Raw genomic sequence first — 56,354 nt, forward strand, 5'->3', positions numbered from 1 at the left:
GGTACTGCAGGGGGGACCCTGTGGGAGAGTAGGACGCCGCCGAACAATTTTTGGGAAAACCCCCGCATCTTCGGATGCGGGGGTTTTCTGCGTTTAGGCTCAAAGCCATGCGCTATGACCTCGTGATCTTCGACAACGACGGTGTGCTCGTCGACAGTGAGCCCATCTCCAACCGGTTGCTCGCGGCATACCTCACCGAACTGGGGCACCCCACCTCGTACGAGGAGTCCATCCGGGACTACATGGGATCGGCGATGCACCGGATCCACGAGCTCGTCCTCCAGCGGACGGGGCAGCGGTTGCCGGAGAGCTTCGACGACGTCTTCCACGCGCGGGTGTTCGCGGCGTTCGAGCAGGAACTGGTGGCCGTGGCCGGGGCATCCGGAGTGCTGGAGAAGCTGGCCGCGGACGGGGTGCCGTACTGCGTGGCGTCCTCCGGGAGCCATGAGCGGATTCGGGTGGGGCATCGGACGACGGGGCTCGACCAGTGGTTCGACGAGGAGCGCATCTTCAGTTCGCAGGACGTCGGGCGCGGGAAGCCGGCCCCCGACCTCTTCCTGTACGCGGCCGAGCGGATGGGGGTCTCGCCGGAGCGGTGCGTCGTCGTCGAGGACAGTCCGCTGGGGGTGCAGGCGGCCGTCGCGGCCGGGATGGACGTCTACGGATTCACCGCCATGACGCCGGCGGAGAAGCTCGCCGGGGCCACCGGGCTCTTCTCCGACATGGGGGAGCTGGCCGACCTGCTGGTGTGAGCCGTTTCCGCAGGCCGACCGAAGCTGAATCAAATTCATCTTTGGCTGGATCTACCCACGAGTAAGCCGGGGCCCTACGCTCGCCGCCATGACTCATGTGCTGCGGCGCGGCAGGGGCTCGTTGGCGTTCAGCTTCCTGGTGCAGGGTGTCGCCTTCGCTCTGCTCGTGACGAGGATCCCGGCCATACAGGACCGGTACGGGGTCTCCGACGCGCTGCTGCCGGCGTTCCTGGCCGCCGTTCCGATCCTCGCCGGGGTCGGAAGCGTGACCACCGAGCGGCTGGTAAAGCGGGTGCGGCCGAGCCGGCTGCTGCGGTGGTCCCAGCCCGTGGTGCTGCTGTCGCTGCTCGGGGTGGGGGCCGGGGAGCGGATGGTGGAGCTCGGGGTCGCGCTGGCGGCGTTCGGGCTCGCCGTCGGGGTGCTGGACGCGTCGATGAACATGCTCGGGGTGAGTCTGCAGCGGTCGTACGGGCGCAGCATCATGCTCAGTTTCCACGCGGCCTACAGCCTGGGCGGGATCGTCGGGGCCTCGTTGGCGTGGGTGGGTGCGCACTGGCATCTGGCGTTGTGGGTGTCGTATCTCCCGGTCGTGCTGGTGCTGTTGCCGGCTGTGCTGGTGGGGAGCCGGTGGTACGTCGACGACCGGGATGCCGGACCCGTGGCGGAGGAGAAGGACGTGGAGGGCCAGGCGGTCGTCTTCAAGTGGCTGTTGCCGCTCTGCCTGGTGATGACGGTCGCGTACATCGGGGACTCGACCGTCTCCAACTGGAGTGCCAAGTACTTGCAGGACGTGCTCGGGAGCTCGGAGCAGATGGCGACGGTGCCGTACAACGTGTACATGGTCACCACGTTGCTGGGGCGGGCAATAGGGGACCTCGGGGTGCGGCGGTTCGGGGCGGTCGCGGTGGTGCGGGGCGGGGCGCTGGTGGCGGCGGGTGGGTTCGCCGTGGTGGCGGCCGCTCCGGGGGCGTGGGTCGGGATGCTGGGGTTCACGCTGCTGGGGCTGGGACTGTGCGTGCTGGTGCCGCAGACGTTCGCGGCGGCCGGGCGGCTGTTCCCGGGGGCCTCGGACGCGGCCGTCGCGCGGCTGAATGTCTTCAACTATGTGGGCTTTTTGATCGGTTCGCCGTTGGTCGGGGCGCTCGGGGATCTGTGGAGTTATCGCGGGGCCATGCTGGTGCCGATGGTGTTGGTGCTGGTGACGCTGGTGTACGCCCGGTCGTTCGCGCCTCAACCGGACCGATACGGTGGCGGGCATGAGCGGCCGCGCACAGCTGATGTGGGACGAGGCAGTAACGGGCTATGACTTCGGTCCGGGGCATCCGATGGACCCCGTCCGGCTCGCCCTGACCCGGAAACTGGTCGACGCCTTCGGGCTGGACCGTGAGGTGGACGTCGTCGCCGCGAAGGCGGCCGGGGAGTCGACGCTGCGGCTCGTCCACCGGCAGGACTACATCGGGGCGGTGAAGGCCGCGTCGGCGGATCCGGCGGCGGCGGACCAGTCGTACGGGCTGGGGACGGTGGACGATCCGGCGTTCGCCGGGATGCACGAGGTGTCGTCGCTGATCGCCGGGCAGTCGGTCGGGGCGGCGGAGGCGGTGTGGCGCGGTGAGGCGCTGCACGCGGTGAACTTCGCGGGCGGGCTGCACCACGCGATGCCGGGCGGTGCGTCCGGGTTCTGCATCTACAACGACGCGTCGCTGGCGATCGCGCGGCTGCTGGAGCTCGGGGCGGAGCGGGTCGCGTACGTCGACGTCGACGTGCATCACGGGGACGGGGTGCAGGCGGCGTTCTGGGAGGACCCGCGGGTGCTGACGATCTCGCTGCACGAGCATCCCCGGACGCTGTTCCCGCAGACCGGGTGGCCGGAGGAGACCGGGGCGGACTCCGCGCAGGGCTCGGCGGTGAACGTGGCGCTGCCGGCGGGGACGGGGGACGCCGGGTGGCTGCGGGCGTTCCACGCGGTCGTGCCGGAGCTGATCGCGGACTTCCGGCCGCAGGTGCTGGTGACGCAGCACGGGGCCGACACGCACTTCGAGGATCCGCTGGCGCACCTGGCGGTGTCGCTGGACGCGCAGCGGGCGGTGCAGGTGGCCTGTCACGACCTGGCGCACGAGTACGCCGACGGGCGGTGGGTGGCCCTGGGCGGGGGCGGTTACGCGGTGGTGGACGTGGTGCCGCGCTCGTGGACGCATCTGGTCGCGATCGCGGCCGGGCGGGCCGTGGAGCCCGAGGCGATGATCCCCGAGGGCTGGCGGCAGGAAGTGTTCGCGCGGACACGGCAGTTGGCCCCGGCGCGGATGACGGACGGACGCTGGCCGGTGGACTGGTCCGGCTGGGAGGCGGGGTACGACCCGGCGGACCGGCTCGACCAGGCGGTGCTGGCGGCCCGGCGGGCGGTGTTCCCGCTGCGGGGGCTGCTGGCGTGAGGGGGTGACGCCGGGCGTAGGCCGAGCGTGCGGTGTTCGCGGGTTTTCCGGACAGGTGGGGTTCCGGTCACGCACGATCTCCGTGTGCTGACCACCGAAGCCCTGCGTGCGCACCTGGTGGGCGCGCGGCTCGCCGGGACCGTGGCGACCTCGCGTGAGGACAGCCTGCGCCGTTACCGGCTCTTCGCCGCCCGGGACCCCCGGGTGCTGCTCGGTATCGACCCCGAAGGTGACTGGGGGCAGCGGGAGTTGATCGAGCTGATGGCGGACCGGTGTGGTGTTTCGGCCGATACCCGGCAGGTTTCCGGCCAGGACGTGATCGATCCGGAGCGGACCCTGGCCGCTCTGGACGCCTTCGCGGAACGCCTCGCCGAGGCCGCCCGGCGGAAGGCTCCCGTGCTCCTCGGCACCGGGCACCCGCACCGGCTGCTCGGTTTCTACGGCGCTCTGGCAGACGCGCTGTCGGCGGCGGGATGTGCCGTTCTCACCCCGGCGCAGGGTCGCCGTGTCGACATAACGACCCGGTTCGGCCTACGTACGTACAACCTCGACTACGTACGAGGAGTCGCGCTGGTGCGGACCCCCGGCACGGAACGCCCCGGTTGTGAGCCCGGCGCACATACGCACTCACCTCTCCCGGTTCGTACCGTACTGGCCGCTTGCGCGGAGGCCGGCGGGCCCCTTCCCGAGCTGGTGATCGGAGACCACGGGTGGGTCTGCGGGGCAGGTCAGCTGGGGTTCGAGGCCATCGGGCCGGCCGATACGGACGACCCGGCGCTGTTCGTGGGGGAGGCCGAGGGGTCCGTGTCCGTCGTCGTTCCACTTGATGACGGCGTGCGGTCCGATTACTACCTGCCGCTTACCCGCTACGTACTCAATCGGGCGTGTCTGTCACAGTAGGCCGCCGATGGGTGCACCTCTTCCCCACTCGCATCACTGGCCCCTACATTGGGGAGTGAGCACGCAGCGACGAAGAGTCACCGGAAGGGGAAGCCGGTGGCCGTCGAGTGCGGAAGGTTCAGGTGTGTCATGGCTGCAGCTGGCGAGAGGCCTCTGAACGAGGTTCAGTTCCTTACCGTGGCGGAAGTCGCCTCGGTGATGCGAGTGTCGAAGATGACCGTGTACCGGCTGGTGCACAGCGGTCATCTGCCCGCGATCCGTGTGGGGCGGTCCTTCCGCGTCCCGGAGCAAGCGGTTCACGAGTACCTCCGCGAGAGTTATGTGGGGGTGGAAACCGCCTGACGGCTGGGTCGGGGCGATCCCCACAGGGCACTTCGGATCTCCCCGGCCTCCTCGATTACGACCTCAGCGCTCGGACGGGTAGGCTGGCCCCTCGTAGGTCGTATGGGCCCATGGCGCCCAAACACCGAGTGATGAGAAGTGAGCGAGGGTAGTCGTGGGCTCTGTTATCAAGAAGCGGCGCAAGCGGATGGCGAAGAAGAAGCACCGCAAGCTGCTCAAGCGCACGCGCGTTCAGCGTCGCAACAAGAAGTAAGTTCGCGACGCGGACGCCGCGAGGGCGTTGCTGTGGCCCCCCACCACCGGTGGGGGGCCACACGCATATCCGTTCCGGCGTCCGGCGGTTCCGGTCACTTCGCGCATCGGGCGGTCATCACAGCGCGACAACAACCCGCTAAGTTGGCCCCACGGGGGAACGCGGCGGGGGCGAGAGGTTCTGGAAGGAAGGCGCTGATCTTGGGCAAGGTCGTGCTCGTGACCGGAGTGGCCCGCCAGCTGGGGGGCCGGTTCGTCAGGCGGATCCAGCGGGACCCCGAGGTGGAACGGGTCGTCGCCGTGGACGCGGTGCCCCCCGAGCACCATCTGGGCGGTGCCGACTTCATCCAGGCCGACATCCGGCAGCCCGGGATCGCGCGGGTGCTCGCCGAGACGGGCGCCGACACGATCGTCCACCTGGACGTGACGGGCACGCCGCTGGGCAGCGGCAACCGGGCCTCCCTGAAGGAGACCAACGTCATCGGCACCATGCAGCTGCTCGGTGCCTGCCAGAAGTCCCCGGCCGTGCAGCGGCTGGTGGTGAAGTCCAGTACGAACGTCTACGGCTCCGCGCCCCGCGATCCGGCCGTGTTCACCGAGACGACCCCGCCCAAGTCCCTGCCCAGCGGCGGCTTCGCCAAGGACACCGTCGAGGTCGAGGGCTACGTCCGCGGCTTCGCGCGCCGGCGGCCCGACGTGGCCGTGTGCGTGCTGCGGTTCGCCAACATCCTGGGCCCGACCGCGGACACCCCGCTCGCCTCGTACTTCGCGCTGCCGGTCCTGCCGACCGTGTTCGGCTACGACCCGCGGCTGCAGTTCGTGCACGAGGACGACGTGATCGAGGTGCTGCGGATCGGCTCGCACGAGCCCCGGCGCGGCACGCTCAACAGCGGCACCTTCAACATCGCCGGCGACGGTGTGCTGCTGCTCTCCCAGTGCTCCCGGCGCCTCGGGCGCCCCACCGTGCCCCTGCTGCTCCCGGCGGTCACCTGGGCGGGCTCGCTGGTGCGTACGCTGGGGATGACGGACTTCTCGCCCGAGCAGATCCGGCTGCTCACGCACGGCCGGGTGGTGGCCACGGGCCAGATGCGCGAGACGCTGGGATTCCAGCCCAAGTACACGACCGCGGAGACGTTCGCGGACTTCGCCCGCAGCCAGGGTCCCGGACTCCTTCCGCCACAGGCCCTTGCGGGGGCCGTCGACCGGATCGCCGACCTGCCCCTCGCGGGCGGCGGACACCTCCCGACGCAGAGCGCCAACTGAGGAGCGCATCAACGATGGCGGACGCCAAGGTCATTCCGTTCGACGACGACCGGTCCCGGGGGAGCGCCGCGCAGCGTCCCCAGCGGCGCCGGAGCGCCGGGAACCGCCGCCCGGACGCGGAGTCCGTGCCGGTACGTGAGGTGCAGCCCCTGCCCACCAGGGCTGTTCCGCAGGATGATGTTCCTGTGACTTCTGAGGAACAGCCGCCGGAGCCTTCCGGGGACGGCGGGAGCGGTCTTGAACGGCGGATCGCGGGCGGCCTGGCCTTCCTGCGCCGCCGCCTCACCGGGGACTACGAGGTCGACGACTTCGGCTACGACGAGGAACTCACCGACCAGGTCCTGATGTCCCTGCTGCGTCCGCTGTACGAGACGTACTTCCGGGTCGAGGTGAAGGGCGTCGAGAACATCCCGTCCGAGGGCGGGGCCTTGATCGTCGCCAACCATTCCGGCACGCTGCCGATGGACGGCTTGATGATGCAGGTCGCCGTGCACGACAATCATCCGGCCGGCCGGCATCTGCGCCTGCTCGCCGCCGACCTGGTGTTCATGTTGCCGGTGGTCAACGAGCTGGCCCGCAAGCTCGGTCACACCCTGGCGTGTGCGGAGGACGCGTCCCGGCTGCTGGAGCAGGGCGAACTGGTCGGGGTGATGCCGGAGGGCTTCAAGGGCCTCGGCAAGCCCTTCGCGGACCGCTACAAGCTGCAGCGCTTCGGCCGCGGCGGTTTCGTCTCGACGGCTCTGCGCGCGGGGACGCCGATCATCCCCTGCTCGATCGTCGGGGCCGAGGAGATCTACCCGATGATCGGCAACGCCAAGACGATCGCCCGGCTGCTCGGTTTCCCGTACTTCCCGATCACGCCGACGTTCCCGTGGCTCGGGCCGCTCGGGGCGATTCCGCTGCCGACCAAGTGGACGATCCAGTTCGGCGAGCCGATCCCCACGGACGGCTATCCGCCGGAGGCGGCCGAGGACCCGATGTTGATGTTCAACCTGACCGACCAGGTCAGGGAGCAGATCCAGCACACGCTCTACAAGTTGCTGGTGCAGCGGCGGTCGGTGTTCTTCTGACCTGCGCGATACGACGGTGGGGCGCCCCTTCATCTGAGGGGCGCCCCACCGTCGCCGTCTAGTCCGCGTCCTCGCTGTCGATGCCCAGGCCGGGCAGGAGTCCGGGCAGGAGCGGCGGGAGTGTCACGTCCGGCTCGGGGACGGGTGTGTTCTTGTCCGCCGACGGGGAGGTGCTCGCCTCGCTGTCCTTGGGCGGGTCGAGCAGGCCGCCCGTGTTACCGCCGAGCAGGCCGTCGCTGTCGCTGCCGGATCCGGCCGAGCGGCTGGGGCTGCCGCCGTTGCCGGTGCTGCCCTCGTCGCTGTGCCGGCTGCCGCTGCCGCTGTCGCTGGGCCGGGCCGAGCGGTCGGTGCCGGAGGAGCTGCTGGGGGCCGACTCGGTGGCGCCCTGCCGCTTGCCGTCGCCGCCGCCGGTGGACGGAGGCTCGGGCAGCAGGGACCGCAGCGGGGCGACGTCCTCGTCTATGGCGTCGAACACGGACGACACCTGCTCGCTGACGTCCCCGAGCTGGACGGGCAGTCGCTCGCGCAGTTCGCCCCAGGCCACGCGGTGGGAGCGGGAGAACGCGGACAGGGCCTGCATGGGGCCCAGGGAGTCCGGGTCGCGCTCGTACGCCTCGCTCAGCAGCCGGTGGCCCTCCGACGCGTCGTGCCGCATGCCGGACAGGGCGCGGCGGATCTCGCCGAGGGACTCGTGGTCCAACGGGCCGCTGCGGCCCCGCTCCATCAGGCGGCGGGCTTCGCTGAGCCGGGTCGAGGCGTGGTCGAGATAGACCCGGCCGCGTTCGTCCGCCCCGTCGGCGAGGCCGAGCTTGACGTCCTCGATGCCGCGCTTGAGGCCGTAGAGCGAGTCGCCGGGCAGGGCGTCCGAGCTGGCGGCGGAGACTCCGCCGAAGGCGCTCGCGGCCACCCCGACACTGAGTCCGCCCGCGGTGAGGCCCTTGGCGAGCCGGGAACGCGGGCGGAACTTCTTCAGCGAACCCGCGCGGTGCGCGCCGCGGGCCCGGGATCGCTGTTCGGGGACCGCGCTGTCCGTCGCCCCGCCGCCCGCGGTGCCCTCCTGGAGCATGGCCTCGAAGGCGGCCACCAGCTGGGCCCGCTGAACGACCTTGACCTCCGGGTCGAGCTCCGGCTTGGGCAACGCGCCGAGACCCGAGGCGAGCGCCAGATGGCGGGCCTGCTCACTCGGTTCCGCGACTGCCGGGGCCGGTGCCGATCCTTCGGGCTGCTCGGCCGCCGTGCCCTGCTCGGACTGCTCCTCCAGGGCCTGGGCGAAGGCGTTCGCCCGCCGGTGCGCCGATACGTTCGCGATCACTGGCGGCACCTCCTCTCGTCATGACGGTCGACTCCCCAGGGGGTCCTGAGGGTTGCACACCCCGACCACGACCACACGATCGAGTGATCGGAGTCGGCCAGGGGGTGACCACAGGGAGCCTGCATCCCGCACAACGAGCGGCGCGGCACTTGGGTTACGGACGCCGGATGATCGGATCCGGAAGTCAACGGACTTTCACGGACCGTAAGTTGGCTGTCGCTGTGTGTGCGGGGCGGTCAGCGGGCGTCTTCCGGGAGAAGCCGGGCGAGGGTGCGGACGGCCCGGTACTGGAGGGTCTTGATGGCGCCCTCGTTCTTGCCCATGACACGGGCGGTCTCGGCGACGGAGAGGCCCTGGAGGAAGCGGAGCGTCACGCACTCCTGCTGCTGGGGGTTGAGCCGCCGCACGGCGTCGAGCAGGGCGGCGTTGGAGAGGGACTCCAGGACGGAGTCCTCGGGGGAGCGCTCGACCTCGTTGGCGTCGAGCATCTCGCCGGTGGTGACCTCCAGCCGGAAGCGGCTGGACTTGAAGTGGTCCGCGACGAGGTTGCGGGCGATGGTCACGAGCCAGGCGCCGAAGTCGCGGCCCTGCCAGGTGAAGGTGCCGATGCGGCGCAGGGCACGCAGAAAGGTCTCGCTGGTGAGGTCCTCGGCGGTCGCCTTTCCTCCGACCCGGTAGTAGATGTACCGGTAGACGGTGTCGCTGTACTGGTCGTAGAGGCGGCCGAAGGCGTCGGACTCGCCGGCCTGGGCGCGCTCCACGAGGTCCATCATCCGGGCGCTGTCGCTGTCCGCCGCCGGGCGGCGGGCGGTGGCCGCCCCGGACGGGCGGCCTCGTCTGCCGACCGCGGCGCTGCCGTCGGCCAGTGCGTAGCACGGGCCGACGGGCGCGGCGGTGGCGAATGCGGGGACGGCGTACGCGGTGGGGACGAAGCCGCGCAACAGGTCTTGGACCGTTGCGCGCAGCGTAGCCAGGCCCGAGGCGTCAACCCCGACGTGTGGGTACACGGGACTCCCAGAGGCAGAGCTTCCATCACGTGCAGTGCGGGACCTTTCACCCGTCGTAGCGACGGAGGGGTACCGGTTTGCGTCTGAGGAGAATAACGCTTCGTGCAGGCACTGCTACACCGAGTTGCTCAAATCATCGGTTACGTCGCTTCCGTAACCCATTGACGCCGGATCAAGTGCCGAATCATGAACGGTTGTTGATCGGAAACGCTCGTATTGCAGCTGAGTCCAGGGTGTGTTGTGGCCGTGTGCAGCCAAGAGGACTGGACATGAGGTTGTGGGGGTACGCCAGTTGGATTTACGGCGATTGTCAGGCCGTAAACATCCGTGTCCCGGTTTGATCAGACGGTCAGCGGCGGCGGCGGTGCAGGGCGATGGCGGCCGCCGTGCCGCCGGCGACCGCGCCGACGCCCGCCGCGGCGGGGATGCCGACCTTGGCCGCCTTGCGGCCGGTGCGGTAGTCGCGCAGGCGCCAGTCCAGCTCGCGGGCGTGCTTGCGCAGCTTGCTGTCCGGGTTGATGGCGTAGGGGTGGCCGACCAGCGAGAGCATCGGGATGTCGTTGTGCGAGTCGCTGTAGGCGGCGCAGCGGCCGAGGTCCAGGCCCTCGGCGGCGGCCAGGGCACGGACCGCCTCGGCCTTCGCCGGGCCGTGCAGCGGTTCGCCGACGAGTTTGCCGGTGTAGACGCCGTCGACGGACTCGGCGACCGTGCCGAGGGCGCCGGTCAGGCCGAGGCGGCGGGCGATGACCGTGGCGATCTCGACGGGGGCGGCCGTCACCAGCCAGACCTTCTGGCCCGCGTCCAGATGGGCCTGGGCGAGGGCGCGCGTACCGGGCCAGATGCGCTCGGCCATGTACTCGTCGTAGATCTCCTCGCCGATCGACTGCAGTTCGGCGACGCGGTGGCCCTGGACGATCGACAGGGCCGACTCGCGGGCCTCCTGCATGTGCTCGGGGTCCTCGACGCCGGCGAGGCGGAACCACGCCTGCTGCCAGGCGAACTTGGCGAGGTCGCGCGTCTCGAAGAACTTCCGCTTGTACAGGCCCCGCCCGAAGTGGAAGATCGCCGCGCCCTGCATGACGGTGTTGTCCAGGTCGAAGAAGGCGGCGGCCTGGTCGTCGCCGTGCACCGGGAACTGCGGTTCCTCGGTCGTGCCGGCGGCTTCCTGCGTGGACTTGCGGGCTGCCTCCGCCGAGGCCTCGCCTGCCAAAACGCTCCGCGCCGTGGCGGAGCGCCTACGGGGAGTGAGCCATCCGAGAGCGGCCATGGCGTGAGCATAGCCAGTTTGTTCGGGGGTTCCGGAGTCAGAAGGTTGGAAGCCTGTGAACTCTCGGCAAGCGTGTCGTTAAAGACGCCGCACGGGGCGGACACGGCCGGGCGTGTCCCTGGCGCTTTCGTGAGGGTTCCGCTTGCCCCCGGGCGCGCGACAATGGCCGGCATGAGTCCCCTTTTCCGTCGCACGCCCCCTCGGGACCGGCTCGTCACCCTGATCCGCAAGCCCGGCTGTCATCTGTGTGATGACGCACAGGTCGTTGTGGAGAAGGTGTGCGGTGATCTCGGAGTCCCCTGGGAGCAGAAGGACATCACCGAGGATCGGGAACTGCACGACCAGTACTGGGAGCAGATCCCCGTCGTGCTGGTGGACGGCAGGCAGCACACGTTCTGGCGCGTGAACGAGGGTCGCCTGCGCAAGGCGCTGACCGAATGATCCCGCCCGGTGAGCGACTGACCGACCAGTCCAAAGAGGCCGCCGGGTCGCTTAGGATCGATGGTGACTTGGTCTCGGGGGCGGGATTCGCTGAGGAGAGTGTGCGGTTTTGCCCCCAGAAGACAAGGAGCGGTGGTGCATATGCGCCGGTTCCCCGGGCGTGCGCCGGGGGCGCGTGACCCCGGTCACGTTGGCCGGGCAAATCGGACACCATCTTTGTGCACGCGTTCACAAAGACATAGCCTGCATTCGACGGGGCGGTCATGTAGGGACGTATGACCGCCTACAGCCCCGCTCTACCCGCAGGAGCACCGTGGCAACTGGCCGAACTCACCGACCGGCGACCCGCAGCCGAGGGATTCCCGAGGCCACCGTCGCCCGGCTTCCGCTGTACCTCCGCGCTCTGACCGCGTTGTCGGAGCGCTCGGTTCCCACGGTCTCCTCCGAGGAGCTCGCGGCCGCGGCGGGGGTCAACTCCGCGAAGCTGCGCAAGGACTTCTCCTACCTCGGCTCCTACGGGACCAGGGGTGTCGGCTACGACGTCGAGTATCTCGTCTACCAGATCTCCCGCGAACTGGGGCTCACCCAGGACTGGCCGGTCGTGATCGTCGGTATCGGTAACCTCGGTGCCGCCCTCGCCAACTACGGCGGTTTCGCCTCCCGCGGGTTCCGCGTCGCCGCGCTGATCGACGCCGACCCGGCCATGGCCGGCAAGCCCGTCGCCGGCATCCCCGTGCAGCACTCCGACGACCTGGAGAAGATCATCCAGGACAACGGCGTGTCGATCGGTGTCATCGCCACCCCCGCCGGTGCCGCCCAGGCGGTCTGCGACCGGCTCGTGGCCGCCGGTGTCACCTCCATCCTGAACTTCGCGCCGACCGTGCTGTCCGTCCCGGACGGCGTCGACGTGCGCAAGGTCGACCTCTCCATCGAGCTGCAGATCCTCGCCTTCCACGAGCAGCGCAAGGCCGGCGAGGAGGCCGCCGCCTCCGACGGGGGCGTCCCGGCCGCCGCCGCCCGCAGCGACTCCGCCGACCAGGGACCCGACGGGGACATGCCCGCCGTGATGCCGGCATGAGCCTCCTCGTCGTCGGACTCAGCCACCGCAGCGCCCCGGTCAGCGTCCTGGAACGGGCCGCGCTGAACGCGGACGAGCAGGTCAAGCTGCTCCAGGACACGGTCGCCGCCGAACCGGCCACCGAGGCCGCGGTGCTCGCCACCTGCAACCGCATCGAGCTCTACGCCGACGTGGACAAGTTCCACGCCGGTGTCGCCGAGCTGTCCACGCTGCTCGCCCAGCACAGCGGCGTCGGCCTGGAGGAGCTCACTCCCTATCTCTACGTGCACTACGAGGACCGGGCCGTCCACCACCTCTTCTCGGTGGCCTGCGGACTGGACTCCATGGTCGTCGGCGAGGGGCAGATCCTCGGCCAGATCAAGGACTCCCTGGCCCGGGCGCAGGAGCTGCACTCCGCCGGCCGCCTCCTGAACGACCTGTTCCAGCAGGCCCTCAGGGTCGGCAAGCGCGCCCACTCCGAGACCGGCATCGACCGCGCCGGCCAGTCGCTGGTCACCTTCGGCCTGGAGCAGCTGTCCCGGGGCGGCGACGTCCAGCAGTGGGCCCGGGGCAAGAAGGCCCTGGTCATCGGGGCCGGTTCGATGTCCTCCCTGGCCGCGGCCACGCTCGCGCGGGCCGGGGTCGCCGAGATCGTCGTCGCCAACCGCACCTTCGACCGCGCCGAGCGGCTCGCGCAGATCCTCATGGACGGCGACGACACGGACGTGCTGGCCCGCGCGGTACCGATGGAGTCGGTGCCGGCCGAGCTGACACGTGCCGACGTCACCGTCTCCTGCACCGGCGCGACGGGCCTGGTCCTGACGGCCGAGTCGGTCGCCGGGGCCATAGAGGGCCGTACGCCCGTGCCGGCCGCCGGGTCCGGCGAGGACGGACCGGGGGCGCCGGGCGGTGAGTCCGGCCCAGCCGCAGGGACTGAGCGCGGCGGCGCGTCGGGCGCCGGCCTCGGCAGCGAGGACGGCTGCCCGCTCGAACTCTCGGCGGTGCAGGGCACCGCCGGATTCTCCGTGCTGGGCGAGGCGGCCGTGGCCGGGATGGCCGCCGCCGACCTCGAACAGCACGCGGCATGGGTGGACAACGGCACGGCGGGCGGCGACCGGCGTACGGCGGGCGGTACGACCCGGCCGGCACAGACAGGCACCCTCGACCCGGCCGCGGACACCGACGCCATCGCCGCGCTCGCCGCGACCGCCGCCACCGTCGGGCGGATCCCCGAGCGCCGCAAACCCGAGCCGGTCGAGGAGCCGCAGCGGCCCGAGCCCGTGCTCTTCCTGCTGGACCTGGCGATGCCGCGCGACATCGACGCGGCCGTGCACCGGCTGGCCGGGGTGCGGCTGGTGGACATCGAGTCGCTGGCGGAGGCCTCCGCGGGCGCTCCGATGGCTGCCGATGTGGACCAGGTACGGCGTATCGTCTCCGACGAGGTCGCGGCCTTCGGGGCAGCACTGCGGGCCGCGCACATCACACCGACCGTGGTCGCCCTGCGCACCATGGCCGCCGATGTCGTGGCCGGCGAGATCGCCCGGCTGGACGGACGGCTGCCCGGTCTCGACGACAAACACCGAGCGGAGATCACCCAGACCGTGCGGCGCGTGGTCGACAAACTGCTCCACGCGCCGACCGTGCGGGTCAAGCAACTCGCGGCCGAACCCGGCGGCGCCGGGTACGCGGACGCGCTGCGGACCCTGTTCGACCTCGACCCCGAGACGGTGGCCGCCGTCTCCCGGGCCGAGGACAGCACCACCGAGAAAGACCGAGGGCCGGCATGACTGATACGCGTGAGCCGCTGAGGCTCGGTACCAGGCGCAGCAGGCTCGCCATGGCCCAGTCCGGGCAGGTGGCGGAAGCCGTGAGCCGGGTGACCGGGCGGCCCGTCGAGCTCGTCGAGATCACCACGTACGGTGACGTCTCGCGCGAGGCGCTGGCCCAGATCGGCGGCACCGGCGTGTTCGTGACCGCCCTGCGCGACGCGCTCCTCAAGGGCGAGGTCGACTTCGCGGTGCACTCGCTGAAGGACCTGCCGACCACGCAGCCCGACGAGCTGGTCGTGGCCGCCGTGCCGGTGCGCGAGGACCCGCGGGACGTGATCGTCGCCCGGGACGCGCTGAAGTTCACCGACCTGCCCCCCGGTGCCCGCATCGGTACGGGTTCGCCGCGCCGCATGGCGCAGCTCAACGCGTACGCCCGCAGCCACGGCCTGGACATAACGACGGTCCCGATCCGCGGCAACGTCGACACCCGCATCGGGTTCGTGCGCAGCGGGGAGCTCGACGCCGTCGTGCTGGCCGCCGCCGGACTCAACCGGATCGGCCGCGGTGGCGAAGTGACCGACTTCCTGTCGGTCGACACGGTTTTGCCCGCCCCCGGCCAGGGGGCCCTGGCGATCGAGTGCACCGCGGGCAACGCGGACCTCATCGCCGCGCTCGCCGAACTCGACGACCCGTTCACGCGGATCGCCGTGACGGCCGAGCGATCACTGCTCGCCGCCCTGGAAGCCGGTTGCAGTGCCCCTGTGGGCGCGCTGGCCGACCTCGTGGCCGACGGGCAGATTGTCAAGGAAATGCGCCTGCGCGGCGTCGTCGGGACCACCGACGGCACGCGCATGGTGCAGCTGTCCACCACCGGTCCCGTGCCCGAGACGCACGACGGGGCAATGGCGCTCGGTCGCGAACTCGCGGCCGAGATGCTCGCCCAGGGCGCGGCCGGTCTGATGGGGGAGCGAGCACAGTGAGCCCCACCGCCCTTTCCGCCGGTCCTGAACACGGGCACGTCACCTTCCTGGGTGCCGGACCCGGAGATCCGGGACTACTGACTCTGCGCGCCGTGGAGGCGCTGGCGCACGCGGACGTCCTCGTCGCCGAGCACGAGGTGCTCGACGTCGTACGTCAGCACGCCAGGCAGGGCGTGTCCGAAGTGCACACGGATCCGGATCCTTCCCAGGATCCTGCTCCGGGCACAGGAGCGCCCCAGCTGACGGTAGTTGACGGCACGTCAACCACCGCGGCCGTCCCCGTGGTGCGGGATGCCGCACATCTTGTCATGGAGGCCGCGCGGGGCGGCAGGCGGGTCGTGCGTGCGGTGTCCGGGGACCCGGGCCTCGACACGTACGCCGCCGAGGAGATGCTGGCGTGCGCCGCCGCCGGGGTGCCCTTCGAGGTCGTCCCCGGCATCGCGAGCGCCGTCGGAGTGCCCGCGTATGCCGGTGTGCCGCTGCGGGACGCGCAGGGCGCGGACGTGCGGTTCGTGGACGCGCGGACGGCGTCGGACCGGTGCTGGACGGAGGTCGGGGCGTCGGACGGCACGGTCGTCGTGTCCACGACGCTGGACTCCGTCGCCGCGGCGGCCGGCGAGCTCGTCTCCGCCGGACGCAAGCCGGACACCCCGCTGACGGTCACCGTCGCCGGTACGACCACCCGGCAGCGCACCTGGTCCGCCACGCTCGGCACGATCGCGCAGACGCTGAAGCAGGCCAAGGTGCTGCCCTCGCCCGACGGCGGCCGGCCGGTGATAGCCGTGGTCGGTGAGCGTTCCGCCGCCGCCCAGCGCGACCAGCTCGCGTGGTTCGAGTCCAAGCCGCTGTTCGGCTGGAAGGTGCTCGTGCCGCGGACGAAGGAGCAGGCGGCGTCGCTCTCCGACCAGCTGCGGTCGTACGGGGCCGTGCCGCACGAGGTGCCGACGATCGCCGTCGAGCCGCCGCGCACGCCCCAGCAGATGGAGCGCGCGGTCAAGGGGCTCGTCACGGGCCGCTACGAGTGGATCGCCTTCACCTCGGTGAACGCGGTCAAGGCCGTGCGGGAGAAGTTCGAGGAGTACGGACTCGACGCGCGTGCCTTCGCGGGCATCAAGGTCGCGGCCGTCGGAGAGCAGACGGCGAAGGCGCTGATCGCGTTCGGCGTGAAGCCGGACCTGGTGCCGAGCGGTGAGCAGTCGGCCGCCGGTCTGCTGGAGGACTGGCCGCCCTACGACCCGGTCTTCGACCCGATCGACAGAGTGTTCCTGCCGCGCGCCGACATCGCCACGGAGACGCTGGTGGCCGGGCTGATCGAGCTCGGCTGGGAGGTCGACGACGTCACGGCCTACCGGACCGTGCGGGCCTCGCCGCCGCCGGCGGAGACCCGTGAGGCGATCAAGGGCGGTGGGTTCGACGCCGTTCTCTTCACCTCGTCCTCGACCGTGCGGAACCTGGTCGGCATCGCCGGCAAGCCGCACAACGTCACGGTGATCGCCTGTATCGGCCCGGCCACGGCGAAGACCGCCGAGGAGCACGGGCTCCGGGTGGACGTCATGGCTCCGGAGCCGTCCGTCCACAAGCTGGCGGAAGCCCTGGCCGACTTCGGCGCGAAGCGCCGGGTGGCGGCGGTGGAGGCCGGCGACCCGGTGACCCGGCCGAGCGAGCGGCGGCCGGGGGCGCGGCGGAGGCGTTCGACGACGTGACCGACCCTGACCGGCTGCGGCTACGCGGGTGTCACCGCGTGGCCGTAGCGCAGGAGGTTGTCCGGGTCGTACGTGGCCTTGTCGTGGCGTAGGCGGGCGTAGACCTCCGGGGTCCAGGCGCGGGCGCGGTCCTGTTCGTCGCCCGGCGTGCCGTGGATGTTGACCATGGTGCGGCCCGTCCCGTACGGGGCCATGGCCGTGTAGAGGCGGCGTGTCGCCTGTTCGACGGCCTCGGCCACGGGTGGGGCGGGCATGATCCCGACCGACTCCATGAAGTAGCGGGCGTCGCGGGCGCACACGGCGTCCTCGACGGCGGACGGGCGGGACAGCGCGCCGCCCATGTGCCGCAGCGAGGCTACGAGCAGGGGGTACTCGGCGCCGGCTCCGGGGCCGACCTGCTCCAGGAACGTGGTGACCGCGTCGGAGGGCAGGTCGCGCAGGAGCATGCAGCACTCCCGTGCCGGGAGCGGGTCCTGGGGTTCCATGTGGATGCGGTCCAGGGCCGTGTAGTCCATCTCCTCGACCAGGTCGACGGCCACGGGGGCGGCTGCCCTCAGCGGTGCGATCAGGGCCTCGCCCTCGGCCGGGTCGCCGGGCCAGGCGATCGCGACCCGGGCCCAGAAGCCGCCGCGCAGGGGCTCCGGGATCTGGGGGATGGGCGGCAGGCGCAGGACCGAGAACATGCTGCACATCTCGTCCGGGACGGTGTGTGTCCACTCCGTCCAGGTGCGCAGCAGGGTCTCCGTGTGTTCGGCGTGGCAGTGGATGCCGCCGCCGTAGACCCGGGACAGGGGCAGCAGTTCGGTGACGAGCGAGGTGACGACGCCTACGTTGCCCTTGCCGCCGCGCAGCGCCCAGAACAGTTCCGGTTCGTGCCGGGGGTCCGACTCGCGCAGGTGCCCGTCCGGGGTGACGACCTGGAAGGAGCGGACCAGGTCGGCGGCGTAGCCGTAGGCCCGGCCGAGGACCGGGAGTCCGCCGCCGAGGGTGTAGCCGATGACGCCCGCGTCGGTGGAGGTGCCGCAGAGTCCCGCCAGGCCGTAGGGGGCGGCCGCGGCCATGACGTGGCTCCACTTCGCGCCGGCGGCGATGGTGGCCGTGCGGGTGGCGGGGTCGACGTGGACGTCCGTCATGCGGGACGTGTTGATCAGCAGGCCGTGTTCGATCGGGAAGTTGGCGCCGTGGCCGGTGGCCTGGACGGCTACGGGGGTGCGGGTGGCGTGCGCCCAGCGCATCGCGGTGACGATGTCGTCGGGGCCGTTGGCGCCTATGGCCACGTCGGGGGTGTGCAGGGAGGCCAGGTTGAAGCCGGTGACTTCGTCGGCGTAGGCGCGTTCGCCGGGGCGGACGACCGGGCCGTTGATCTCCGAGAGGGCGAAGAGGTCGGGCATGTGGTGGGGGGCGGTCATGGCGTCCTCCGCGGGGGCGGGTACGGAGGGACGGCGGCGGTGGGTGTGGCCGGCCGTCGGGGTTCTTGTCCTGCTGTTTCAGGATGGACCTGGGGGGTGTCGGGCGCATCGCGGGGCTGTGGGCTATCAGGTGCTCGGGGTGGGGGCTGGGGGCGGGGGGTTTCGCAGCCCGGCGGTGCGGGGTGCCGCTGCGCCCGCCCTTCCCCAAGCTCTCGGCTTCGCTCGAGCAGGGGGACCCCCATCGCCCTTGGCGGCACGCATGCCCGCAGCGGGGGTGCGGGGCCGACAAGGCGTCGGTATCGGGGGGTTTGGGGCGGGCGTAGCGTAGGGGCATGACGACGTACGGATCTTTTCCCGGTACTCGGCCGCGGCGGCTGCGGAGCAACCCCGTGATGCGTCGGATGGTCGCCGAGACCCGGCTGCACCCTGCCGATCTCATTCTTCCGGCCTTCGTGCGGGAGGGCATCGGCGAGCCCGTGCCGATCGCCGCCATGCCGGGGGTCGTGCAGCACACCCGGGACAGTCTGAAGAAGGCCGCCGCGGAGGCGGTCGCCGCGGGGATCTCCGGGATCATGCTGTTCGGCGTGCCGGAGGAGTCGAAGAAGGACGCGCTCGGGACGCCGGGGACCGACCCGGACGGCATCCTCCAGGTCGCCCTGCGGGACGTGCGCGCCGAGGTCGGCGACGACCTGCTCGTCATGTCCGACCTGTGCCTCGACGAGACCACCGATCACGGGCACTGCGGCGTCCTCGACGAGCAGGGCCGGGTCGACAACGACGCGACTCTGGAGCGGTACGCCGAGATGGCCCAGGTGCAGGCCGACGCCGGAGCCCATGTCGTCGGGCCCAGCGGGATGATGGACGGGCAGATCGGGGTCGTCCGCGACGCGCTCGACCAGATCGGGCGGGAGGACGTCGCCATCCTCGCCTACACGGCGAAGTACGCCTCGGCCTTCTACGGGCCCTTCCGGGAGGCCGTCGGCTCGTCCCTGCGAGGGGACCGGAAGACGTACCAGCAGGATCCCGCGAACGTGCGCGAGTCGCTGCGGGAGCTCGCCCTCGACCTGGAGGAGGGCGCCGACATGGTGATGGTCAAGCCGGCCGGGCCCTACCTGGACATCCTCGCCCGGGTCGCGGACGCCGTGGACGTGCCCGTCGCCGCCTACCAGATCTCCGGCGAGTACTCGATGATCGAGGCCGCCGCCGAGAAGGGCTGGATCGACCGGGACCGGGCGATCATGGAGGCCCTGACCGGCATTCGCCGGGCGGGCGCGCGCAACATCCTCACCTACTGGGCCACCGAAGTGGCCCAGAAGCTCAAGGACCAGTAGGTCCGGGCTGCGGGGGAACGGGACACGGGGGCATGGAGGAACGGTGTCGGAAGGCACGACCGCGGCTGATTTCGCCGCGTTACTGGGGGAGTTGAAGGGGCGCTCGGGGCTGAGCTACGGCGTGCTCGCCAAGAGGCTGCACATGAGTACGTCCACGCTGCACCGGTACTGCAACGGGGGTGCCGTGCCGACCGCTTACGCGCCGGTGGAGCGGTTCGCCCGGCTCTGCAAGGCGTCAACGGAGGAGCTCGTCGAACTGCACCGGCGGTGGGTGCTGGCGGATGCCGGGCGGGTGCGGAAGGGGAGCGGCCCCTCGGAGGCGACTTCTCCGGAAGTGAATCCAGAAGTGGCTTCTCCAGCAGTGGCCACTCCAGCAGTGGCCACTCCAGAAGTGGCCTCCCCAAAGGGGCCCGCGCGGCGGCGTCCCCGCCGTGCCCTGCTCGCCGGTCTCGCCGCGGCCGTGGCCCTCGGCGGGGTCGGTCTCGCCGTGGCCGTTCCCTCCGGCTGGACGGGCGACGAGGGGCGGCGCGGCACAGCGGTCTCCGGCGGTGGTGGCGGGCCGGAAAGGGAGGGCCCGGCGGCTTCCGTCGGGTCCTCGGCCGGTTCGTCCTCCGCGGGCGCTGAAGACAAGGGCAAGGGGAAGGACCAGGAGAAGAAGGGGAAGGGGGAGCGGACCGCCTCCGGGGCCCCCACCTCGGCCTCCCCCGGCGGCCGCAGCGGCAGCGGCAGCGCCGGCGGTGACCGGCCCCCGCGTGACACCGCCCCTGCCTCCCCTCCCCTCACCGTGGACACGGAACCGCACGCCTGGGAGGACCCGTGTTCCCAGCGCTATCTGATCGATCTGCCGCCGGGGCGGGTCGGACCTCCGCCGCCCGAGCAGGACGCGCCCGGCTGGGTGGCCGCGACGGGGGCCGTGCCGTCGGGGGAGCAGTTCCTGAAGCTGACCGTGCAGGGGAAGGGTGAAGAGACCGTGGTCCTCAAGGGGCTGACGGTCCGTATGGCCGGGAAGAGGGCGCCGCTCGCCTGGAACGACTACGCCATGGGGTATCCGGGTGTCGGCTGCGGCGGTGGTGTGCCGACCCGGTTCTTCACGGTCGCCCTCGACGCCGCGCGCCCCGGTGTCGTACCCGAGGCGGGGCACGCGAACTTCCCGTTCAAGGTGAGTGAGTCCGACCCGGAGGCGTTCTACATCCGGGCCGACGCCTCCGCGTACGACGTCAGGTGGTACCTGGAGCTGCGCTGGTCCAGCGGCGACCGGTCCGGCACGCTGACCGTGGACGACCGCGGCCGGCCCTTCCGCACGAGCGGCAACAACGGGCGCCCGGCGTACGAGTTTCCGCTGGGCGGCGAGAAGTGGGTCGAGGAGGGGACGACGGAGTAGTCCCGGGCACCATCAAATCCGTTGAACCGTTAGGTTGTTGACCGTCGTAGTGGTTGTCGATTGAACCACCTACTTTCAGGGAGACGTCGATGTCCGGTGCCCTCAGCCAGGATCCCGCCGAGCTGCAGAGGAGGATCGACAGCAGCAAGGCGCACCCGGCCCGGGTCTACGACGTCTTCCTCGGCGGCAAGGACCACTACCCCGCCGACCGGAACGCGGCCGCCGCCGCGCTGGCCGCCAACCCGCGCGGGTACCTCGATGTACGGCACAACCGCGACTTCCTCCGGCGCGCGGTGACCGCACTCGTGGAGCAGGACGGCATCCGGCAGTTCCTCGACATCGGGACCGGGCTGCCCACCGCCGAGAACGTGCACCAGATCGCGCAGCGCGTCGCGCCCGAGTCGCGGGTCGTGTACGTCGACAACGACCCGGTGGTGCTCGCGCACGCGCGCGCCCTGCTGACCAGCGGCCCCGAGGGGCGTACGGACTACATCGACGCCGATCTGCGCGACCCGGCCCGCATCCTCGAACAGGCCGCCAAGACCCTGGACTTCGGCCGGCCGGTCGCGCTCTGCCTCGTCGCGATCCTGCACTTCGTCGCGGACGAGGAGGCGTATCCGCTGGTGAGCGGCCTGCTCGACGAGCTGCCCGAGGGCAGCCGGCTGGTGCTGAGCCATCTCACCGAGGACCTCAACCCTGAGAACATCCGCGCGGTCCAGCGGACGTACACCGAGCGCGGGTTCACCTTCGTGCTGCGCTCCCGGGCCGACGTCGAGCGGTTCTTCACGGAGAACGGGCTGGAGATCGCCGACCCGGGGGTCGTCCCCGCGCACCGCTGGCGGCCCGACCACGCCGCGCCCGTCCCCGAGCAGCCGGAGGAGTCCTTCCTCGCCGGACTGGAGGAGATCGAGAAGGTGCGCTACCGCGACATCAACGACGTCACGGACGCGGACATCAACGTGTACGCGGCGATCGGCGCCAAGGGCGGCTGAGGCGCCGGTCCCCGGGGGCGGTCCCAGGGCCGGCCTCCGTGCCGGCCCGGTGTCCGGATCCCGGAAACCTGCTTGTAGGCGGCACGTATCTCTTTAGGCTGCGGTTACCAGGCGTCACCGCAGCCGAAGGAGCCGTGTCATGACCGTCGCCGAGCCCCCGCCCACCCGCTCTTGCGTGCCCCCGCTCGCCGCACGGGCCCGGGCCGTCGGAGGCTCGCCCGTACGGGACATCCTCGCCGTCACCGCCCGCCCCGAGGTGATCAACTTCGCGGGCGGGCTCCCGGCACCGGAGCTGTTCGACGCCAAGGGCATCGCCGCCGCGTACGAGGCGGTGCTCGCCGAGGCGCCCGCGCGGGCGCTGCAGTACTCCACGACCGAGGGCGAACCCGCGCTGCGGGACGCGCTCGCCGCCCGCACCACCGCGCGCGGCCTGCCGACCGGGCCCGACGACCTGCTCGTCACCACCGGCAGCCAGCAGGCCCTCTCCCTGCTGGCCACCGCCCTCGTCGAACCCGGGGACACCGTCCTCGTCGAGAACCCCTGCTATCTGGCGGCACTCCAGGCCTTCAGCTTCGCCGGGGCGCGGGTGCTGGCCGTGCCCGGTGACGAGCACGGCGTCGACCCCGGGGCACTGGAGGAACTCGTCGTGCGCGAGCGGCCCAAGCTGCTCTACACCGTGCCCACCTTCCAGAACCCCACCGGCCGGACCCTGCCCGCAGGGCGACGCGCCGCCGTGGCCGCCGTCGCCGCCCGGCACGGACTGTGGATCGTCGAGGACGACCCCTACGGTGAGCTGCGCTACGAGGGTGAACGCCTGCCGTGGATCGCCGCCCACCCGGGCGCCGAGGACCGGACCGTGCTGCTCGGCAGCTTCTCCAAGGTCATGGCGCCCGGGCTGCGGCTGGGCTGGCTGCGGGCACCCGGGGAGCTGCGGCGCGCCTGCGCCGTCGCCAAGCAGGCCGCCGACCTGCACACCCCGACGGTCAACCAGCTCGCCGCGGCCCGCTACCTCGCCGACAACGACCTGGACGCCCATGTCGCCCGTGTCGCCGGCGTGTACCGCGAACGCCGCGACGCGATGCTCTCCGGACTCGCCGCGGCGCTGCCCACGGGGTCGGTCTGGAACCGGCCCGAGGGCGGCATGTTCCTCTGGGCGCGCCTGCCGGAGCCGTACGACACGACGGCCCTGCTGCCGCGGGTGGTCCGGCAGAACGTGGCCTACGTGCCCGGTGCGCCCTTCTACGCGGGGCCGCCCGACCGGACGACTTTGAGGCTCTGCTTCGTGACGCAGACGCCGGCGGAGATCGGGGAGGGGCTGCGCAGGCTGGGGGAGGGGCTCAGTCCCACCAGAAGTGCCACACCGGCCGGTTGAGGACCTGGTGCTCGGCGTAGGCCCGCAGGGTCGGGTCCGCGCCCTGGTGGATGTTGTCCGGGCAGAACGCGAAGTGCTCGGCGGCCACGGCTTCCGCCGCGGCCGGGGTGGTGGGCGGCGTGGCGACGGACAGCAGCAGGTGGTCGAAGCCGAGGGCGACGACGCGGATGCCGAAGCGGTCCTCCCAGGAGCGGAGCACCGCGCTGAGGCGGGCGGTGTCGCCCTCGTGGTTCGCCGGGCCCGTCCAGCCGATCGCCGCCGGGACGTCCGCGCTGCGGCGGGCCGGGACGAGGGCGAGGCGGGGCTCCTTGAGGGGGCCGCCGTCCTCCAGCAGGGTGTCCGCGAGGTCGCCGGCCGTGGTGTCCGGGTCCCGGTCCGGGCCGGCGGGCTCGGCCGTGCCGGGCCAGGGGGCGCCTTCCTCGGCATGTTCCTCCCAGTACTCCGCCAGCACCTCCTCGGCGTCGTGGTCCCCGGGGTAGGACACCTCGCCGGGCATCAACTGCCAGCGGTCGGGGCCGCCATGGCCGTCGCCCGTCTCCAGGAGCACCGGCAGGAGTCCCGCACGGCGCGCCGGCTCCAGGGCCGCCCAGCCGCCCGGAAGGGCCCGCCCGTCCGCGCACCACAGCAGCGGCTCGTGCCAGGGGCCCTCGTCGGTGGTGTCGACCAGCGCACCGGCCGGGAGCCGGAGACCGAGGGAGTCGCCGCTCGGGTCTGCCGCCAGCTTCGGCAGCGGATTGGGAAGAGTCGCCATGGGGGTGACTGTAGAACCGGGCACTGACAATCCGACCGGTCCGGCGGACCCCGTACGGGAAGACGTAGCGGACAGAACCTGGCCTAGTGGTGCCCTACCGTCCGGGCATGACCACTTCCCCGGAGAAGACGGACCTGCTGGCCGCGTTCGCGGAGCAGCGCGCGTTGCTGCTGATCACCCTGCAAGGACTCACCGACGAACAGGCCGCGCGGCGCACGACCGTAAGCGAGCTGACCCTCGGCGGGATCGTGAAGCACCTGGCCCAGGGAGAGGAGACGTGGACGCAGATCATGACCAAGGGCGACGGTGAACTGCCCGACGGCATGCTCGACATGGGGCAGTACCGGATGGCCGGCGGCGACACGCTCCCCGCACTGCTGGAGCGCTACGCACGGGCCGCGCACGCCACCGAAGAGGCGGTGGCCGCGCTGCCGGACCTGGACGTCGGCGTGCCGCTGCCGAAGACGCCCTGGTCGCCGCCGGAGCCCCAGTACTGGTCCGCGCGCCGGATCCTGCTGCACCTGATCAAGGAGACCGCCCAGCACGCCGGACACGCCGACATCATCCGGGAGGCCCTGGACGGCGCGAGCACCACGGCCCGGCGCTGACCATCAGACGCGGGCGTCGAAGCACTCGCGGCCGCCACCGGCCACCGGGCGGAAGCAGGCCTGGATCGTCGTACCGGGCCTCGCCTCCGTCATGGGCGTGTACACGTAGGACTGCGCGGCGACGCCGTCCCCGATCCTCGCGGAGTGCGCGGGGCCGCCGTCGGCCGCGTTCAGTTCCAGGCGGTCGCCGATCCGGGTGCTCCACATCCTCGCCCAGCCCGCGCCGCACCGGGCGCTGTAGCGCAGTTCGAGGTGGGCTCCGCCGGCCGTGCGGTGCGAGGCGAGGGTGCGCGGGTCCGTGCCGCACTTCATCTGCATCGGGCTCCTGCCCTCACAGCCGGCGGCACGGCAGCGCGGCGACGGCACGGCGGAAGACGGTGCGCCGGGCCCCGAGTCGGCGGACTGGCCCACCAGCAGGACCAGAACCACCGACAGGCCACCCGCCGCCAGGGCGCAGACCGAGGCGATCACCGCCAGGACCGCACCTCCGCCGCCACCGGGCCGTCCGGCCTCCGCCTCGCCGGCCGCGGGCGGGTCCGTGCGCGCCGGCGCCCCGCGGCCGCTCCACTCCGCCTCCGCCAGCTCCCACAGCGCCACACAGCGGCCCTCCGGCTCGCCCGCCAGACGGCACAGCTCCCGCACCGCCTGGCCCGGCGGGAGCGTCTTGCCGTTGAGGTATCGCTCCCAGGACGACTTGCTGAAGGTGGTCTTCGCCGCCAGAGCCGCCAGACTCAGACCGGTGCCGGTTCTCAGCTCCCGCAACGCGGAGACGAGCCGGGCCCGTTCCGGGGGCAGCCCGCCGGGCGGGGTGGACGTCATCCCCGCAGGGCCTTCCAGGTGTGGGGGCCGATGATGCCGTCCACGACCAGACCGGAACGCTTCTGCAGACCCTGGACCGCGCGTCGCGTGTGGGGGCCGAAGATGCCGTCGACGACGCCCGGCGAGAGGCCCGCCTCCCGCAGCAGGCACTGGGCCTCGGCCACCTCGGGGCCGGCGTGCCCCACCGCCAGGACGGCTGTCAGGGTGCGGCTGTTGCCCGCGTACCAGCGGCCGTCGATCCGTTCCGCCCGGCACGTGTACGCCGGGGTCTCCGACCGCTTCGGCGATCCGGGTGCTGCCGTGGCGGAGGCGGTGAGCGGGGCCGCCGCGGCCTCTCCCTCGCCGTCCGTGAGCCGTACGGCCAGCAGGATCGCCGAGCACACGGCCAGCACCAGGGCGACCGAGCCGGCGACGAGCGTGATGCGCAGGGTCCGGCCGTGGTGCCGGGGAGTGTCCGCACCGGCCGGTGCTCTCTGCCCCGTCACCGTGCCGGACGCCTCGCTCGCCACCTCGTGCAGCGCGAGCAGACGCGCCGGGTCCTCACCGCCCAGCCGGGCCATCGCCTCCACGGCCTCCCTGGGCGGAACGCACCTGCCGGACAGGTACCGCTCCCAGGAGGAGGTGCTGTAGCCCGTCTTGGCGGCCAGCTGACGCAGGCTCAGCCCGCTGTGGTCCTTGACCCGGCGCAGTCGCACCACCAACTGCCGTACACGTGGATCCAGTTCTTCGGGCAGCCCTTTCCAACGCGACATGTTCCCCCCACTCGCGTGTCCGGACCGTGGTCAGCGGTCCCGTCACCGCCGCATTCTGCACCAGCATCCACGCGGCTCCCCAGACATCGGTTGCGTTCCCCCCTCCCGCCCCCTACCGATTCGGCCACCGCCCGTAGCGGGCGTCCCGCCGCACCGTCCCGGCGCTCCGTCCCGCCGCAGGTCAGCGCCCGGGACGTCCCACGAGGACGTCACTTCCGCGGCGACTGTGGTGGAGGTGCGGCGCCGGGCGGCAGTCTCGTTGCGGAGCCGGCCGGTGCGGTCGGTCCGTCCACGAAGGGGGAACAACATGCGCATGGCCAAGAAGCTCGCCGTGATGGCCGGGGGCATGGCGCTCACCGGCGGTCTGCTGGCCACGGGCGCGGGCACCGCGGGTGCCGCGCAGGCCGCACCGCAGGCGGCGTCGGACTGTCCGTCGGGCTGGTTCTGCGTCTGGGCCGGCAAGAACTACACCGGTCGCATGCAGAAGGTCGAGGGCAGGAACGCGGACCTCACCGGGTTCGTCGTCTTCCAGGGCTTCAAGTCCTGGTACAACCACGGCAAGTCCTGCGACTACAAGTGGTTCACGGAGAAGAACCACCGTGGCGACAACGGCGTCATCCCGCGGGGGGCCAAGGGGACCGGCGACGCCGTCTGGTTCCAGAAGTCCAACCAGTGGGTCAACTGCCGGTGAGCAGCAGCGCGTGACAACGCCCGAGGGCGGCACTCAACGGGGGAGTGCCGCCCTCGGGGCCTGTCGTCAGGGGCCGGGTGTCAGGGCCGGGTGTCAGAGCCGCTCGGGCGTCCGGATGCCCAGCAGGCCCATGCCCTGGTGCAGGGTGCGGGCCGTGACGTCGCACAGGAACAGGCGGTTCTCGATCTGCTCCTGCGTCTCGGCCTTCAGGACCGGGCACTTGTCGTAGAACGTCGTGTACAGCGACGCCAACTGGTACAGGTACGCCGCCAGCTTGTGCGGGGCGTACTCCGCGGCGGCTTCGAAGACCGTGTCGCCGAAGGCGTCCAGGTGCAGACCGAGCGCCCGCTCCGCCGGGGCGAGTTCGAGCTCCGGGTGCGCGGCCGGCTTCGTCTCGCCCGCCTTGCGCAGGATCGACTGGATCCGGGCGTACGCGTACTGGAGGTAGACGGACGTGTCACCGTTCAGCGACACCATCTGGTCCAGGTCGAACTTGTAGTCCCGGTTCGGCGACGTCGACAGGTCCGCGTACTTCACCGCGCCGATGCCGACCTGCGCGGCCCGCTCCTGGATCTCGTCCTCGGTGAGGTCCCGCGCCTTCTCCCGCACGACCTCGGCGGCCCGCTGCACCGCCTCGTCCAGCAGATCCTCCAGCCGTACGGTCTCGCCCTCACGCGTCTTGAACGGCTTGCCGTCCGCGCCGAGCACCGTGCCGTAGCCCATGTTGTGCGCGGTGACGCCGTCGTTCAGCCAGCCGGCCCGCCGGGCCGTCTCGAAGACCATCTTGAAGTGCAGCGACTGACGGACGTCCACGACGTAGAGCAGGGACGAGGCGTGCAGGTCCTGGACCCGGTTGCGGATCGCCGTCAGGTCGGAGGCCGCGTAGCCGAAGCCGCCATCGGCCTTCTGCACGATCAGCGGGACCGGCTGGTCGTCCTTGCCGCGGATCTCGTCGAAGAACACCACGAGCGCGCCCTCGGAGCGCACCGCGACACCCGTCTCCTCCAGGATGCGGGCGGTCTCGGGCATGCCGTCGTTGTAGGCGGACTCGCCGACGATCTCCTCGTCGCGGATCTCCATGTCGAGCTTCTCGAAGACGGAGTAGAAGTAGACCTTCGACTCGTCCACGAACTGCTGCCACAGTTCGAGCGTCTCCTTGTCACCGGACTGGAGGGCGACGACCCGCTTGCGGGCCCGCTCCTTGAACTCCTCGTCCGCGTCGAAGAGCGCACGCGACGCCTTGTACACCCGGTTCAGGTTGCTCATCGCCTGCTCGCCGTCCACGTCGGCCGCGGGGGCCAGCTCGCCGGGGTGCTCGAACAGGTACTGGATGAGCATGCCGAACTGGGTGCCCCAGTCGCCGATGTGGTGCCGGCCGATCGTCTTCTCGCCGGTGAAGTCGAGCATGCCGCGCAGGGCGTCGCCGATGACCGCCGACCGCAGATGGCCGACGTGCATCTCCTTCGCCACGTTCGGCTGGGCGTAGTCGACGACCGTGATGCCCGCGTTCTCCTTCAGCGGCACGCCGAGACGCTCGCCGTCCGCGTGCCGCGCGGCGAGGTTCTCGGTGATCGCCCGGTCGGCGATCGTGATGTTGAGGAAGCCGGGGCCGGAGACCTCGACGTCCTTGATCACGTCAGCGGTGACGATGTTGCCGACGACCTCCGTCGCCAGTTCCCGGGGGTTCGACTTGGCCTTCTTGGCGAGGGCCAGAATCCCGTTGGCCTGGAAGTCGGCCCGGTCGCTACGTCGCAGCAGCGGGTCGGCGTCGGCCTCCGGCCGGGTGGCCGACAGGGCGTTCGCGAGACGCTGCTGGACTTGATCGGTGAGCGACGTGACCGAGGTCATGGGATGGGTGCCGTTCTCCTCGTGGGAATCGATAGACACGCTCAGTATCCCACGGGGGGTAAAGCGGTTTTCGCGGGCGGGATGCCGTCTGGGAGAATGGGCACCGGCCGTTGACCGTACGGCTGCCCTGGAGAAAGAAGGACGTGCCGATCGTGGCTCAGAGCACCGAGACCACCGACTGGGTCTCCCGTTTCGCGGATGAGGTCATCGAGGAGTCGGAGCGTCGGGCCCCGGGCAAACCCGTCGTCGTCGCGTCCGGACTCTCCCCGTCCGGCCCCATCCACCTCGGGAACCTGCGCGAGGTCATGACCCCGCACCTGGTCGCCGACGAGATCCGCCGCCGGGGCCACCAGGTGCGCCACCTGATCTCCTGGGACGACTACGACCGGTACCGCAAGGTGCCCAAGGGCATCGCCGGGGTCGACGAGGAGGCCTGGGAGGAGCACATCGGCAAGCCCCTGACGTCCGTCCCGGCGCCGAAGGGCTCCTCGTACCCGAACTGGGCCGAGCACTTCAAGGCCGCGATGATCGAGTCGCTGGCCGAGCTGGGCGTGGAGTTCGACGGGATCAGCCAGACCGAGCAGTACACCTCCGGCGTGTACCGCGAGCAGATCCTGCACGCCATCAAGCACCGCGGCGACATCGACGCGATCCTCGACCAGTACCGCACGAAGAAGGCCCCGGCCAAGAAGCAGCAGGGGCAGAAGCCGGTCGACGAGGCCGAGCTGGAGGCCGCCGAGGGCTCCGGCGCGGCCGGTGAGGACGACGGCAGCTCCACCGCCGCCGGTTACTTCCCGTACAAGCCGTACTGCGGCAACTGCGAGAAGGACCTGACCACCGTCACCGCCTACGACGACGACTCCACCGAGCTGACGTACGCCTGCACCGCGTGCGGCTTCTCCGAGACGGTCCGGCTGAACGAGTTCAACCGCGGCAAGCTGGTCTGGAAGGTCGACTGGCCGATGCGGTGGGCGTACGAGGGCGTCGTGTTCGAGCCGAGCGGTGTCGATCACTCCTCTCCCGGGTCGTCGTTCCAGGTGGGCGGGCAGATCGTCGGCATCTTCGGCGGCAAGCAGCCCATCGGGCCGATGTACGCCTTCGTCGGCATCAGCGGGATGGCGAAGATGTCGTCCTCGCGCGGTGGCGTGCCGACCCCGGCGGACGCCCTGAAGATCATGGAACCGCAGCTGCTGCGCTGGCTGTACGCCCGCCGGCGGCCCAACCAGTCCTTCAAGATCGCCTTCGACCAGGAGATCCAGCGGCTCTACGACGAGTGGGACAAGCTGGACGCCAAGGTCGCCGACGGCAGCGCCCTGTCGGCCGACGCGGCCGCGCACGCGCGCGCGGTGGGCACGGCCGCCGGTGAGCTGCGGCGCACGCCCCGGCCGCTGCCGTACCGGACGCTGGCGTCCGTCGCGGACATCACCGCCGGGCATGAGGACCAGGCGCTGCGCATCCTCAGCGAGCTCGACCCGGACCAGCCGCTGACCTCGCTCGACGAGGCCCGCCCGCGGTACGACCGGGCCGAGGCCTGGATCAACACGCACGTCCCCGCCGACCAGCGGACCATCGTGCGCGACGAGCCGGACACCGAGCTGCTGAAGTCGCTCGACGAGCAGGGCCGCGAGTCGCTGCGGCTGCTGCTCGACGGGCTGGCCGAGCACTGGTCGCTCGACGGTCTGACGCACCTGGTGTACGGCGTGCCGAAGGTGCAGGCAGGGTTCTCCGCCGACGCCACGCCCAAGGAGCTGCCGCCGGAGATCAAGACGGCCCAGCGGTCCTTCTTCGCCCTGCTGTACCACCTGCTGGTGGGCCGGGACACGGGTCCGCGGCTGCCCACGCTGCTGCTGGCGGTGGGGCAGGAGCGGGTTCGGCACCTGCTCGGTGCGTAGGCGGTGACGGAGAAGGGGCCCTCGTGAGCGAGGGCCCCTTCTCTTGTGGCGTCTTCTCTTGTGGCGTCTTACGCGATGTGGTCCTCTTCCAGTTCCGCCGTGTGGCGCTTCTGGAAGCGTTCCGCGAGGGACTTCAGTTCCCCGGGGCTCAGCGTCGTGCCGTAGGTGGCCTGGATGTTGTCGCCGAGGGCGCGGGGTGTGGGGTAGCTGCCGTCTATCGACTGGCGGAACACCTGGTAGTACGCCTCCTCGTCCGGCTCGGGGGCCGGCGGGGTGCCGCCGCCGTCACCCAGTTCACGGGTGCGGTTCGGGCCCACCGGGATGGGGAAGCTGCCGGTGTCCTCCGGGGAGGGCGCCCGGTCGTACTCGGGCTGGTACTGCTCGGCCTCCTGCTGTTCGGCGATCCACTGGGCGTAGTGCTCGGCGGGGTCGTAGTCGGGGTTGTAGCCGCCCTGGTACTCGACCTCGCGGGGGGTGTTGAACCAGGGACTCTGTTCCGGTTCCGGTTCGGGTTCCGGGTACTCGGCGTCGTGGTTGCTCTCCAGCTCAGGGCGCTGTCCGCCGGGGGGCGCCGCCCTCTGCGGGTCGGGCGCCGGCCCGACGGCACGATGGCCCGTGGCCAGGTCGGCCTGCGGCGGGGGCGGGGGTATCAGCGCCGGCTCGATGCCCGCCGCCGCCAGCCCCGCCGGGGCGGTCTCCGCCAGGGGAACCCCGTAGCGCGCCAGCCGCAGCGGCATCAGGGACTCCACCGGGGCCTTCCTGCGCCAGGCCCGCCCGAAGCGGGAGCGCAGCCGGGCCTGGTAGACGAGACGTTCCTGCTCCAGCTTGATGACCTGGTCGTAGGAGCGGAGCTCCCAGAGCTTCATGCGGCGCCAGAGGAGGAACGTCGGCACGGGGGAGAGGAGCCACCGGGTGAGGCGGACGCCCTCCATGTGCTTGTCGGCGGTGATGTCGGCGATACGGCCGATCGCGTGCCGGGCCGCCTCGACCGAGACCACGAACAGGATCGGGATCACCGCGTGCATGCCCACACCGAGCGGATCCGGCCACGCGGCAGCGCCGTTGAAGGCGATCGTCGCCGCCGTCAGCAGCCACGCCGTCTGCCGCAGCAGGGGGAACGGGATCCTGATCCAGGTGAGCAGCAGATCCAGGGCCAGCAGGACGCAGATGCCCGCGTCGATGCCGATCGGGAAGACGTAGGAGAAGTTCCCGAAGCCCTTCTTCAGGGCCAACTCGCGGACCGCCGCGTACGAACCGGCGAAACCGATGCCGGCGATGACCACGGCACCGGCCACCACCACGCCGATGAGAACGCGGTGCATCCGAGTCAGTTGGATTGGCGCGGCCACCCGTACTCCCCTCCCCTTGCCTGTTGTTGCGCGCAACAGGGTGGCACACATGTGCGGAGGACGGGTGGCCGGTTCCCGTCGGGACGGTTCAGCTCTTCGACGCGGGCTTCTTCGACGGCGTGGCCGAGGCGCCCTTCGAGGGCTTGTCCGACGCCTCCTTGGAAGGCGCCTTCGAGGCCGGCTTCGACGCCGACGCGGACGGGTCACCACCCGCCTTGCCGCCGCCTTCGCCGTTCGCCTCGGACACCGCGCCCACCGCCTCCTTGGCGGCCTTCTTCGCGTCCTTCAGCATGTCCGAGCCGCTCGGCGTCTTGTCGCCGGCCAGACCCGCGCCGTAGTAGTCCAGCGTGACCACGACGTTCTCGACGCGCGCCACGACCGTCTGCTGCTTGAAGGTGCCTTCCTTCTTCTTCAGGTCGTAGTGCACGGCCGTCGCCTGGTCGCCCGTGCCGGCCACCGGCTCCGTCTTGACGCTCTTGGCGCCCTCGACGGCCTGGGCCTCCTGGACCTGCTTCTCGAAGTGCTCCTGGGCCAGCTTGTCCGCCGGGCCACGGGTGACGTCCGATTCGAAGCGCAGCATCGACACGTTCAGCCAGCGGAACTGCGAGCCCTTCACGCCGTTGTTGTCGAGGCTGTTCCAGGAGCAGCTGCCGCGGGTCGAGATGTCGTCCGACTTGCCCTCCTTGCCGGACTTGCCCTTCGGGACGAGGTCCTCCAGCGTCTTCTTGGAGAGCACCTTGCACGGCTCCGGCAGCTTGCCGTACGCCGCCGCCTGCACCGTCGGCGAGGGCTTCGCCGATGCCGACGCCGCGGCCTTCGCGGCCTTGTCCGTGCTGTCGCCGGAGCCGGAGTCCGAGGAGCAGCCGGCGGCGACCAGCATCACGGGGACGGCGGCCGCGCAGACAAGGACGCGGTTGCGGCGCTTCGCTCGCTGGTCTCTCCCCCAGTGCCTAAACGGCCTGGGTGGTGCCCCCACTTCTCGCTGTGCTTGTCGCTGCATGGTTCCTTCACTCATGACGCTCGTGGTTCCCTGCGGTCGGAACGGGTCCGAGTGGTCACCGTACGCGGTGAGGCAACCGTGTGTTCTTCCTTCGCGTGCTTTGCGGGCAGGGGTGAAGGGGCCGTGAAGAGGCCTCAGTCGCCCAGCGAATCGGCCAGCTGGGAGGCGAGTTTCTGCGCCCTGTCCTGCATTTCCTTGCTGTCCGGCACGACGCCGACGGTCGTCGGCTGCTCCGCGTACTCGATGGTCACGATGACGTTGGACGTGCGGAACGCCACAGTCACCGTGCGCTGCTTGGCCGTCGAACCGGAACTGCTCAGCCCGTCGTCGAGGAACGCCTCGTCGCCGAGATCCTCCAGCACCCGGGGCTGCAGCTCGGTCGGCGTCACCGAGGGCGCCGCCGAGGGCGAGGAGGAACCGGACGAGGAGGGGGAGCCGCTGGGGGAGGCGGCCGAACCGCTCGCCGGGGCGCTGCCGGAGGCCGCCGTCTCGGTGGCCGTCGGGACCGGCAGGTGGGCCGACGCCTCCTGCTCCGCGAACAGCTGCTCGGCCTGACTGTCGTCGCTGACGGCGTTGTCGTAGGAGACGACCCGCTCGAAGTCGATCAGCAGATGGTCGGTGGCCGCGGCGGAGTCCACCTTCCAGCGGCAGCCGACCTTGCGGTCGGTGTCGAACGTGGTCGTCGGCTCGCCCTCGTAGGCCGTCTCGCGCTGCTTCTCGTCGCTGATCTGCCGGATGCCGGGGAGGAGTTCGTCGAGCGTGCTCTCGCCGACCTCGGCGCAGGGGTCGGGCAGGGTGCGGTAGCGGCCGGGCTCGGCGGCGGGTGATGCCGTGCCCGTGTCGTCGGCGTTGGAGCCGTCCGTCGGGCCGTCGTCGGCCGAGCCGCCGGTGCAGCCGGCCAGTACCGCCGCGAGGAGCACGGCGATACCGGGTACGCACGCCTTTCGTTGCACGTGGTGGCTCCCCTCGGTACGGATATTGGCTTGCCGCCGTACGGCGGGCGATGAACACAATGTGTATCGCACGCACTGCCGTGGACGCCGGTCCGATTTCCCTTTCGTCGACCTTGGCTCCGGTATTTGCTGTTGAGGACTTCTGTTCGACTACGGGGGATTGAGGGCGTTATGTCGTATGTAGAGATACCGGGTGCGAAGGTGCCGATCCGGATGTGGACCGACCCGGCCTCGGTCGAGGAGGGCGCGCTCCAGCAGCTCCGGAACGTCGCCACGCTGCCGTGGATCAAGGGTCTGGCGGTCATGCCCGACGTGCACTACGGCAAGGGTGCGACGGTCGGCTCGGTCATCGCGATGCGGGGTGCGGTGTGCCCGGCGGCGGTGGGCGTCGACATCGGCTGCGGAATGTCGGCCGTGCGGACGTCGCTGACGGCGAACGACCTGCCCGGCGACCTGTCCCGGCTGCGGTCGAGGATCGAGCAGGCTATCCCGGTGGGCCGGGGGATGCACGACGACCCGGTGGATCCGGCGCGGTTCCATGGGCTGGCCACCGCGGGGTGGGACGACTTCTGGTCGCGGTTCGGCGGGGTGGCGGAAGCGGTCAAGTTCCGTCAGGAGCGCGCCACCAAGCAGATGGGAACGCTCGGCGGAGGAAACCACTTCGTCGAGGTTTGCACAGATACGACCGGTTCTGTCTGGCTGATGCTGCACTCCGGTTCCCGGAACATCGGCAAGGAACTGGCCGAGCACCACATCGGCGTGGCCCAGAAGCTCCCGCACAACCAGGGCTTGGTCGACCGCGACCTCGCGGTCTTCATCGCGGACACCCCGCAGATGGCGGCCTACCGCAACGACCTGTTCTGGTCGCAGGAGTACGCGAAGCACAACCGCTCGATCATGATGGCGCTCCTGAAGGACGTGGTCCGCAAGGAGTTCAAGAAGGCCAAGCCGACCTTCGAGCCGGAGATCAGCGCGCACCACAACTACGTGGCCGAGGAGCGCTACGACGGGATGGACCTGCTCGTGACCCGCAAGGGCGCGATCCGGGCCGGCTCCGGCGAGTACGGGATCATCCCGGGCTCCATGGGCACGGGTTCGTACATCGTGAAGGGACTCGGCAACGCCAAGTCCTTCAACTCCGCCTCGCACGGCGCGGGCCGGCGCATGAGCCGCAACGCGGCCAAGCGCCGGTTCACCACGAAGGACCTGGAGCAGCAGACCCAGGGTGTGGAGTGCCGCAAGGACTCCGGCGTCGTCGATGAGATCCCCGGCGCGTACAAGCCGATCGAGCAGGTCATCGACCAGCAGCGGGACCTCGTGGAGGTCGTGGCGAAGCTGAAGCAGGTCGTCTGCGTGAAGGGCTGACCCGCCCCGGTCCTACGCCTCCCGGTGCACCTTGGTGTTGGACGCCTGGGCGCGGGGGCGCAGGACGAGGAGGTCGACGTTGACGTGGGCGGGGCGGGTGACCGCCCATGTGATCGTCTCGGCCACGTCGTCGGCGGTGAGGGGTTCGGCGACGCCCTGGTAGACCTTCTCCGCCTTCTCCTTGTCGCCGCCGAAGCGGGTCAGGGCGAACTCGTCCGTCTTGACCATGCCGGGGGCGATCTCGATGACGCGGACCGGCTGTCCGACGATCTCCAGGCGGAGGGTCTCGGCGAGGACGTGGGCGCCGTGCTTGGCGGCGACGTAGCCACCGCCGCCCTCGTAGGTGCCGTGGCCGGCGGTGGAGGAGACGACCACGACCGTTCCGTCGCCGCTCGCGACCAGCTTGGGCAGCAGGGCCTGGGTGAGGTTGAGGGTGCCGATGACGTTCGTCTCGTACATCCGGCGCCAGTCGGCCGGGTCGCCGGTCGCGACCGGGTCTGCGCCGAGCGCGCCGCCCGCGTTGTTGACCAGCACGCCGATCGTCTTGAACGCCGTGGCGAACTCGTCGACGGCTGCGCGGTCGGTGACGTCGAGGGCGTACGCCGTGGCCTGGTGGCCGGCCTTGGTGATCTCCTCGGCCAGGGCCTCGATGCGGTCCTTGCGGCGCGCGGTGAGGACGACGCGGTAGCCCGCCGCGGCGAGCTGCCGGGCCGTGGCGGCGCCGATCCCGCTGCTCGCACCCGTGACGACGGCGATGCGGGAGGCTGCGGGCGGGGCTGCGGTGGCCATGGGTGCTCCTCGGGTCCTCGGACGTGCGGGGGCCCGGCGTGCGTGTCGGGCCCGCGGCCAGGATAGGCGGGCCCCGCGGTGGGAGAATGAGACCGGGTGGTCCCCTGTTCTCCCGGAGGCGATCATGGGCGAGGCACGTGAGGTCATGGACCGGCTCACGGACGCGGTCACCGCACACACCGATCTGAAGGTCGTCGGCGAGCTCTACGCCGAGGACGCGGTCGCCTTCACGCCCGACGAGGGCGAGCTGCGCGGACGCGACAGCATCGTCGAGTACTGGCGGACGATGACGGAGGCGGTTCCCGGCGCGACGTTCGAGGTGCTGCACTCCTACGAGGCCGGTGACACGGCCATCGACGAGGGGATCTACCGCGGCCGCAACACCGGGCCGCTGGAGCTGCCAGGCGGCGAGACGCTGCCGCCGACGCAGAAGGAGGTCCGGATCCGCGGGGTGGACATCGCCACGGTGAAGGACGGACGGATCGTCGACTACCGGTTGTACTTCGACGAGATGGACTTCCTCGGGCAGTTGGGGCTGCTGCCCGACGAGCCGTTCTGAGGCTCCCTGGGGCCGGTCAGTTTCCCCGCGGGGCGTACATGATGACCGCCATGCCGGCGAGGCAGACCAGGGCGCCCGTGATGTCCCAGCGGTCGGGGCGGTAGCCGTCCGCGACCACGCCCCACAGGATCGAACCGGCGACGAAGATCCCGCCGTACGCGGCGAGGACGCGGCCGAAGTGGGCGTCGGGCTGGAACGTCGCGACGAAGCCGTAGGCGCCGAGCGCGAGGACGCCACCGGCCGCCCAGAGCCAGCCCTTGTGTTCGCGCACGCCCTGCCAGACGAGCCAGGCGCCGCCGATTTCGAGGAGGGCGGCGAGGGCGAAGAGAGCGGCGGAGCGCAGGACGGACATGGCGGTCAGCTTCGCATGTGCGCCCGTTGACGCCGGGTGTCAGTCGCCGGGGTTGCCGGCGTCGTAGCGCTCGCGGGCGTCCTTGACCTCGTCGAAGTGGTTCTCCGCCCAGTCCTTCACGGCCGTGAGCAGCAGGGCCAGATTGTGGCCCAGGGGCGTGAGTTCGTAGTCCACGCGGACCGGGACGGACGGGGTGACGGTGCGGGTGAGGAGGCCGTCGCGCTCCAGTGAGCGCAGGGTCTGGGTGAGCATCTTGGGGCTGACGCCGGCGATCTTGCGGCCGAGGTCGCTGTAGCGCAGGGGGCCCGGGGCGAGCGCGGACACCACGAGGCTGACCCACTTGTCGCTGATGCGGTCCAGGAGCTGGTTGGTGGGGCAGCCCTTCAGGAAGGCGTCGTACTCGATGCGGGCCTGCTCGCGCCGCTGGGCCGCCGTCATGGTCGCCATGGCTCACCTCCGGGGTACGTACGCACTCGTGGGTAACTACTTACCGATGGATAGTAACTCTTCCTAGGGTTGTGCGCAGTGGCCGGGAGGACGTCCCGGACAGCGACGATCCAGGGAGCTGTGCTGTGCGTGCTGTAGTGGTGAACTCGTTCGGTGGGCCGGAGGCCGTGGAGGTCGTGGAGACCGAGGTGCCCCGGCCGGGTGCGGGCCAGGTGCAGATCAAGGTCGCGGCGGCCTCGCTGAATCCGGTGGACGCGGGGGTGCGGGCCGGTGTCTTCGGGGGTGCGGGGGAGCGGATCGGGCTCGGCTGGGACGTCGCCGGGACGGTGGACGCGGTGGAAGACGCCGGTGCCTGGGGCATCGGGGACGAGGTGGTGGCACTCCACTACGGCGCGGTCAAGCCGCTGGGCACGCATGCCGAGTACGTCGTCGTGGACGCGGCCGCCGTGGCCCCGGCGCCCGCCTCGGTGGACGCCGTTCACGCGGCGACCCTGCCGCTGAACGCGCTGACCGCCGCGCAGGCCCTGGACCGGCTGGAGCTGACGCCGGGCCGCTCGTCGCTGCTGGTGACGGGTGCGGCCGGGGCGGTCGGCGGCTACGCGGTCCGGCTGGCCGTGCACCGGGGTATAGCGGTGACCGGGCTGGCACGCGAGGGGGACGAGGCGTTCGTGCGGTCCCTGGGGGCCCGGCACGTCACGGGCGACGCGGTCGCGGACCGGGGCTTCGACGCGGTGCTGGACGCCGCCGTCCTCGGCGAGCCGGCGCTGGCGTGGGTGCGGGACGGGGGCCGGTACATCGGTGTCATCCCGCACGCCGAGCCCGCCCCGGTGCGGGGGGTGGCGACCGGTGCGGTCGAGGTGAGCGCCGACGGGGCCCGGCTGGCGGAGCTGGTGCGGCTGCTGGACGAAGGGGTGCTGACGACGCGGGTCGCCGAGACCTACGCCCTGGAGGATGCGGCCAAGGCGCACGCCCGGCTGGACGAGGGCGGAGTGCGCGGGCGGCTGGTGCTCGTGCCCTGACGGGGCGCGGTCGTCGCGGTGGATGCACGGCCTCGCCGCGGCGCGGACCGTGCATCCAGTGCATCCACCGGCCCTGCGCCCCAGGTGGGGGAATAGCCCCACGTGGCCCACCGTTCCCCAGGTATAGTTGAAGCGTAAACAACCTGGAGGGTGAGCGACCATGCAGTTCGGGATCTTCAGCGTCGGCGACGTCACGCCCGACCCCACGACCGGCCGGACGCCCACGGAGCGCGAGCGGATCAAGGCCATGGTCGCCATCGCGCTGAAGGCCGAGGAGGTCGGACTCGACGTCTTCGCGACCGGCGAGCACCACAACCCGCCCTTCGTGCCCTCGTCGCCGACCACGATGCTCGGCTACGTCGCGGCCCGCACCGAGCGGCTGATCCTCTCCACGGCCACGACCCTGATCACCACCAACGACCCGGTGAAGATCGCCGAGGACTTCGCGATGCTCCAGCACCTGGCCGACGGCCGGGTGGACCTCATGCTGGGACGCGGGAACACCGGCCCGGTCTACCCCTGGTTCGGGCAGGACATCCGCCAGGGCATCAACCTCGCCGTCGAGAACTACGCCCTGCTGCACCGGCTGTGGCGCGAGGACGTCGTCGACTGGGAGGGGAAGTTCCGCACGCCCCTGCAGGGCTTCACGGCAACGCCCCGCCCGCTGGACGGCGTACCGCCCTTCGTCTGGCACGGCTCGATCCGCTCGCCGGAGATCGCCGAGCAGGCCGCGTACTACGGCGACGGCTTCTTCCACAACAACATCTTCTGGCCGGCCGACCACACCCGGCGCATGGTCGAGCTGTACCGGACGCGGTACGCCCACTACGGGCACGGCACGCCCGAGCAGGCGATCGTCGGGCTCGGCGGGCACGTGTTCATGCGGAAGAACGCGCAGGACGCGGTGCGCGAGTTCCGGCCCTACTTCGACGTCGCCCCGGTGTACGGGCACGGACCGTCGCTGGAGGACTTCATGGACCAGACGCCGCTGACGGTCGGCTCCCCGCAGCAGGTCATCGAGAAGACGCTGGCCTTCCGCGAGTACGCCGGGGACTACCAGCGCCAGCTGTTCCTGGTCGACCACGCCGGGCTGCCGCTGAAGACCGTGCTGGAGCAGATCGACCTGCTGGGCGAGGAGGTCGTGCCGGTACTGCGCAAGGAGTTCGCCGTGGACCGCCCGGCGGACGTGCCCGACGCCCCCACGCACGCGGCCCGGGTCGCCCGGGACCGAGGGTGAGGGGACGGTAGGGCCCGGCTCCACGGTTGCCCGGCCCCTGGTGAGAGGGCAGTAAGAAGGACGCTCCGGCGCAGCGCATACGGTTCCGGGAACCCCCGGCCTTGGCACACTGGACGCGTGCCCCAAACAGTGCTGCTCGCCGAAGACGACCGCGCCATCCGCAATGCCCTGGAGCGGGCCCTGACCCTGGAGGGCTACCAGGTCATGGCGGTCGCCGACGGGGTCGAGGCGCTGGCGCAGGCCCACCGCAACCGTCCGGACGTGCTCGTCCTGGACGTGATGATGCCCGGCATCGACGGGCTCCAGGTCTGCCGGGTGCTGCGCGCCGAGGGCGACCGGACGCCCGTGCTGATGCTGACGGCCCTGGTGGAGACCGCCGACCGGATCGCCGGCCTGGACGCGGGCGCCGACGACTACGTGGTGAAGCCCTTCGACGTGGAGGAGGTCTTCGCCCGGCTGCGCGCCCTGCTGCGCCGCACCAGCCCCGTGGGCGCCGGGAGCGCACCGGCGGCCGAGGCGACCCGGCCGCTCCCGGAGCGGTTCATCGACGCCGCCGGCATCCGCATGGACCCGCAGGCGCGCCGGGCCTGGCGCGGCGCGCGCGAGCTGGAGCTGACCCGCACCGAGTTCGAGCTGCTGGAACTGCTGGTGCGCAACGCGGGCATCGTCCTCGACCACTCGACGATCTACGACCGCATCTGGGGCTACGACTTCGGGCCCGGCTCGAAGAACCTCGCCGTCTACGTCGGCTACCTGCGCCGCAAGCTCGACGAGCCGGACGCGCCGCAGCTGATCCACACGGTCCGGGGCGTGGGTTACGTGCTGCGGGAGGACTGAGTGGGCCGCCTGCGCCGGCTGCTGGTCGGGCGGCGGCCGGGGCTCGTCTCGCTGCGCACCACCTTCGCGGTGTCCTTCGCGGCGGTGACGGCGGCCGTGACGATCCTGGTCGGCATCCTGTCCTACAGCGCCGCCGCGCGGCTGGTGCGGGTGGACCAGCAGACGGTGTTCGACGAGGTCGTGCAGGATCTGCGCGACGAGGTGCGGCAGAACCGCATGACGCCCGGCGACTTCTCGTCCGCCGCGCCCGGCCACGACCTCGTACGGCCCGCCCGCACCGACGTGCAGGTGCTCGGCCCGGACGGGCACGTCGTCGACCGCGGCAGCCCGGGGCTGCCGGTCACCGGCGCCGACGTGCGGATCGCCGCCGCGGACCCGTCCGGGGAGGTGGCCGAGCACAAGGACGTCGACGTGGGCGACGACGTCTACCGCGTCGCCACCGTCTCCCTCGGCGACGGCCGGGGCGCGGTGCAGGTCGCCCAGGAGTTCAGCGACGTCGAGGACCTGCTGCGGGTGCTCCAGCAGCGGACGCTGCTGCTGGTGGCGGCCGTGGTGGTCGGCGCCGGGCTGTTCGGCTGGTGGCTGGCCCGGCGGATCACGCGCCGCCTGGTCGTGCTGACCGACGCCGCCGAGGACGTCGCCCGCACCCGCCGCCTGGGCATCCAGGTGCCCGTGGCCGGACACGACGAGGTGGGCCGCCTCGGCCGGGCCTTCGACCGCATGCTGGGCCGGCTCGCCCAGTCCGAGGAGGACCAGCGCCGCCTGGTCCAGGACGCGGGCCACGAGCTGCGCACGCCGCTCACCTCGCTGCGTACGAACATCTCCCTGCTGCGCCGGATCGACGAACTCCCGCCGCGGGCCCGCGACGAACTGGTCGCCGACCTGGGCCAGGAGGCCCGGGAGCTGACCGACCTGGTCAACGAACTGGTGGATCTCGCGGCCGGGCAGTCCGACACCGAGCCGCCGCGGCGGGTGGACCTCGCGGACATCGCCGAGGAGGTGGCGGGGGTGGCCCGGCGCCGCAGCGGCCGCGCGATCCTGCTGCGCGCGAGCGGCGACACCACGACCGACGGGCGGCCCGGGATGCTGACCCGGGCGCTGTCCAACCTCGTCGAGAACGCGGTGAAGTTCGACCAGGGCGGCCGGGCCCCCGTCGAGATCGTCGTCTCGGGGCCCGCCCGCCCCGGCACCATCCGGGTCGAGGTCCTCGACCGCGGCCCGGGCATCACCGACAGCGACCTCACCCGCGTCTTCGACCGCTTCTACCGGGCCGCCGACGCCCGCTCCCTGCCGGGATCCGGCCTGGGCCTGTCCATCGTCCGCGAGGTGGCCCTCGCCCACGGGGGAGCGCCGTTCGCGTTCCGGCGGGACGGGGGCGGGACCGTCACCGGGTTCACGGTGGGCGGGCGGCCGGGGGCGAACGACGCGGGGTGAGGAGCCGGCGCGCCCCCGGGCCGCCGCTGCGAGCCGGTCCCTCAGTCCCCGAGGGCGTAGAACCGCATCGGGGAGTTGGGCCGGAACCCGATCCGCGGGTACACCGGCGCTCCGGCCGCGGTCGCGTGCAGCGTGGCCCGGGTCAGACCGGTCGCCCGGGCACCCTCGTGCAGCGCCTTGCGGGTCACGGCCTCCCCGTAGCCCCGCCGCTCCCACGCCGGATCGGTGGCGACGAGCACGACGAAGAGCCGCCCGTCGGCCTCGACGGTGGCGGCGCAGGTCACGGGGACCCCGTCGCGCAGCCCCAGGTACGCGAACACCCCGCTCTTCCACCACGACGACCCGGCGAGCCCGTCCCGCGCGTCCTCCAGGGGGAATCCGTAGGCGCGCGCGTTGAGGTCCGCGTACGCCCGCAGCAGGTTGTCGTCGTCCACGCGCACGAAGGTCAGCTCGGGGTGGACGGGGTCCGGGACCGGCAGCAGGTCTCCCGCCATGCCGGTCCCGGGAAAGGCGTATCGCAGGCCCGCCTGTTCGGCGGCCGCTCCGAGTGCGGCACGCGCCCCGTCGTCGAGCAGGCCCTCGAAGACCCACAGGAACCCGGCGCGGGACTTCGACCGCATGACCCCGGCGGCCTCGTCCAGCCGCTCCTCCAGCAGCCCGGCATCGGCCCCGACGTCCGTCAGGGTCACGCAGTTCCAGAAGGCGAACCGGCAGTCGGCCCACCGCACGGCGATGCCCGGCAGGTCGCGCACGTCGGCGTCCGGGTTCCGGTCGAGCACCATGGCCCGCCAGACCGTGGCGAGTTGCTCCATCGATTCGACCGACTCCGCCAGATCACGCACAAGGGCCCCCTCGGGTCACCGACCGCTGCCGCACTCGTACTGCCCGTCCTGCGCCTGGCTCATCCCCCGGCCCGCCGGGGCACCACCGTCGACCGCCCCCGCGGAGGAGAAGCGGGGCGTGCGCCCGGCCGGTCCCTGTTTCGCCACCACCCGGAGCGCCCGGACGGGGCATTGCATAAAATCCACACCCATGGCGAAGCCTGACGAGCTGATCGTTGACATCGCTGCCCGTGTGGAGTCCGGGCAGAGCAATCAGATGTCCCTGACCGTGGTCGCCGGTGGTGCTGTCATCACCGGCCGGCTGGCTCCAGAAGCCGTGTGGAGGCAGAGGGTGTCGGAGGTGCTGACCAACTCCGACCGACTCGCCGAGTTCTCCGTCGTCTTCGACGCCCCCACGAAGAGGGAGGGGCCGCCCACGCATCTGCACTTCCATGTCGCCCGCATCCTGCAGGGAGCGGTGGGAATCCCGGAGACGGGCGGGATGTACCGGGTCGCGATCGAGGATGTCAGCGCCTGGACCGTAGGGGATTTCAGCTACTCCGACCACTGACCGGGCAACAGAGAACCATGCGGGAGCAGTCGGTTCCCGCCGGAAATCGGGGCGGCCCTACGAGGCGGAGAACTTCCCGGCGTTGACGCCGGAGGCCGAGGTCTCGCCGGGGCCGTGCTCTTCGCCCCACTGCTCGGCACCGGCCTTGGGCCGGGGGATGAGGAGGGTCGCCACCATGCCGAGCGCCAGCAGCGCGGCGCAGGTGTAGCCGTTGATCTGAATGGCGTGGGACATGGCGTCACGGGCCGCGTCGGCGGCCGACGCCGTCTGCGGGTTCTCACTCAGCCCGGAGATCATCGCGCCGGCGCTGTCGGAGACCGCCGACGACAGCTGGTTCGCCTCGGGCGCGGGCGTTCCCTGCTGGACGAGCCGGTCCGACAGGTCGGAGTCCAGTGCCGTGAAGAAGGTCGACGTCAGAACGGCGATGCCGAGGGCGGAACCGAGCTGACGTGCCGCGCTCTGGATCCCGGACCCCTGGCCGGCATGCTGCGGCGGTACGTCCGCGAGGACGACGTTGGTGACCTGCGCGGTGGCGAAGCCGACTCCCGTGCCGTACAGGAACAGGGCAATTCCGATGATCCACCACTGCGAGTCGCTGCCGGCCAGCAGACCGAACATCAGCAGACCGATGGCCTCCAGCACCAGGCCGATGCGCACCAGGCCGATCGGGCCGGCCTTCTCGGCCATGCCGAAGCTCGCCCCACTCGCGAAGAAGCTGCCGACGGCGACGATGAAGACGATCAGTCCGGTCTGGAGCACCGAGTACCCCAGGGTGTACTGGAGCCACAGGGGCAGGACGGCGAGCATGCCGAACTCCGCCAGGGCGATGATCAGCGTCGCGATGTTGCCCGTGCTGAAGGACCTGATGCCGAACAACGAGGTGTCCATCAGCGGTGCCGTGCCGCCCGTCCGGGTCAACCGGAGCTGGAGCAGCAGGAACAGCGCCAGGGAGGCCACGGAGACGACCAGGGCGACCGGGATGACGGACAGGTTCAGCGCGTCACCGAAGGGGCCGAAGTCCTTCTGCGGCTCCCACCACCCGTAGTTGCGCCCCTCGATCAGTGCGAAGGCGAGGAGCCCGAGGCCCGGCACCGACAGCACTCCGCCGACGGCGTCGATCTTGCCGGGCTGCCGGGGGGATGCGTCCAGGTACTTCATGACGCCCAGGACGATCAGCACCACGACGAAGATGTTGATGCCGAAGGCCCACCGCCAGGAGTACTCGGCGAGCCAGCCGCCCAGCAGCGGTCCGACCGCGGCTGCCGCACCGATCGTGGAGCCCCAGATGGCGAAGGCCTTGCCCCGGTCCGGGCCCCGGAAGGTCATGTTGAGCAGGGCGAGCGAGGTCGGCATGACGATCGCACCGCCGACGCCCTGGGCGAACCGGCCGGCGATCAGGGCCTCCCCGGAAGGCGCCACGGCCGCGGCGATGCTCGCCAGCCCGAAGATCCCGGTTCCGATCAGGAACAGCCGGCGTGCTCCCACGACGTCCGAAAGACGCCCCATCACCAACAGCAGGGCGGCCAGAACGATTGCGTAGGACTCCTGGATCCACTGGGCGTCGAAGGCCGAGATCTCCAGGTCGTCGATGATCGGCGGCATCACCACGTTGACGATGGTGAAGTCGACGACCACCAGCGACACACCGAGAGAAACAGCCAGCAGGCCCAGCCAAGGGTCTCGGTTGGTTAAGGAAGACAGAGTTGGATTGTCAGACACGGTGTTGATCCATCCTGTGTGATGCAAGCGCCCGGTTCGGCCGCCGCCGAAGGGTGGGGTGCTCGGGCCGGCCGGGGACCCTCTGGACCCCGGCGCAGTGGCACTATGGCAGGAGAAGAGGACGCATTCTGACCTCTACTCACACTGATCCGGGGGCAGTCCTTGATCGCCAACCGAACGCTGGAGCTCCTCAGCCTGCTGCAGACCAAGAAGGAGTGGACCGGTGAAGGGCTGGCCCAGCGGCTGGGCGTCTCCACCCGGACCGTACGGCGCGACATCAACCGCCTCCGCGAGCTGGGCTACCCCGTTACCGCGACCAAAGGCCCGTCCGGCTACTACCGCTTGTCCCGCGGAGCGCGGCTTCCTCCGCTGGTGGTCGACGACGAGCAGGCCCTCGCCATCGCGCTGTCCCTCCAGACCGCTCCGGCCTCGGTGACCGGCATGGGGGATGCCACCAAGCGCGCGCTGAACTCCATCCAGGAGTTGCTGCCGCCTCATCTGGCCCATCGTCTTGCGACGTTCTCCATCGAACACATCGAGAACGCGTGGGAACTCGCTCCGCCCCAGATCGATCCCGCACTCCTCGCGCAGCTCTCCACGGCAGCTCAGCAACGCGACCTCGTGAGGTTCTCCTACCGCTCCGTCAACCACGACTCGACGGAGGACAGCGAGGTGCTGGCCGAACCCCACCGGCTCGTCGTCTGGTCGGGTCGCTGGTACCTGGTGGCCTACGACCAGCAGCGGTGCTCCTGGCATGCCTACCGACTCGACCGCATCCGGTCTCTGGCACCCACCGCGTGGCGCTTCAGCGAGCGTGAGGTTCCCGACGAGGACATCACCCGCTTCGTCCAGAGCCGGCCCGATCGGGGTGACACCCCGGACATGTGGCCGTGCTGGGGCACCGTTCTGATGGAGTGCCCCGCGACGCTGGTGGCGAAATGGGCTCCGGGAGCCGCCAGTTTCGAAGCGATCGACGACCGGATCACCCGGATCCGGATGGGGGCCTGGTCGTGGTCGGCGCTCCTCGGCTTCCTGATCACCTTCAGATGCCGGTTCACCGTGGAAGGACCGCCCGAACTCGTCGAAGAAGCCCGGAGGGTGGTGGGCCGCATCGACGTCGACATCCCCGGCCCGACGGACGCCCGGCGCCGGCAGCGGCAACCCCCGCCCGAACGGGGCCGTGTGACGTCGTGGGACTCGGCTGCGGATGCGTCTCACTGAATGCGCCGGGTGATCCCGGTCGCCCTGGCCATCAGCCATTCGAGCGGCCCCCGCTGGAAGAAGCGGGACCAGAGGGCGGCGAGGACGGTGACGGACGCGATGAAGCCGAGCAGGACGTAGAAGCGCGGGACGGTGGCTTCCTCGGTGTCCAGGAGCCAGATGGCAACGATGTGGAAGACGTACGCCGTCAGCGACATCGAGCCGACCGCGATGACGGGCCCGGCCAGGCGACGCAGCCGGGGGAAGGCGTCCATGGCGACCATGCACGCGGTGATCACCAGGACTGCCACACCGGTGTTGCCCACGATGGACAGGGTCGCCTCGCTGTGCGGGGCGGCAGCCAGCATCCCGGCCGGGCTGTCGCCGAAGATGCCGATGCTGTCGGGTGACACGGACGACATGGACGACATGCCCGGCCCCTCTTCGGCTTTCCGGACGGCTTCGGCGGCACCGGGCACGAGACGCAGCGCCTGCCAGGAGCCGCCGTAGCCGGTGACGGCGAGGGCGACGCCGGTGAGGGCGAGGCGTATCCGGACGGTCGTGGTGGCCAGGTCGAGGCGGGCGACGGCCATGCCGGCGATGACGAAGGGGACCCAGGTCAGGGCCGGATAGCCGCCGGTGAAGAACAGCGAGACGAGGCCGTCGGCCTGGCCGTAGGAGAGGAAGAGGATCGGCACGACCGGAGTGCCGGTCAAGGTCAGGGCGGTGCCCAGGGCCATCAGGATCACGGCCCGGATGATGACCCTGGCGACGGCCTGGCGGCCGGCCAGGCCGGTCTTCGGTGTGCGGCACCCGGTGATGAGGGCGACCGCGAAGCCGGCCAGGACGGCGAACAGGGCGGAGGAGCGGCCCTGCGCCAGCTCCCGACGAGTCCCTCACTCTGACCGAGAAGCACGACCTCGCCTTCGAAGTCCTCAGCGACATCGGCTCCGAGACCGCCAAGCAGTTCGGCCTCGCCTTCGACCTCCCCGACGACCTCGCCGCCGTCTACGACAAGCTCGGCTTCGACCTCCAGCGCGTCAACGACGGGCACCCGCGCACCCTGCCGCTGCCCGCCACCCACGTCATCGACCGCGACGGCGTGATCCGCTGGGCTTTCGTCAACACCGACTACACCACCCGCGCCGAGCCGACCGACATCCTGCGCACGACGCGCTGAGCTGATCGCCGGTCAGCCGCCTTCCGGGGGTGTCCCGTACCGGCCCCCTGTCGACCGTGGTCTGCCTCACTTGGGTGGCAGACCTGCGGCGAAGGCGCGACCCTCGTCGAGCCATGCGCCGAGCGTGTCGTCTTCCATGACCGTGGCGCCGTCGACCATGATCCAGTCGCGCATCGGGCGGCCGCTCATGTCGAAGACGCGGGTCCCCGGCCGGGTGAGTGCTGCGGCCATCCCGTCGGGACCGACCCTGCCCAGGAGGTCGTTACCGGTGACGCCCACGGCCATGTTGCCCTGGCGCAGGAACGCCACCCCGCCGGACATGTGCTTCTCGGTGACCTCGGGGGCGGCCCTCCAGCGCTCCATCTCACCTCTGTGCCACGAGTCTCGCTTCGAGGTCGCGCAGGTCCTTGGCGAGGTTGCCGCGGACCTGCCGGGCCAGGAGCGGCGCCGCCAGTCGGTAGAAGCCTCCTGCGCCGCCCCGCACGCGGATGCGGGCGTGCGTCCCGCTCGGGTCGGGCTCGAAGGTGTAGGTGACGTGCATGGGCATGGGGCCGGCCACGGAGACCATGTCCAGTAGCCGGGGCGGATCGTATGCGGCGACCCGCAGGACGTAGTCGATGCGTCGGCCCAGGAAGTACGCCGTACGGGTGACCTCGGCACCGGTGTCGAAGCCGCCGCCCGCCGCCTCCGTGGTGAGCTGCGCCGTGCGGATGCCCTGGGTCCAGTCGGCGTCGTGGCGCCAGTCCATGGCGTACGCCGCCACGCATTCGGGCGGTACCGGGATGACGCGCTCGACCGTCACATCGACTGTCATGGCTTCAGCCTCCGCCTCCCCCTCCACGGTCACCACCCCGACTCATGGTCTGGAACCGGACGCACTCGCCGCTCAGCTCAAGCGCTCCGGCGGCGACCCCGGGGGAGCGGTTCGTGCCGCTGGTGACAGGGTGACGGCGCGGCGGCGGCCAGGTCATGTACCGCCGGCCCCCGTGCGCTGGTAGATGTCGGGAATGCCGTCGGCGTCCGCGTCGAGATTCTCCTCCTCGTACAGGCGCCGGTAGACGGCGTTCCTGCGGCGCAGGAGCAGGGTCGCCAGCAGGGCGGCGGTGAGCGAGGCGATCAGGACGGCGGCCTTGACGTGCTCGCCGACGGCCGTGCCGGGGAAGGCGAGCTCGCCGATGAGCAGGGCGACCGTGAAGCCGATTCCGGCCAGGGTGGCCAGGGCGAGGACGTCGGCCCAGGCCAGGTCCGGGTTGAGCCGGGCGCGGGTGAAGCGGGCGGCGAGGTAGGTGCCGGCGAAGATGCCGATGATCTTGCCCGCGACGAGCCCGGCGATCACTCCGAGGGGTTCGGGGGTGGTGAACACCTTGCCCAGGGCGTCGCCGGAGACGCTGACCCCGGCGGCGAACAGCGCGAACAGCGGCACGCACACGCCGGCGGAAAAGGGGTGCAGCAGATGACTCGTGCGTTCCGCGGGTGCCTCCTCTTCCTCCTCGTCGCGCACCGTGCGCAGGATCAGGCCCATGGCGACCCCGGCGACGGTGGCGTGAATGCCGCCGTTGTACAGCAGCGCCCAGATCGCCACCCCGAGCGGCACGTACCACCACCAGCCCCGCACCCGTCGCCGCTGGAGGACGTAGAAGACGACCAGCCCGGCGAACGCCCCCGCCAGCGCCCAGTAGTTGAGTTCCGACGTGAAGAAGACGGCGATGATCAGGATCGCGCCCAAGTCGTCGACGACCGCGAGGGTCAGCAGGAAGGCCCGCAGGGCGGTGGGCAGGTGGGTGGAGATGACCGCCAGGACCGCCAGGGCGAAGGCGATGTCGGTGGCCATCGGCACCGCCCAGCCGTCCGTGCTCCCGCCACCGACGGTGACCGTGAGGGCGTAGAAGGCGGCGGGGACGGCCATGCCGCACACCGCGGCGATGACGGGCAGCGCCGCCGTCGCCGGGGTGCGCAGGGAGCCGACGACGAGTTCCCGTTTCAGCTCGATCCCGGCGACAAGGAAGAAGACGGTCAGCAGTCCGTCGGAGGTCCAGTGGCCGACCGAGAGGTCCAGCCCCAGTGCGGGTATTCCGAAGTGGAAGTCACGGATGGTGGTGTACGCGCCGCTGAGCGGGGTGTTCGCCCACACCAGTGCGACGACCGCGGCCGCCAGCAGGACGAGTCCGCCCACGGTCTCGGTGCGCAGGGCGCGGGCCACCGCCTGGCGTTCGGGCCAGGAGAGAAGACCGAGGAACGGGGTGCGGGGCGGGGTGGCGGCCAAAGCGGCGAACCTCCGGGGTGTCGGCGAAAAATGGGCACACGGCCCCACGGACGCCGACCAGACTTCCCGGCACACCCCGCGCCCCTCTTGACGCGTTCTTTACACCCTAACCGCAGCAGGCCGGTCTGGCCCACCCCCCTCGTCTGCTGCAAACAGGCAGGCAGCGGGCTCGGTGACGTACTCGGGCGGTGTGCCGGCGCGGACGGGGTACACACCTGGCCTGGTAGTGATCGCGTCGGGCAGGAGGTCGCAGTGACGCTTTCGGACGCGGTGTACGTCTGTCTGGGCCTGGGGGCACTGGGCGCTGCCGTGCTGCCCCGGGTGGTGTCCAGGCGGCCGCTGTCCCTGCCCATGGTCTTCCTCGCGGCGGGCGTCCTGATCCAGTTGCTGCCGGTTGGCGTGCCGACCGTGGATCCCGTTCACGATCGCCTGTGGGTGGAGCACACCACCGAGGTGTGTGTGATCGTGTCGCTGATGGGCGCGGGGCTCGCCATCGACCGGCCCTTCGGGTGGCGCCGGTGGTCCACCGCGTGGCGATTGCTGGGCATCACGATGCCGCTGACCGTGGCGGTCGTCGCCCTGCTGGCCTGGGGACTGTTGGACTGGCCGCCCGCCGCCGCGCTGCTGCTGGGGGCCGTGCTCGCGCCGACGGACCCCGTGCTGGCCGGTGAGGTGCGCGTGGGCGAGCCGCTCGGTACCGAGCGCGACGAGGACGAGGTGCGGTTCTCCCTGACCAGTGAGGCCGGGCTGAACGACGGCCTCGCCTTCCCGTTCGTCTACGCGGCGATCGCCCTCGCCGCGGCGGCCGGGACGGGCTGGTCGGCGGAGTGGATCGGCTCGTGGGCACTGACCGACCTGCTGGGCAAGTGCGCCGTGGGGCTGGCCGTCGGGGGCGGTGCCGGCTGGTTGCTGGGATGGATGTTCTTCCGGGTGCGCACGTCGGCGCTGCGGCTGTCCGAGCACATGGAGGGCTTCGTGGCGCTGGGCGCCACCTTCCTTTCGTACGGCCTCGCCGAGGTGCTGCACGGCTACGGTTTCCTGTCCGTGTTCGTGACCGCATGCGTCATCCGGGCCGCCGAACGCAGCCACGGCTATCACAAAGTGCTGCACGAGTTCACCGAGCAGATCGAGCGGTTGCTCACGGCCGTGCTGCTGTTCCTGCTCGGCGGATACCTGGTGGCCGACTCCCTGTCCGCCCTGACGCTGATGGGCGCGGTGGTCGCCGTCCTCGTGCTGCTGGCCGTACGGCCCCTGACCGGGTGGCTCGCACAGGCGGGGACCGCCGTGGGGAAGAAGGAGCGTGCCGTGGTCGCCGTGTTCGGGATCCGGGGGATCGGTTCGCTGTTCTACCTGTCCTACGCGCTGGGGCAGGATTCCTTCGGCGGGCTGGGACGGGAGCTGTGGGCGACCGTGGCCCTCACCGTGGTGATCTCGGTGGTGCTGCACGGAGTCATGGCGACCCCGGCCATCGGCTACCTGGACCGGCGGCGCGACGGGGCGGAGGCCGGCGGCCGGTCGTAGGCGGCAGACGTACGGGCCCGTACCCACCAAGGCGCGAGGTGAGCACGGGCCCGTACCGGAGCCGGGCCGCCGGGGGCGGTCAGACGGTGGTCTTCACCGACTCCTGGTCTTCGTCGCCGTCGTCGCTGATCTCACCGGCCTTGCGGGCGCGGACGAACTCCAGGAACGAATTGAGTTCGCGCTTGACGACCGGGGCGAGCAGGTACAGGCCGATGATGTTGAAGACCGACAGCAGGAAGAGCGCGGAGTCGGCGAGACTGATCAGCGAGTCGAGGGACATCAGGGAGCCCAGGACCACGAACAGGCTCCAGACGACCTTGAAGACGGTCTCGCTGACCTTGCTCTTGCCGAACAGGTACGACCAGGCCTTGAGGCCGTAGTAGCCCCAGGTCAGGATGGTGGAGAAGGCGAACAGCAGCACGGCGATCGTGAGCACGGTCGGGAACCAGGGCAGCACGGTCTCGAAGGCGTCGGAGGTGATGGTGACGCCGCCGATGTCCTTGCCCTCGCGGGCCTCGCCCCAGCTGGCCGGGTCGGCGATGACGATGGTCAGCGCGGTCATGGTGCAGATGACGACCGTGTCGATGAACGGCTCCAGCAGGGCGACCAGACCCTCGCTGGCGGGGTGCTTGGTCTTGACCGCGGAGTGGGCGATCGGGGCGGAGCCCAGACCGGCCTCGTTGGAGAACGCGGCGCGCTGGAAACCGATGATCAGGGCACCGAGCACACCGCCGACGACGCCGTCGGCCTCGAAGGCGCCCCGCAGGATTTCCTGGAAGGCGTCCGGCACCGCGGTGACGTTGGTCAGGATGACGATCAGGCAGGCCACGATGTAGATGCCGGCCATCGCGGGCACCAGCCGGCTGGTGACCGAGCCGATGGAGCGGATGCCGCCGAGCAGCACCAGGCCGACCAGCGCGGAGACGACCAGGCCGAAGAGGACGGCACCGGCGGAGGAGGCCAGGAAGCCGTCCTCGCCGCCGAAGGTGGAGGAGATCTGCGCGTAGCTCTGGTTGGTCTGGAACAGGTTGCCGCCGAACAGACCGAAGAAGAGGATCATGATCGAGGCGAGGACGGCGAGCACCTTGCCGAGCTTGGCGCCGCCGCTGCCGAAGCGCTCCGCGAGACCCTTCGGGAGGTAGTGCATCGGTCCGCCGGAGACGGTGCCGTCGGCGTGCACCTCGCGGTACTTCACACCGAGTGTGACCTCGACGAACTTGCTGGCCATGCCGAGCAGGCCGCACAGGATCATCCAGAACGTGGCGCCCGGGCCGCCCCAGGAGACGGCCACGGCCACACCCGCGATATTTCCGAGGCCGACCGTTCCGGAAACGGCGGCTGTCAGCGCCTGGAAGTGGTTGACCTCACCGGCCGACCCCTTCTCGTCGTACTTCCCGCGCACCACGTCGAGCGCGAGTCTGAACTTACGGACCTGCACGAGGCCGAACCAGCCGGTGAAGACGAGGCCGGCGACCACGAGCCAGGCGACGATGAGGGGAAGATCCGTTCCGCCTACGGGAACCGCGTAGAAGACGACTTCTTTGAGCCACGTGGCTATCGGTTCGAAGAAATCGCTGACGGCTTCGTCGACGTTTTGGGTGACGGAGTCGAGTGACACAGTTGCTACCTCGATGGTGCGAGCCCGGGGCACGGGGGAAGTGCAGCCGGTCGATGTGCGGTCTCTGAACGAACGCCGTTGTCCGATCGGCGACGCTGGGTGGACCGTCCGTGGATGCGGAAAGTGATCACCCGGGTCGTGCTGCAGGTGCATGCCGACCGCTCCGCACTGTGGCGTCGAGCGGTGCCACCTGCGGAGTTGCGCAGTTCTACCACGGCCTTTGCCATTCCTTTGGTGACTCAAGTCACATGACTGGCAGTTACGTTCGAAAATGCCAGCGAGCGATATCGGACCGTTATGCGGGGCTGGAGATCCGTTCACCGGACAGCTGATGAGCGTGCATGCACATAGGCCATGGCGGCGGCGTAAGAGTTCCGTCATCTCTCGCGGGGGTCATGACGCCGTCCTGACCCGTTGAATGGGGAGCTGCGGAAGCTCTCAGGAAATGAGGCAGGGCATGGCACGTATGCGGATGGTGCTGGGCAGGCCGCTGGTCATCGGCGCGCTGGCGGTGGCGGTCGTAGGCGTCGGTCTCGGGCTGTACTGGTTCCAGCCGTGGAAACTGTGGCAGGACGAGACCGTGCAGGAGGCTCTGCCCAGCGCCGTGGCCCCGACTGCACCCGAGGCCGGAGCGCCCTCCGCGTCGCCTTCCCCGGCTTCCCAGCCCCGGACGCTCGCGGGCGGCGCATTGATCAGCCACGAGCACGCCACCTCGGGCAGTGTGAAGCTCGTACGGCTCGCCGACGGTTCCCATGTCGTACGGCTGGAGGACCTCGACACCAGCAACGGCCCGGATCTGCGCGTGTGGCTGACCGACGCGCCGGTGAAGGAGGGACGGGCCGGCTGGGCCGATCACCGCGGTCTGCAGCATGTAACGGTGCGCCGGATCGGCCGGGTTGGCTCCGGTCAGCTTGTGGATGCGTTCCAGGCGGTAGGTCAGGGCCCGCACGCTGAGGGTGAGACGGCGCGCCGCCTCGGCGGCCACGCAGCCGGAGTCGAAATAGGCGGTGAGGGTGTCCAGGAGGGGCTGGGCGCCGCCGCGGGCGGTGGTGAGCGGGCCGAGGGCGGCGAGGACGAGTTCGGCCATGGCCTGCCGGTCGCGGGTGAGGACGGGGTAGACGAGCAGGTCGGCGGCGCGCAGGACCGGGTCCTCCAGTTCCAGGCGCTCGGCGAGTTCCAGGGCGTTGAGCGCCTCCTCGTAGGAGTGCACGACACCGCCGGGGCCGGGCTGGGGGCGGCCGATGGCGACCCGGCCGCCGTCGGTGGCGGCATGGGCCTGCTTCGCGAAGTGGGCGAGGACCTCGTCCTGGGGGCCGGGGGCGATGCACAGCAGCCGGCCGTCCTTGGTGGTGAGCAGGATGCTGCGGTCGCCGAAGCGTGCGATCAGGGCGCGTTCCACCTGGCGCGGGACGGGATCGCCCTCCTCGTAGGCGGTCGGGCCCTCGGCGACGGCGACGGCGTGGGCGTGTGAGAGACGCAGGCCGAAGCGTTCCGCGCGTTCGGCGAGGCGTCCGAGGTCGCTGCGGCCGTAGAGGAGGTCGTCGATGAACTCGCGGCGTGCGGCCTCCTCCTGCCGTACGGCCTGGCGCTGGGCGCGCTCGAAGCCCTCGGCGAAGGCGTCCGTCGCCTGCTGTACGGCGGCCAGGACGCTGTCGGCCGACGCCGCTCCGACCGGCCATGCGGCGCGTGCGGCGGTCAGATGCGCGTTGACCAGGGCCCGCAGTCCGTGTCCGGCGTCGGCCGCCTGTTCTCCCAGGGCCCGCCGGGAGGTGAGTTCTTCCCGGGTGAGGCGCCGACCCGAGGCCGCGACCTCGGCCAGTATCCGGGCATAGCCCTCCAGATAGTGCTCCGGAATCGCCAACTCCGCCATGGTTCCCCCGAGTTCTTGACGCGCCGCTGACGGCTTCTTAGCGGCTGACCGGCATGCAGACCCTAGACAACGCTGCCGGGAACCGGCAATGCGCCGGAGCGCACCCGGGGTGCAGCATGGGTCGCGGGGAGCACTACGGGGGGATTCCGGTGCCGGACATCGGCAGGTGCCCGGCACCGGAACCCTGGACCGGCGATGCGCCGCCGACACGTTGACGGGTTGTCGAGGACAGGACAGGGGGACGGCATGCGGACGTTGCTGTCGGTCGTCACCGGGCCGCCCACGATCCTCCTGACCACCGCCCTCGTCGTGCTGCTGTGCTTCTGGCTCCTCGTAGCCGCCGGTGTCACCTCGGTGGGCAGTTTCGACGCGGACGCGAACCTCCGTGCCTGGGGCATGGGCGGAGTACCCGTGGCGGTGGCGGTCTCCACGCTGACGGCCGTGGCCTGGTTCCTGAGCGTCGGGGGCGTCCTGCTGCTGGTCGCGTGCGCGCCGCCGTGTGCCGCCACCGGGCTGCTGCGCATGATCTGGCCCGTCACGGCGCTGCCCGTCGCATGGCGGCTGACCTGCCTGTTCGTGCGCCCCCTGCATCGGCTCTTCCCCGACGAACCCGGCCCGCCCGCACGCGGCCGCGCACGGCACCGCGCGGACCACGCCGCCTGAGCGGTGCGCCCGTCGGCCCTCGCCGCCGACCTCTCACGCTTCGACTCCTTCACGCCTCAAGGACGTATGCCATGAATGCCATCCTCCTGGGCGTCGGCGTGCTCATCGCCGTCACCCTGCTCGCCCTGCTGCTCGTCTCGCGGCTGTTCCGCAAGGTGGAACAGGGCAAGGCGCTGATCGTCTCCAAGCTGCGGAAGGTCGACGTGACCTTCACCGGGCAGGTCGTGCTGCCCGTGCTGCACAAGGCCGAGGTGATGGACATCTCGGTGAAGGCCATCGAGATCACCCGGACCGGCAAGGACGGCCTGATCTGCCAGGACAACATCCGGGCCGACATCCGGATCACGTTCTTCGTCAAGGTCAACAAGACGGTCGAGGACGTCATCAAGGTCGCGCAGGCCGTCGGCACCGCGCGGGCCAGCGACCGGGACACGCTGCAGGAACTGTTCCACGCGAAGTTCTCCGAGGCGCTGAAGACCGTCGGCAAGCAGCTGGACTTCACCGACCTGTACACCAAGCGCGAGGAGCTGCGGTACCGGATCATCGAGGTCATCGGCGTCGACCTCAACGGTTACCACCTGGAGGACGCCGCGATCGACTACCTGGAGCAGACGCCGGTCTCCCAGCTCGACCCGGCCAACGTCCTCGACGCCCAGGGCATCCGCAAGATCACCGAGTTGACGGCCGTGGAGCACGTGCGCACCAACGAGTTCCAGCGGCACGAGGAGAAGGAGATCACCCGGCAGAACGTCGACGCCCGCGAGGCCATCCTGGAGCTGGAGCGCCGGCAGGCGGATGCGGAGATCAAGCAGAAGCGCGAGATCGCGACCGTACGGGCCCGGGAAGAGGCCGAGACGGCGCGGGTGGTGGAGGAGGAGCGGCTGCGGGCCCAGGGCGCCTTCCTGGCCACCGAGGAGAAGCTCGGCGTGCAGCGCGAGAACCAGGCCCGCGAGATCGCCGTCGCCGCGAAGAACCGCGAGCGGGTCATCGCCGTCGAGAGCGAGCGCATCGAGAAGGACCGGCTCCTCGAAGTCATCGGCCGGGAACGGGAGACGCAGCTGACCCGGATCGCCGCCGAGAAGGAGGTCGAGGCGGAGAAGCGGGACATCGCCGAGGTCATCCGCGAGCGTGTCGCCGTGGACCGGACGGTCGCCGAGCAGGAGGAGTCCATCAAGAAGCTGCGGGCCGTGGAGGAGG

The 56,354-nt window shown here is 71.0% G+C and carries 52 protein-coding genes and 3 pseudogenes (1 of these 55 running past the window's edge); 33 read left to right on the forward strand and 22 right to left on the reverse strand.

The window, feature by feature from the left end:
* Nucleotides 1–107 precede the first annotated feature (107 nt).
* From OO68_RS37930 to OO68_RS37960, 8 genes are all read left to right on the forward strand, one after another.
* A complete protein-coding gene (locus OO68_RS37930) occupies nt 108–752 on the forward strand; it encodes an HAD family hydrolase (protein WP_033314059.1) in 645 nt (214 codons plus the stop codon).
* A gap of 88 nt (nt 753–840) precedes the next feature.
* Nucleotides 841–2,058, forward strand: coding sequence for an MFS transporter (locus OO68_RS37935; protein WP_033313977.1), 1,218 nt, complete (start codon nt 841–843; stop codon nt 2,056–2,058).
* Nucleotides 2,009–3,181, forward strand: a complete 1,173-nt coding sequence (locus OO68_RS37940; protein ID WP_033313979.1) for an acetoin utilization protein AcuC — start codon at nt 2,009–2,011, stop codon at nt 3,179–3,181. The genes OO68_RS37935 and OO68_RS37940 overlap by 50 nt, the downstream gene beginning before the upstream one ends.
* 84 nt (nt 3,182–3,265) lie before the next feature.
* Nucleotides 3,266–4,081, forward strand: a complete 816-nt coding sequence (locus OO68_RS37945) for a phosphatase (RefSeq protein WP_033313980.1) — start codon at nt 3,266–3,268, stop codon at nt 4,079–4,081.
* A gap of 129 nt (nt 4,082–4,210) precedes the next feature.
* Entirely contained in the window at nt 4,211–4,423 is a 213-nt protein-coding gene (locus tag OO68_RS37950) for a helix-turn-helix domain-containing protein (RefSeq protein ID WP_004984898.1), read from the forward strand.
* 154 nt (nt 4,424–4,577) lie between these two features.
* Nucleotides 4,578–4,676: a 30S ribosomal protein bS22 gene (locus tag OO68_RS44870; RefSeq protein ID WP_003948845.1), complete on the forward strand. Its 99-nt coding sequence runs from the start codon at nt 4,578–4,580 to the stop codon at nt 4,674–4,676.
* Nucleotides 4,677–4,876: 200 nt separating this feature from the next.
* Nucleotides 4,877–5,938 (forward strand): NAD-dependent epimerase/dehydratase family protein, encoded by a 1,062-nt coding sequence (locus OO68_RS37955; protein ID WP_033313981.1) that lies wholly within the window; start codon nt 4,877–4,879, stop codon nt 5,936–5,938.
* A gap of 14 nt (nt 5,939–5,952) precedes the next feature.
* Nucleotides 5,953–7,008: a lysophospholipid acyltransferase family protein gene (locus OO68_RS37960; protein WP_033313982.1), complete on the forward strand. Its 1,056-nt coding sequence runs from the start codon at nt 5,953–5,955 to the stop codon at nt 7,006–7,008.
* 58 nt (nt 7,009–7,066) lie between these two features.
* On the opposite strand, the gene OO68_RS37965 is transcribed toward OO68_RS37960, so the two are convergent.
* From OO68_RS37965 to OO68_RS37975, 3 genes are all read right to left on the reverse strand, one after another.
* Entirely contained in the window at nt 7,067–8,320 is a 1,254-nt protein-coding gene (locus tag OO68_RS37965) for a DUF5667 domain-containing protein (protein WP_033313983.1), read from the reverse strand.
* A gap of 236 nt (nt 8,321–8,556) precedes the next feature.
* Entirely contained in the window at nt 8,557–9,327 is a 771-nt protein-coding gene (locus OO68_RS37970; protein WP_030840376.1) for an ECF subfamily RNA polymerase sigma factor, BldN family, read from the reverse strand.
* Nucleotides 9,328–9,676: 349 nt separating this feature from the next.
* Nucleotides 9,677–10,594 carry an HAD family hydrolase gene (locus tag OO68_RS37975; RefSeq protein WP_078625732.1) on the reverse strand — a complete coding sequence of 306 codons (918 nt, stop codon included), beginning with the start codon at nt 10,592–10,594 and terminating at the stop codon, nt 9,677–9,679.
* A gap of 162 nt (nt 10,595–10,756) precedes the next feature.
* Between OO68_RS37975 and OO68_RS37980 the strand changes: the two genes are divergently transcribed.
* The 5 genes from OO68_RS37980 (at nt 10,757) to OO68_RS38000 (ending at nt 16,544) form a co-directional block, all read left to right on the forward strand.
* Nucleotides 10,757–11,035 carry a glutaredoxin family protein gene (locus OO68_RS37980; protein WP_078625734.1) on the forward strand — a complete coding sequence of 93 codons (279 nt, stop codon included), beginning with the start codon at nt 10,757–10,759 and terminating at the stop codon, nt 11,033–11,035.
* 313 nt (nt 11,036–11,348) lie between these two features.
* Nucleotides 11,349–12,113 carry a redox-sensing transcriptional repressor Rex gene (locus tag OO68_RS37985; RefSeq protein ID WP_020275182.1) on the forward strand — a complete coding sequence of 255 codons (765 nt, stop codon included), beginning with the start codon at nt 11,349–11,351 and terminating at the stop codon, nt 12,111–12,113.
* The gene (locus tag OO68_RS37990; protein WP_033313986.1) at nt 12,110–13,879 is read left to right on the forward strand and encodes a glutamyl-tRNA reductase; all 1,770 of its coding nucleotides are present in this window, start codon (nt 12,110–12,112) and stop codon (nt 13,877–13,879) included. Before OO68_RS37985 ends, OO68_RS37990 begins: the two co-directional genes overlap by 4 nt.
* A complete protein-coding gene (gene hemC, locus OO68_RS37995) occupies nt 13,876–14,841 on the forward strand; it encodes a hydroxymethylbilane synthase (protein ID WP_033313987.1) in 966 nt (321 codons plus the stop codon). Before OO68_RS37990 ends, hemC begins: the two co-directional genes overlap by 4 nt.
* The gene (locus OO68_RS38000; protein WP_033313988.1) at nt 14,838–16,544 is read left to right on the forward strand and encodes a bifunctional uroporphyrinogen-III C-methyltransferase/uroporphyrinogen-III synthase; all 1,707 of its coding nucleotides are present in this window, start codon (nt 14,838–14,840) and stop codon (nt 16,542–16,544) included. Before hemC ends, OO68_RS38000 begins: the two co-directional genes overlap by 4 nt.
* A 20-nt stretch (nt 16,545–16,564) precedes the next feature.
* Here the strand turns inward: OO68_RS38000 and OO68_RS38005 are convergent, their stop codons facing one another.
* Nucleotides 16,565–17,953, reverse strand: coding sequence for an FAD-binding oxidoreductase (locus OO68_RS38005; protein WP_033313989.1), 1,389 nt, complete (start codon nt 17,951–17,953; stop codon nt 16,565–16,567).
* 332 nt (nt 17,954–18,285) lie between these two features.
* Here OO68_RS38005 and hemB point away from each other — a divergent pair, with 332 nt between their 5' ends.
* The 4 genes from hemB (at nt 18,286) to OO68_RS38025 (ending at nt 23,029) form a co-directional block, all read left to right on the forward strand.
* On the forward strand, nt 18,286–19,284 hold the full coding sequence (gene hemB, locus OO68_RS38010; protein ID WP_033313990.1) for a porphobilinogen synthase: 999 nt from the start codon (nt 18,286–18,288) through the stop codon (nt 19,282–19,284).
* Between the two features lie 43 nt (nt 19,285–19,327).
* Nucleotides 19,328–20,665 (forward strand): helix-turn-helix domain-containing protein, encoded by a 1,338-nt coding sequence (locus OO68_RS38015; RefSeq protein WP_033313991.1) that lies wholly within the window; start codon nt 19,328–19,330, stop codon nt 20,663–20,665.
* A gap of 89 nt (nt 20,666–20,754) precedes the next feature.
* A complete protein-coding gene (locus OO68_RS38020; protein WP_033313993.1) occupies nt 20,755–21,657 on the forward strand; it encodes an SAM-dependent methyltransferase in 903 nt (300 codons plus the stop codon).
* Between the two features lie 139 nt (nt 21,658–21,796).
* A complete protein-coding gene (locus tag OO68_RS38025; protein WP_033313994.1) occupies nt 21,797–23,029 on the forward strand; it encodes an aminotransferase-like domain-containing protein in 1,233 nt (410 codons plus the stop codon).
* Here OO68_RS38025 and OO68_RS38030 read toward each other — a convergent pair.
* Entirely contained in the window at nt 22,995–23,780 is a 786-nt protein-coding gene (locus OO68_RS38030; RefSeq protein ID WP_033313995.1) for a DUF4253 domain-containing protein, read from the reverse strand. The two genes, OO68_RS38025 and OO68_RS38030, sit on opposite strands and share 35 nt — an antisense overlap.
* A 107-nt stretch (nt 23,781–23,887) precedes the next feature.
* On the opposite strand from OO68_RS38030, the gene OO68_RS38035 reads away from it, so the two are divergent.
* Nucleotides 23,888–24,388: a DinB family protein gene (locus OO68_RS38035; protein WP_033314062.1), complete on the forward strand. Its 501-nt coding sequence runs from the start codon at nt 23,888–23,890 to the stop codon at nt 24,386–24,388.
* 3 nt (nt 24,389–24,391) lie between these two features.
* Here OO68_RS38035 and OO68_RS38040 read toward each other — a convergent pair whose 3' ends face one another.
* Together OO68_RS38040 and OO68_RS38045 are read right to left on the reverse strand one after the other, a co-directional pair.
* Nucleotides 24,392–25,207: a DUF2690 domain-containing protein gene (locus OO68_RS38040; RefSeq protein WP_033313996.1), complete on the reverse strand. Its 816-nt coding sequence runs from the start codon at nt 25,205–25,207 to the stop codon at nt 24,392–24,394.
* Nucleotides 25,204–25,959 carry a peptidoglycan-binding protein gene (locus OO68_RS38045; RefSeq protein WP_033314001.1) on the reverse strand — a complete coding sequence of 252 codons (756 nt, stop codon included), beginning with the start codon at nt 25,957–25,959 and terminating at the stop codon, nt 25,204–25,206. Before OO68_RS38045 ends, OO68_RS38040 begins: the two co-directional genes overlap by 4 nt.
* 307 nt (nt 25,960–26,266) lie before the next feature.
* Here OO68_RS38045 and OO68_RS38050 point away from each other — a divergent pair, with 307 nt between their 5' ends.
* A complete protein-coding gene (locus tag OO68_RS38050) occupies nt 26,267–26,650 on the forward strand; it encodes a peptidase inhibitor family I36 protein (protein ID WP_033314002.1) in 384 nt (127 codons plus the stop codon).
* Between the two features lie 93 nt (nt 26,651–26,743).
* Here OO68_RS38050 and argS read toward each other — a convergent pair whose 3' ends face one another.
* Nucleotides 26,744–28,498 (reverse strand): arginine--tRNA ligase, encoded by a 1,755-nt coding sequence (argS, locus tag OO68_RS38055; RefSeq protein ID WP_033314003.1) that lies wholly within the window; start codon nt 28,496–28,498, stop codon nt 26,744–26,746.
* 143 nt (nt 28,499–28,641) lie between these two features.
* On the opposite strand from argS, the gene lysS reads away from it, so the two are divergent.
* Nucleotides 28,642–30,390, forward strand: coding sequence for a lysine--tRNA ligase (gene lysS / locus OO68_RS38060; protein ID WP_033314004.1), 1,749 nt, complete (start codon nt 28,642–28,644; stop codon nt 30,388–30,390).
* 68 nt (nt 30,391–30,458) lie between these two features.
* Here lysS and OO68_RS38065 read toward each other — a convergent pair whose 3' ends face one another.
* The 3 genes from OO68_RS38065 to OO68_RS38075 form a co-directional block, all read right to left on the reverse strand.
* Nucleotides 30,459–31,712 (reverse strand): DUF2637 domain-containing protein, encoded by a 1,254-nt coding sequence (locus tag OO68_RS38065; protein WP_033314005.1) that lies wholly within the window; start codon nt 31,710–31,712, stop codon nt 30,459–30,461.
* A gap of 115 nt (nt 31,713–31,827) precedes the next feature.
* Nucleotides 31,828–32,754: a DUF3558 family protein gene (locus OO68_RS38070; RefSeq protein ID WP_033314006.1), complete on the reverse strand. Its 927-nt coding sequence runs from the start codon at nt 32,752–32,754 to the stop codon at nt 31,828–31,830.
* Nucleotides 32,755–32,873: 119 nt separating this feature from the next.
* Nucleotides 32,874–33,692 (reverse strand): hypothetical protein, encoded by an 819-nt coding sequence (locus OO68_RS38075; RefSeq protein ID WP_033314007.1) that lies wholly within the window; start codon nt 33,690–33,692, stop codon nt 32,874–32,876.
* A 171-nt stretch (nt 33,693–33,863) separates the two neighbouring features.
* Between OO68_RS38075 and OO68_RS38080 the strand changes: the two genes are divergently transcribed.
* Nucleotides 33,864–35,057 carry an RtcB family protein gene (locus OO68_RS38080; RefSeq protein WP_033314008.1) on the forward strand — a complete coding sequence of 398 codons (1,194 nt, stop codon included), beginning with the start codon at nt 33,864–33,866 and terminating at the stop codon, nt 35,055–35,057.
* A gap of 12 nt (nt 35,058–35,069) precedes the next feature.
* Here OO68_RS38080 and OO68_RS38085 read toward each other — a convergent pair whose 3' ends face one another.
* A complete protein-coding gene (locus tag OO68_RS38085) occupies nt 35,070–35,846 on the reverse strand; it encodes an SDR family NAD(P)-dependent oxidoreductase (protein WP_033314010.1) in 777 nt (258 codons plus the stop codon).
* 124 nt (nt 35,847–35,970) lie between these two features.
* Here OO68_RS38085 and OO68_RS38090 point away from each other — a divergent pair, with 124 nt between their 5' ends.
* On the forward strand, nt 35,971–36,405 hold the full coding sequence (locus tag OO68_RS38090; protein WP_033314011.1) for an ester cyclase: 435 nt from the start codon (nt 35,971–35,973) through the stop codon (nt 36,403–36,405).
* A 16-nt stretch (nt 36,406–36,421) separates the two neighbouring features.
* Here the strand turns inward: OO68_RS38090 and OO68_RS38095 are convergent, their stop codons facing one another.
* Nucleotides 36,422–36,757, reverse strand: coding sequence for a YnfA family protein (locus tag OO68_RS38095; protein WP_033314012.1), 336 nt, complete (start codon nt 36,755–36,757; stop codon nt 36,422–36,424).
* Between the two features lie 39 nt (nt 36,758–36,796).
* Nucleotides 36,797–37,204: a winged helix-turn-helix transcriptional regulator gene (locus OO68_RS38100; RefSeq protein WP_033314014.1), complete on the reverse strand. Its 408-nt coding sequence runs from the start codon at nt 37,202–37,204 to the stop codon at nt 36,797–36,799.
* Nucleotides 37,205–37,329: 125 nt separating this feature from the next.
* Between OO68_RS38100 and OO68_RS38105 the strand changes: the two genes are divergently transcribed.
* The 4 genes from OO68_RS38105 (at nt 37,330) to OO68_RS38120 (ending at nt 41,731) form a co-directional block, all read left to right on the forward strand.
* The gene (locus tag OO68_RS38105; RefSeq protein ID WP_033314015.1) at nt 37,330–38,223 is read left to right on the forward strand and encodes an NADP-dependent oxidoreductase; all 894 of its coding nucleotides are present in this window, start codon (nt 37,330–37,332) and stop codon (nt 38,221–38,223) included.
* 160 nt (nt 38,224–38,383) lie between these two features.
* The gene (locus OO68_RS38110) at nt 38,384–39,460 is read left to right on the forward strand and encodes an LLM class flavin-dependent oxidoreductase (RefSeq protein WP_033314016.1); all 1,077 of its coding nucleotides are present in this window, start codon (nt 38,384–38,386) and stop codon (nt 39,458–39,460) included.
* Between the two features lie 117 nt (nt 39,461–39,577).
* Nucleotides 39,578–40,297, forward strand: a complete 720-nt coding sequence (locus OO68_RS38115; protein ID WP_078625735.1) for a response regulator transcription factor — start codon at nt 39,578–39,580, stop codon at nt 40,295–40,297.
* The gene (locus OO68_RS38120) at nt 40,298–41,731 is read left to right on the forward strand and encodes a sensor histidine kinase (RefSeq protein ID WP_033314018.1); all 1,434 of its coding nucleotides are present in this window, start codon (nt 40,298–40,300) and stop codon (nt 41,729–41,731) included.
* Between the two features lie 41 nt (nt 41,732–41,772).
* On the opposite strand, the gene OO68_RS38125 is transcribed toward OO68_RS38120, so the two are convergent.
* Nucleotides 41,773–42,573 carry a GNAT family N-acetyltransferase gene (locus tag OO68_RS38125; RefSeq protein ID WP_033314019.1) on the reverse strand — a complete coding sequence of 267 codons (801 nt, stop codon included), beginning with the start codon at nt 42,571–42,573 and terminating at the stop codon, nt 41,773–41,775.
* Between the two features lie 190 nt (nt 42,574–42,763).
* Between OO68_RS38125 and OO68_RS38130 the strand changes: the two genes are divergently transcribed.
* Entirely contained in the window at nt 42,764–43,123 is a 360-nt protein-coding gene (locus OO68_RS38130; RefSeq protein WP_033314020.1) for a hypothetical protein, read from the forward strand.
* A gap of 57 nt (nt 43,124–43,180) precedes the next feature.
* On the opposite strand, the gene OO68_RS38135 is transcribed toward OO68_RS38130, so the two are convergent.
* Nucleotides 43,181–44,767 (reverse strand): MFS transporter, encoded by a 1,587-nt coding sequence (locus OO68_RS38135; protein WP_245237376.1) that lies wholly within the window; start codon nt 44,765–44,767, stop codon nt 43,181–43,183.
* Nucleotides 44,768–45,004: 237 nt separating this feature from the next.
* Between OO68_RS38135 and OO68_RS38140 the strand changes: the two genes are divergently transcribed.
* Nucleotides 45,005–46,063, forward strand: coding sequence for a helix-turn-helix transcriptional regulator (locus OO68_RS38140; protein WP_051814968.1), 1,059 nt, complete (start codon nt 45,005–45,007; stop codon nt 46,061–46,063).
* Here OO68_RS38140 and OO68_RS38145 read toward each other — a convergent pair.
* The gene (locus OO68_RS38145; protein WP_403551802.1) at nt 46,057–46,782 is read right to left on the reverse strand and encodes a DUF418 domain-containing protein; all 726 of its coding nucleotides are present in this window, start codon (nt 46,780–46,782) and stop codon (nt 46,057–46,059) included. The genes OO68_RS38140 and OO68_RS38145 overlap by 7 nt on opposite strands.
* A 143-nt stretch (nt 46,783–46,925) precedes the next feature.
* Here OO68_RS38145 and OO68_RS44875 point away from each other — a divergent pair.
* Nucleotides 46,926–47,222, forward strand: a pseudogene (locus OO68_RS44875) (redoxin domain-containing protein); the annotation flags it as partial.
* A 66-nt stretch (nt 47,223–47,288) separates the two neighbouring features.
* On the opposite strand, the gene OO68_RS38150 reads toward OO68_RS44875, so the two are convergent.
* From OO68_RS38150 to nhaA, 3 genes are all read right to left on the reverse strand, one after another.
* Nucleotides 47,289–47,585, reverse strand: coding sequence for a TfoX/Sxy family protein (locus tag OO68_RS38150; protein ID WP_033314021.1), 297 nt, complete (start codon nt 47,583–47,585; stop codon nt 47,289–47,291).
* 1 nt (nt 47,586) lies between these two features.
* Complete coding sequence (locus OO68_RS38155; protein WP_033314070.1) at nt 47,587–48,036, reverse strand: SRPBCC family protein; 450 nt, start codon at nt 48,034–48,036, stop codon at nt 47,587–47,589.
* Nucleotides 48,037–48,189: 153 nt separating this feature from the next.
* Nucleotides 48,190–49,485: a Na+/H+ antiporter NhaA gene (nhaA, locus tag OO68_RS38160; RefSeq protein WP_051814969.1), complete on the reverse strand. Its 1,296-nt coding sequence runs from the start codon at nt 49,483–49,485 to the stop codon at nt 48,190–48,192.
* Between the two features lie 252 nt (nt 49,486–49,737).
* On the opposite strand from nhaA, the gene OO68_RS38165 reads away from it, so the two are divergent.
* Nucleotides 49,738–51,006 carry a cation:proton antiporter gene (locus OO68_RS38165; protein ID WP_033314022.1) on the forward strand — a complete coding sequence of 423 codons (1,269 nt, stop codon included), beginning with the start codon at nt 49,738–49,740 and terminating at the stop codon, nt 51,004–51,006.
* Nucleotides 51,007–51,085: 79 nt separating this feature from the next.
* Here OO68_RS38165 and OO68_RS38170 read toward each other — a convergent pair whose 3' ends face one another.
* Nucleotides 51,086–52,624, reverse strand: a complete 1,539-nt coding sequence (locus OO68_RS38170) for an alanine/glycine:cation symporter family protein (protein ID WP_033314023.1) — start codon at nt 52,622–52,624, stop codon at nt 51,086–51,088.
* Nucleotides 52,625–53,081: 457 nt separating this feature from the next.
* Between OO68_RS38170 and OO68_RS44880 the strand changes: the two are divergent.
* Nucleotides 53,082–53,528 (forward strand): annotated as a pseudogene (locus tag OO68_RS44880) (DM13 domain-containing protein); the annotation flags it as partial.
* Here OO68_RS44880 and OO68_RS38175 read toward each other — a convergent pair.
* Nucleotides 53,472–54,494 (reverse strand): annotated as a pseudogene (locus OO68_RS38175) (PucR family transcriptional regulator); the annotation flags it as partial. The pseudogenes OO68_RS44880 and OO68_RS38175 overlap by 57 nt on opposite strands.
* 246 nt (nt 54,495–54,740) lie before the next feature.
* Between OO68_RS38175 and OO68_RS38180 the strand changes: the two are divergent.
* Together OO68_RS38180 and OO68_RS38185 are read left to right on the forward strand one after the other, a co-directional pair.
* Nucleotides 54,741–55,157 carry a hypothetical protein gene (locus OO68_RS38180; RefSeq protein ID WP_033314024.1) on the forward strand — a complete coding sequence of 139 codons (417 nt, stop codon included), beginning with the start codon at nt 54,741–54,743 and terminating at the stop codon, nt 55,155–55,157.
* Nucleotides 55,158–55,228: 71 nt separating this feature from the next.
* On the forward strand, nt 55,229–56,354 hold the 5' portion of the coding sequence (locus tag OO68_RS38185; RefSeq protein ID WP_033314025.1) for an SPFH domain-containing protein. 911 nt of this gene lie beyond the right edge of the window; 1,126 of the gene's 2,037 nt are visible here — the first part of the coding sequence; it begins with the start codon at nt 55,229–55,231; its stop codon lies off the right edge, out of view.

This window comes from Streptomyces iakyrus, assembly GCF_000717055.1.
Taxonomy (GTDB): domain Bacteria; phylum Actinomycetota; class Actinomycetes; order Streptomycetales; family Streptomycetaceae; genus Streptomyces; species Streptomyces iakyrus.

What these genes read in the sequence shown, in the direction of transcription:
- OO68_RS37930 (WP_033314059.1), top strand. Translation starts at nt 108, where the DNA reads ATGCGCTATGACCTCGTGATCTTCGACAACGACGGTGTGCTCGTCGAC.
- OO68_RS37935 (WP_033313977.1), top strand. Translation starts at nt 841, where the DNA reads ATGACTCATGTGCTGCGGCGCGGCAGGGGCTCGTTGGCGTTCAGCTTC.
- OO68_RS37940 (WP_033313979.1), top strand. Translation starts at nt 2,009, where the DNA reads ATGAGCGGCCGCGCACAGCTGATGTGGGACGAGGCAGTAACGGGCTAT.
- OO68_RS37950 (WP_004984898.1), top strand. Translation starts at nt 4,211, where the DNA reads ATGGCTGCAGCTGGCGAGAGGCCTCTGAACGAGGTTCAGTTCCTTACC.
- OO68_RS37960 (WP_033313982.1), top strand. Translation starts at nt 5,953, where the DNA reads ATGGCGGACGCCAAGGTCATTCCGTTCGACGACGACCGGTCCCGGGGG.
- OO68_RS37975 (WP_078625732.1), bottom strand. Translation starts at nt 10,594, where the DNA reads ATGGCCGCTCTCGGATGGCTCACTCCCCGTAGGCGCTCCGCCACGGCG.
- OO68_RS37980 (WP_078625734.1), top strand. Translation starts at nt 10,757, where the DNA reads ATGGCCGGCATGAGTCCCCTTTTCCGTCGCACGCCCCCTCGGGACCGG.
- OO68_RS37990 (WP_033313986.1), top strand. Translation starts at nt 12,110, where the DNA reads ATGAGCCTCCTCGTCGTCGGACTCAGCCACCGCAGCGCCCCGGTCAGC.
- hemC (WP_033313987.1), top strand. Translation starts at nt 13,876, where the DNA reads ATGACTGATACGCGTGAGCCGCTGAGGCTCGGTACCAGGCGCAGCAGG.
- OO68_RS38005 (WP_033313989.1), bottom strand. Translation starts at nt 17,953, where the DNA reads ATGACCGCCCCCCACCACATGCCCGACCTCTTCGCCCTCTCGGAGATC.
- hemB (WP_033313990.1), top strand. Translation starts at nt 18,286, where the DNA reads ATGACGACGTACGGATCTTTTCCCGGTACTCGGCCGCGGCGGCTGCGG.
- OO68_RS38020 (WP_033313993.1), top strand. Translation starts at nt 20,755, where the DNA reads ATGTCCGGTGCCCTCAGCCAGGATCCCGCCGAGCTGCAGAGGAGGATC.
- OO68_RS38025 (WP_033313994.1), top strand. Translation starts at nt 21,797, where the DNA reads ATGACCGTCGCCGAGCCCCCGCCCACCCGCTCTTGCGTGCCCCCGCTC.
- OO68_RS38030 (WP_033313995.1), bottom strand. Translation starts at nt 23,780, where the DNA reads ATGGCGACTCTTCCCAATCCGCTGCCGAAGCTGGCGGCAGACCCGAGC.
- OO68_RS38035 (WP_033314062.1), top strand. Translation starts at nt 23,888, where the DNA reads ATGACCACTTCCCCGGAGAAGACGGACCTGCTGGCCGCGTTCGCGGAG.
- OO68_RS38040 (WP_033313996.1), bottom strand. Translation starts at nt 25,207, where the DNA reads ATGACGTCCACCCCGCCCGGCGGGCTGCCCCCGGAACGGGCCCGGCTC.
- OO68_RS38045 (WP_033314001.1), bottom strand. Translation starts at nt 25,959, where the DNA reads ATGTCGCGTTGGAAAGGGCTGCCCGAAGAACTGGATCCACGTGTACGG.
- OO68_RS38050 (WP_033314002.1), top strand. Translation starts at nt 26,267, where the DNA reads ATGCGCATGGCCAAGAAGCTCGCCGTGATGGCCGGGGGCATGGCGCTC.
- argS (WP_033314003.1), bottom strand. Translation starts at nt 28,498, where the DNA reads ATGACCTCGGTCACGTCGCTCACCGATCAAGTCCAGCAGCGTCTCGCG.
- OO68_RS38065 (WP_033314005.1), bottom strand. Translation starts at nt 31,712, where the DNA reads ATGCACCGCGTTCTCATCGGCGTGGTGGTGGCCGGTGCCGTGGTCATC.
- OO68_RS38070 (WP_033314006.1), bottom strand. Translation starts at nt 32,754, where the DNA reads ATGAGTGAAGGAACCATGCAGCGACAAGCACAGCGAGAAGTGGGGGCA.
- OO68_RS38080 (WP_033314008.1), top strand. Translation starts at nt 33,864, where the DNA reads ATGTCGTATGTAGAGATACCGGGTGCGAAGGTGCCGATCCGGATGTGG.
- OO68_RS38085 (WP_033314010.1), bottom strand. Translation starts at nt 35,846, where the DNA reads ATGGCCACCGCAGCCCCGCCCGCAGCCTCCCGCATCGCCGTCGTCACG.
- OO68_RS38090 (WP_033314011.1), top strand. Translation starts at nt 35,971, where the DNA reads ATGGGCGAGGCACGTGAGGTCATGGACCGGCTCACGGACGCGGTCACC.
- OO68_RS38095 (WP_033314012.1), bottom strand. Translation starts at nt 36,757, where the DNA reads ATGTCCGTCCTGCGCTCCGCCGCTCTCTTCGCCCTCGCCGCCCTCCTC.
- OO68_RS38100 (WP_033314014.1), bottom strand. Translation starts at nt 37,204, where the DNA reads ATGGCGACCATGACGGCGGCCCAGCGGCGCGAGCAGGCCCGCATCGAG.
- OO68_RS38110 (WP_033314016.1), top strand. Translation starts at nt 38,384, where the DNA reads ATGCAGTTCGGGATCTTCAGCGTCGGCGACGTCACGCCCGACCCCACG.
- OO68_RS38130 (WP_033314020.1), top strand. Translation starts at nt 42,764, where the DNA reads ATGGCGAAGCCTGACGAGCTGATCGTTGACATCGCTGCCCGTGTGGAG.
- OO68_RS38145 (WP_403551802.1), bottom strand. Translation starts at nt 46,782, where the DNA reads ATGGCCCTGGGCACCGCCCTGACCTTGACCGGCACTCCGGTCGTGCCG.
- OO68_RS38150 (WP_033314021.1), bottom strand. Translation starts at nt 47,585, where the DNA reads ATGGAGCGCTGGAGGGCCGCCCCCGAGGTCACCGAGAAGCACATGTCC.
- OO68_RS38155 (WP_033314070.1), bottom strand. Translation starts at nt 48,036, where the DNA reads ATGACAGTCGATGTGACGGTCGAGCGCGTCATCCCGGTACCGCCCGAA.
- OO68_RS38180 (WP_033314024.1), top strand. Translation starts at nt 54,741, where the DNA reads ATGCGGACGTTGCTGTCGGTCGTCACCGGGCCGCCCACGATCCTCCTG.